At 42.7% G+C, this 57,671-nt stretch carries 38 protein-coding genes and 1 rRNA gene (1 of these 39 running past the window's edge); 7 read left to right on the plus strand and 32 right to left on the minus strand.

The window, feature by feature from the left end; all coding sequences use genetic code 11:
- Positions 1 to 118, minus strand: a 16S ribosomal RNA gene (locus tag KQI91_RS15485); the annotation flags it as partial.
- A 509-nt stretch (positions 119 to 627) separates the two neighbouring features.
- Here KQI91_RS15485 and KQI91_RS15490 point away from each other — a divergent pair.
- Entirely contained in the window at positions 628 to 2,010 is a 1,383-nt protein-coding gene (locus KQI91_RS15490) for an MATE family efflux transporter (RefSeq protein ID WP_216393641.1), read from the plus strand.
- Positions 2,011 to 2,060: 50 nt separating this feature from the next.
- On the opposite strand, the gene KQI91_RS15495 is transcribed toward KQI91_RS15490, so the two are convergent.
- The 10 genes from KQI91_RS15495 to KQI91_RS16355 form a co-directional block, all read right to left on the minus strand.
- Positions 2,061 to 3,056: a DUF3878 family protein gene (locus tag KQI91_RS15495; RefSeq protein WP_216393642.1), complete on the minus strand. Its 996-nt coding sequence runs from the start codon at positions 3,054 to 3,056 to the stop codon at positions 2,061 to 2,063.
- 69 nt (positions 3,057 to 3,125) lie between these two features.
- Positions 3,126 to 6,311: an AAA family ATPase gene (locus tag KQI91_RS15500; RefSeq protein WP_216393643.1), complete on the minus strand. Its 3,186-nt coding sequence runs from the start codon at positions 6,309 to 6,311 to the stop codon at positions 3,126 to 3,128.
- Position 6,312: 1 nt separating this feature from the next.
- Entirely contained in the window at positions 6,313 to 7,461 is a 1,149-nt protein-coding gene (locus KQI91_RS15505) for an exonuclease SbcCD subunit D (protein ID WP_216393644.1), read from the minus strand.
- A gap of 204 nt (positions 7,462 to 7,665) precedes the next feature.
- Positions 7,666 to 9,708: an alpha-L-rhamnosidase-related protein gene (locus KQI91_RS15510; RefSeq protein ID WP_216393645.1), complete on the minus strand. Its 2,043-nt coding sequence runs from the start codon at positions 9,706 to 9,708 to the stop codon at positions 7,666 to 7,668.
- Positions 9,709 to 9,711: 3 nt separating this feature from the next.
- Positions 9,712 to 10,701 carry an alpha/beta hydrolase gene (locus KQI91_RS15515; protein ID WP_216393646.1) on the minus strand — a complete coding sequence of 330 codons (990 nt, stop codon included), beginning with the start codon at positions 10,699 to 10,701 and terminating at the stop codon, positions 9,712 to 9,714.
- Positions 10,702 to 10,713: 12 nt separating this feature from the next.
- Entirely contained in the window at positions 10,714 to 11,550 is an 837-nt protein-coding gene (locus tag KQI91_RS15520; protein ID WP_216393647.1) for a carbohydrate ABC transporter permease, read from the minus strand.
- On the minus strand, positions 11,550 to 12,407 hold the full coding sequence (locus KQI91_RS15525) for a carbohydrate ABC transporter permease (RefSeq protein WP_216393648.1): 858 nt from the start codon (positions 12,405 to 12,407) through the stop codon (positions 11,550 to 11,552). The genes KQI91_RS15520 and KQI91_RS15525 overlap by 1 nt, the downstream gene beginning before the upstream one ends.
- Before the next feature lie 66 nt (positions 12,408 to 12,473).
- The gene (locus KQI91_RS15530) at positions 12,474 to 13,745 is read right to left on the minus strand and encodes an ABC transporter substrate-binding protein (protein WP_216393649.1); all 1,272 of its coding nucleotides are present in this window, start codon (positions 13,743 to 13,745) and stop codon (positions 12,474 to 12,476) included.
- 119 nt (positions 13,746 to 13,864) lie between these two features.
- Positions 13,865 to 15,331 (minus strand): response regulator transcription factor, encoded by a 1,467-nt coding sequence (locus KQI91_RS15535; protein WP_216393650.1) that lies wholly within the window; start codon positions 15,329 to 15,331, stop codon positions 13,865 to 13,867.
- Positions 15,300 to 17,114 carry a sensor histidine kinase gene (locus tag KQI91_RS16355; protein ID WP_216393651.1) on the minus strand — a complete coding sequence of 605 codons (1,815 nt, stop codon included), beginning with the start codon at positions 17,112 to 17,114 and terminating at the stop codon, positions 15,300 to 15,302. Before KQI91_RS16355 ends, KQI91_RS15535 begins: the two co-directional genes overlap by 32 nt.
- 189 nt (positions 17,115 to 17,303) lie before the next feature.
- On the opposite strand from KQI91_RS16355, the gene KQI91_RS15545 reads away from it, so the two are divergent.
- A complete protein-coding gene (locus tag KQI91_RS15545; RefSeq protein ID WP_216393652.1) occupies positions 17,304 to 19,097 on the plus strand; it encodes a sensor histidine kinase in 1,794 nt (597 codons plus the stop codon).
- Positions 19,098 to 19,099: 2 nt separating this feature from the next.
- The gene (locus KQI91_RS15550) at positions 19,100 to 20,671 is read left to right on the plus strand and encodes a response regulator (protein WP_216393653.1); all 1,572 of its coding nucleotides are present in this window, start codon (positions 19,100 to 19,102) and stop codon (positions 20,669 to 20,671) included.
- Positions 20,672 to 20,715: 44 nt separating this feature from the next.
- Here the strand turns inward: KQI91_RS15550 and KQI91_RS15555 are convergent, their stop codons facing one another.
- The 3 genes from KQI91_RS15555 to KQI91_RS15565 are packed head-to-tail and all read right to left on the minus strand — an operon-like array spanning position 20,716 to position 24,467.
- Positions 20,716 to 22,587, minus strand: a complete 1,872-nt coding sequence (locus tag KQI91_RS15555) for an extracellular solute-binding protein (protein WP_216393654.1) — start codon at positions 22,585 to 22,587, stop codon at positions 20,716 to 20,718.
- A gap of 13 nt (positions 22,588 to 22,600) precedes the next feature.
- Positions 22,601 to 23,485 (minus strand): carbohydrate ABC transporter permease, encoded by an 885-nt coding sequence (locus KQI91_RS15560; RefSeq protein WP_216393687.1) that lies wholly within the window; start codon positions 23,483 to 23,485, stop codon positions 22,601 to 22,603.
- 49 nt (positions 23,486 to 23,534) lie between these two features.
- Positions 23,535 to 24,467 (minus strand): ABC transporter permease, encoded by a 933-nt coding sequence (locus KQI91_RS15565; RefSeq protein ID WP_216393655.1) that lies wholly within the window; start codon positions 24,465 to 24,467, stop codon positions 23,535 to 23,537.
- A gap of 282 nt (positions 24,468 to 24,749) precedes the next feature.
- On the opposite strand from KQI91_RS15565, the gene KQI91_RS15570 reads away from it, so the two are divergent.
- Positions 24,750 to 25,412, plus strand: coding sequence for a YesL family protein (locus tag KQI91_RS15570; RefSeq protein WP_216393656.1), 663 nt, complete (start codon positions 24,750 to 24,752; stop codon positions 25,410 to 25,412).
- A 25-nt stretch (positions 25,413 to 25,437) separates the two neighbouring features.
- The gene (locus tag KQI91_RS15575) at positions 25,438 to 27,873 is read left to right on the plus strand and encodes a GH36-type glycosyl hydrolase domain-containing protein (RefSeq protein ID WP_216393657.1); all 2,436 of its coding nucleotides are present in this window, start codon (positions 25,438 to 25,440) and stop codon (positions 27,871 to 27,873) included.
- Positions 27,874 to 28,440: 567 nt separating this feature from the next.
- Here KQI91_RS15575 and KQI91_RS15580 read toward each other — a convergent pair.
- The gene (locus KQI91_RS15580) at positions 28,441 to 30,591 is read right to left on the minus strand and encodes a beta-glucosidase (RefSeq protein ID WP_216393658.1); all 2,151 of its coding nucleotides are present in this window, start codon (positions 30,589 to 30,591) and stop codon (positions 28,441 to 28,443) included.
- Between the two features lie 98 nt (positions 30,592 to 30,689).
- Positions 30,690 to 33,029 (minus strand): alpha-xylosidase, encoded by a 2,340-nt coding sequence (gene yicI / locus KQI91_RS15585; RefSeq protein ID WP_216393659.1) that lies wholly within the window; start codon positions 33,027 to 33,029, stop codon positions 30,690 to 30,692.
- A gap of 257 nt (positions 33,030 to 33,286) precedes the next feature.
- Here yicI and KQI91_RS15590 point away from each other — a divergent pair, with 257 nt between their 5' ends.
- Entirely contained in the window at positions 33,287 to 33,514 is a 228-nt protein-coding gene (locus KQI91_RS15590; protein WP_216393660.1) for a hypothetical protein, read from the plus strand.
- A gap of 377 nt (positions 33,515 to 33,891) precedes the next feature.
- Here KQI91_RS15590 and KQI91_RS15595 read toward each other — a convergent pair whose 3' ends face one another.
- A complete protein-coding gene (locus KQI91_RS15595; RefSeq protein WP_216393661.1) occupies positions 33,892 to 35,916 on the minus strand; it encodes a beta-galactosidase in 2,025 nt (674 codons plus the stop codon).
- A gap of 11 nt (positions 35,917 to 35,927) precedes the next feature.
- On the minus strand, positions 35,928 to 38,972 hold the full coding sequence (locus tag KQI91_RS15600; protein ID WP_216393662.1) for a glycoside hydrolase family 2 TIM barrel-domain containing protein: 3,045 nt from the start codon (positions 38,970 to 38,972) through the stop codon (positions 35,928 to 35,930).
- Between the two features lie 103 nt (positions 38,973 to 39,075).
- Between KQI91_RS15600 and KQI91_RS15605 the strand changes: the two genes are divergently transcribed.
- Positions 39,076 to 39,888: an AraC family transcriptional regulator gene (locus KQI91_RS15605; RefSeq protein ID WP_216393663.1), complete on the plus strand. Its 813-nt coding sequence runs from the start codon at positions 39,076 to 39,078 to the stop codon at positions 39,886 to 39,888.
- A 169-nt stretch (positions 39,889 to 40,057) separates the two neighbouring features.
- Here the strand turns inward: KQI91_RS15605 and KQI91_RS15610 are convergent, their stop codons facing one another.
- From KQI91_RS15610 to KQI91_RS15675, 14 genes are all read right to left on the minus strand, one after another.
- Complete coding sequence (locus tag KQI91_RS15610) at positions 40,058 to 40,885, minus strand: carbohydrate ABC transporter permease (RefSeq protein ID WP_216393664.1); 828 nt, start codon at positions 40,883 to 40,885, stop codon at positions 40,058 to 40,060.
- Entirely contained in the window at positions 40,878 to 41,777 is a 900-nt protein-coding gene (locus tag KQI91_RS15615; RefSeq protein ID WP_216393665.1) for a carbohydrate ABC transporter permease, read from the minus strand. The genes KQI91_RS15610 and KQI91_RS15615 overlap by 8 nt, the downstream gene beginning before the upstream one ends.
- A 145-nt stretch (positions 41,778 to 41,922) precedes the next feature.
- Positions 41,923 to 43,212 carry an ABC transporter substrate-binding protein gene (locus KQI91_RS15620; protein WP_216393666.1) on the minus strand — a complete coding sequence of 430 codons (1,290 nt, stop codon included), beginning with the start codon at positions 43,210 to 43,212 and terminating at the stop codon, positions 41,923 to 41,925.
- Between the two features lie 331 nt (positions 43,213 to 43,543).
- Positions 43,544 to 44,056, minus strand: coding sequence for a hypothetical protein (locus KQI91_RS15625; protein WP_216393667.1), 513 nt, complete (start codon positions 44,054 to 44,056; stop codon positions 43,544 to 43,546).
- Positions 44,057 to 44,197: 141 nt separating this feature from the next.
- On the minus strand, positions 44,198 to 45,136 hold the full coding sequence (locus KQI91_RS15630; protein ID WP_253288655.1) for an AraC family transcriptional regulator: 939 nt from the start codon (positions 45,134 to 45,136) through the stop codon (positions 44,198 to 44,200).
- 150 nt (positions 45,137 to 45,286) lie between these two features.
- Positions 45,287 to 46,552: a cytosine permease gene (gene codB / locus KQI91_RS15635; protein ID WP_216393668.1), complete on the minus strand. Its 1,266-nt coding sequence runs from the start codon at positions 46,550 to 46,552 to the stop codon at positions 45,287 to 45,289.
- Between the two features lie 23 nt (positions 46,553 to 46,575).
- A complete protein-coding gene (locus tag KQI91_RS15640) occupies positions 46,576 to 47,667 on the minus strand; it encodes a hypothetical protein (protein ID WP_216393669.1) in 1,092 nt (363 codons plus the stop codon).
- Positions 47,668 to 47,936: 269 nt separating this feature from the next.
- Entirely contained in the window at positions 47,937 to 48,674 is a 738-nt protein-coding gene (gene pflA, locus KQI91_RS15645; RefSeq protein ID WP_216393670.1) for a pyruvate formate-lyase-activating protein, read from the minus strand.
- Positions 48,675 to 48,676: 2 nt separating this feature from the next.
- Positions 48,677 to 50,932: a formate C-acetyltransferase gene (gene pflB, locus KQI91_RS15650; RefSeq protein WP_216393671.1), complete on the minus strand. Its 2,256-nt coding sequence runs from the start codon at positions 50,930 to 50,932 to the stop codon at positions 48,677 to 48,679.
- Between the two features lie 275 nt (positions 50,933 to 51,207).
- Positions 51,208 to 52,272, minus strand: a complete 1,065-nt coding sequence (locus tag KQI91_RS15655; protein WP_216393672.1) for a peptidase U32 family protein — start codon at positions 52,270 to 52,272, stop codon at positions 51,208 to 51,210.
- Positions 52,273 to 52,347: 75 nt separating this feature from the next.
- Positions 52,348 to 53,691: a hypothetical protein gene (locus KQI91_RS15660; RefSeq protein ID WP_216393673.1), complete on the minus strand. Its 1,344-nt coding sequence runs from the start codon at positions 53,689 to 53,691 to the stop codon at positions 52,348 to 52,350.
- Positions 53,692 to 53,879: 188 nt separating this feature from the next.
- The gene (locus tag KQI91_RS15665) at positions 53,880 to 55,313 is read right to left on the minus strand and encodes a glycoside hydrolase family 32 protein (RefSeq protein WP_216393674.1); all 1,434 of its coding nucleotides are present in this window, start codon (positions 55,311 to 55,313) and stop codon (positions 53,880 to 53,882) included.
- A 2-nt stretch (positions 55,314 to 55,315) separates the two neighbouring features.
- Positions 55,316 to 57,250, minus strand: a complete 1,935-nt coding sequence (locus KQI91_RS15670) for a PTS beta-glucoside transporter subunit IIBCA (protein WP_216393675.1) — start codon at positions 57,248 to 57,250, stop codon at positions 55,316 to 55,318.
- Between the two features lie 268 nt (positions 57,251 to 57,518).
- Positions 57,519 to 57,671, minus strand: partial view of a LacI family DNA-binding transcriptional regulator gene (locus KQI91_RS15675; protein WP_216393676.1) — the final stretch only. It continues 828 nt past the right edge of the window; only the last 153 of its 981 coding nucleotides appear in the window; its start codon lies off the right edge, out of view — the gene reads right to left on this strand; it ends in the stop codon at positions 57,519 to 57,521.

The following is a 57,671-nucleotide window of genomic DNA, read 5'->3' on the forward strand; positions in this document are numbered from 1 at the left end:
CCGCCACTAGAAACAAATTAAATCGACCGAAGTTTCAATAATAGGTTTCCCGTTCGACTTGCATGTGTTAAGCACGCCGCCAGCGTTCATCCTGAGCCAGGATCAAACTCTCTGATAAAGTGTTTGATTACTCAAGACAACCAACTAGCTTAGTTATCTCTCGTCATTACTGTTTATAAAAAGTTCATTCTATTGAATGATGATTCTTAAAGAATTTTCGAGAATCGTATGTGTTTCACTGTTTAGTTATCAAGGTTCTTTTGTTTTGCTCTCTTGCGACAGCTCATCTAGATTATCACATTCATCAGCGCTTGTCAAGTACTTTTTTCATTTTCTTTTCGAAGCTTTTATGATGTTTGTGCGTCGCTCTCAGGCGACTTGTCTACTCTATCACATCTTCATTTCCTTGTCAACAACTTTTTTCACATTTTTCAAAACTTTTGAAATTGTTTAAGTTGTTTGTTCAGAAGAAACAATTCTTCGTGACAGCTCAGTTAGAATACCACTATAAAACCAATCTGTCAACACCTTTTTTCACTTTTTTTCTTTTTTTGTGTTATACTTGATAGTGTCTCCCCAAAATGGGGCAAACATACCACATTACTATAGAAGAAAGAGGTTTTTATCTTGAAACAGCAATCACCCCCTTCAACATCAACCGCAGCAAATCCACTGGGTTCTGCCCCTGTTGGCAGTCTTCTTGCCAAATTTGCAGTCCCTGCCATTATCAGTATGCTGGTCAATGCTCTCTATAATATCGTAGACCAGATCTTTATCGGTCAGGGTGTCGGCATGCTTGGAAATGCCGCTACCAATATTGCATTCCCGGTTACGACGATTTCAACTGCTGCCGCTCTGCTTCTGGGAATCGGTGGTGCATCCAACTATAATCTGGAAATGGGCGCAGGTAATGAGCACAAAGCAAGCGAGATCGCCGGAAGCGCACTTTCCACATTGGTCATCACCGGAGTATCCATTGCCGCAGTCATTCTGATTTTCCTGCGGCCGCTACTTGTCTTTTTTGGTGCAACGGATACTGTCATGCCTTATGCAACAGATTATGTAAGCATTATTGCAATCGGTCTTCCATTCTTTACTCTATCTGTTGGTGGAAATCATCTGATCCGTGCCGACCGCAGCCCTACTTATTCCATGATGTGCACTCTGACCGGTGCGATCATTAATACAATCCTTGACCCGCTGTTTATTTTTGGATTCAAATGGGGCATCAAGGGTGGTGCCTGGGCAACAGTCATTGGACAAGTTGTTTCTGCACTCCTGGTTGTAATCTATTTTACAAAATTCCGTAAAATGTATCTGGATCGCAACATGATGAAACCCAAATTACATCATCTGAGCGCAATCACTTCACTCGGAATGGCTTCCTGCATCAACCAGATTGCAATTGCAGCTGTTCAGATCGTAATGAACAATATCCTTCGCTATTACGGATCAATTTCTGTTTATGGAAGTGATATCCCGATCGCATGTGTCGGAATCGTATCCAAGGTAAATATGGTCTTCCTGGCAATCTGCATCGGCATCTCTCAGGGCGCACAGCCAATCTGGGGCTTTAACTACGGTGCACAAAAATTTGACCGTGTTCGACAGACATATAAATATTCAGCCAGCGCCTGTACAATCATTGCTGTAATCTTTTTCCTGTGCTTTCAGTTTTTTCCACATCAGATCGTGGGAATGTTTGGAGAAGGAAGTGATCTGTACTTCAAGTTTGCCGAAAACTACCTGCGGATTTTTATGCTCCTGACCTTTGCCAACGGCATCCAGCCAATGTCTGCCGGATTTTTTACTTCTATAGGAAAGGCCGGACTTGGTATTATCATGTCCCTTACAAGACAGGTAATCTTCCTACTTCCACTGGTTGTGATCTTTCCGAAGTTTATGGGAATTGATGGCGTCATGTATGCAGGACCAATTGCAGACGCTGCGGCCTTTGTGCTGGCAGTTGTTTTCGCCAGAAAAGAACTTAGCAAAATGAAAACCATCTAAAACAATAGCTGTATCGTTGGTCACTCACCCTTCGATACAGCTATTGTTCTCTACAGCTCTTTACAGGCATATTCCTCTATTTCTGTTATCCTGTTGCCTTTCTTTTTCTTCCATATCATAAGATACAATTTATAATCCAGAGAATCACGCGCGATCGTAAAGGGTTCTTCCCTCAAAATATCTGCATGTATTCCCTGTTTTTCTAATTCTGTCTGACGTTCTTTTACTTTTTCCAATGTTCGTTGATACTTCCGTTCCAGATCATCTCCCCAAAAACGTTTCGAATATTCTGCCGTAGCTTCCTGTATTTTTTTCGTCAACAGATCTATGATTGCACTATGCTTTGCCTGATGTAGCATAACCGCCAGTCTCTTCGCCCAGAACTTTGCAGGATGCTTTTTATAAAATTCCAACATCTTTCCAAAAGAAACATCACCGCACTCTGCCGCCAGTTCTTTCATATACTCAATTGCTTTTTCAGACGGTATCCAGGGATTTTCTCTTGGTACTATATATTTCTCCGGAACTGCCGGATAGCAACAATAATTTAATGGCGGAAACTCCACAAGTGCTGCCAGCTTTTTTTCTCCCTCTGTGCAATATTCTTCTCCAAGATAATCATATTTATCTCTCAAAATTGCCAGTCTGTATTCCAGTTGTCGCAAATATTCATACTCCTCAACCCAAAAGTGTCCGGTATATGCATACTCATATAAGTGCACTTCCAGATCCAGCTCTTCAAAAAACAGTGTCAGAACCGTATCTCCCTGTTTTACTACAAGTACGTATTCTCCATCCTGTCTGGTCATGGATGCCTGCAGTTCTCCCTGGTAATCGCTGTGATATTCTCCCGTCATTCGTGCATTTCGAAGTACCAGAAAGCTCTCGACGGCATCATTCATCAGATACACTAATCGAGCATCCATTCCCCTCTGTTTTTCTCCGGACACTCCAATCTCATTTGCCTGCCCGTGCTCCGGAATAAGTAATTCAAACTGGTCCTGTTCCAGCAGCTGTGCCAGTTTTTCCAAAGTTTCTTCTGTCATTTTTCTCCTAACAATATTCAGCACTCATTAATTGCTTCTGTTTATGATTTCACAAAGTCACAGTATCTGTCAGCTAATCTGCCATTTTACATAACTTCCGTTTTCATCTTTATTTACAATCAGCTGATCCTCTATCTCCTGTTTCAATTCTGATACATGAGAAATAATCCCAATCAGTCTGGAGCCTTCTGCCATCTCCTTTAACACGCGAACCGCCTGATTTCTGGAATGTTCATCGAGCGAGCCAAATCCTTCATCAATAAACATCATATCGAGATTGATTGCTGCCGAACTCTGTTGAATCTGGTCTGCCATCCCCAGTGCGAGGGACAACGCCGCCATAAAAGATTCTCCTCCGGAAAGTGTACGAACCTCCCTCTCTTTTCCGGTCACAGTGGAATATACCATTAAATCAAGGCCTCTGTTTTTTCCTTCTCCGGCTTTTTCCAGATCATACATCCGCAGTTCAAACTGTCCTGCAGACATCTCCTGAAAACGCCGGTTCGCCGCATAAAGAATCCTCTCCAGATAGTATCGCTGTACATAGGTTTCCAGATCCATGCGGGAACCACTGACATTTCCGGAAGTCATACGGTACAGTGCATCAATCCGGGTATGTTCCTCCACAACTGCCTTTCTCTCTTCCAGTCTGGATGAAAGAGCCTCAAAAATTTCTCTGTCATCTTTGTCATCCATACGCAGTTGATTATAACGCTGTTCTTTCTCCATATATTCTACTTCAGCGGCTTCTTTTTCTTTCTGAATTTCTTCCAGAAGCGGTTTCTGCTCTTCTCCGATTGCGCTTCGGGCAGAATCTTGTCTTGCCTGTGCTGCAGTCTTTTTCTCATTATATGCATTGACTGTTTTCTGCAAATCCTCTGTTGATTCACGACTATACTTCTCCACAAGCTCTTTCCATTCAGATTCTGTCATCTGCTTTATTTCCATTACTTCTATATAAGAAGTTTTACGTTCATTCACACACTTCCTCTGTTCCGGAAGTTCCTGCTGATAGCGACTGATCAACGTTTCTGCCTGTTTCTGTGCATTCGCAGCATCCCTTGCTTCTGCCAGAACTTTCTGATATATTTCTTCTGCCTGTTTTTTACTGTTTTCAGCCTGAAGCCGTGCCGTCTTTGCCTCTTCTTCGGTCTTAAATTCAGCGGATCCTTTTATGTTTTCCAGTGCAGCTTCACTTCCCGCCAGTTTTTCTGCAGCTGCCTTTTCTTTCTTTGTACACTCATCATAAGTGTCCTGCAACTGTTTTTTCTGTTTCTCCATATTTTGAAGCGCTTCACGGATCTTTGCCAGAAGTTTCATACCTGCAGTCAGTTTTTCCAATTCTGTCTCTGTCTGCTGTTTCCAGCTTTCCAGAGCATTACTCATTTCCGTCACACTTGACTGTTCTGTTATAGAAGAAACACTTCTGCGTAAACGTTCCTGGAGTTTTCGTACATTGGTAATATACGTATCTTTTCGTGTATCATATTCTGATCTCGCCGCCGCCGCATCTCCTGCTGCTTTCTCCTGATTTTTACGCAGTTTATCCACATTTATCTGCATATTTTGTAATTTTTCTTCAGAGATATCCACAGATTCCACACCTTTTTTTGCAGGATGTGGATGTTCTGTAGAACCACACACCGGGCAGGGTTTCCCCGGCTCTAATTCTGCAGCCAGAAAACCAGCCTGTGCGTTCAGAAAATGTAGTCTTACTTCTTCATATTCTGTATTTACCGCATTATATTTTTCAGTTATCTTTGCATAATTTTCTCTTGTTTTAATCGCATTTTTACGGCACTGTTCCGCCTGATTTCCCAGTATCCTAACGTCTTTAATCTCCTGCGAAACAGCATCCGCTTCCTGCTTTTTATTTTCTGCGATTACGAGCTTCTTATCCACTTCAGCCAGTTCTTCACTCTGTTTTTTCCACTGTGTTTCTTTCTGTTCCAAATCTTCCTGTTGTTTTCGCACTTTCTGTGTGTTTTCTGATGCCAAAGCACAGTTTTTCCTGTTTGCTTCTGCCTGTACACGTAGACTCTTTATCTGAGAAAAAAGCGTCAGTGCCTTCTGCACTTTTTCTGCAATTTTGCTGTAATTCTGCAATTCCTGATCACGAATCAGCTTTTGCTGCTCCTCTGCTTTTTCCGCTGTTTTCCGCGTTTTTTCCAATATTGGCAATTGTTTTTCCTGAGTCTTTAATGCTTGTTCCAGTTCTGCCAGCCGTCTCTCCGCATCATTTAAGAGAACACCGGTCTCTCTGATCTCATACGCATTTCTGATACGGCTGATCAGGGCTGTTGTTTCCACTATTTTTGCTTCATCACCTGCACATTCCTGCAGTTTCTGCTCTGCATCTTCCAGCTGCACAAACCATTTCAGAAGCTCTTCCGCTCTCGTATATTCCTCTCTTTTTTCATCCCTGATTTTCCCTGATTTTCGATATTCTCTTTCAGCTTCATGGGTATGCTCTTCCAGCCAGTCACACAATGTTTCAAGCTCTTTCAGGAAGTCTGTAAGACGCGTCATTTCGCCCTCTTCCAGCTGTTTTTTCAACTGTTTCAGTGTCTCTGATTCATATGTCTCAGGTATCCGAATCCTGCTCACTTCACCCTGGCATTGTGTTTTCAGAACTGCGATTTCTTTCTCTTTTGCACGCTTTCGATTACCCAGTTCTGTCACAATATCCTGGTACATTTCCGTATTAAAAAGCTTTCTGAAAATCACCTTTTTGTCATCAGATTTTGCCCTCAGAAGATCCATAAATTCCCCCTGTGCAATCATCGCAACCTGCATAAACTGACTCTTGGTAAGTCCTACGATTTCCTGAAGTTTTCGGTCAGCTTCCTTGGATGGATACTCCATTCCATCTGGCATGATAAGGCTTACAGCCCCCGTAATTTCCCGTTGTTTTCCCTTGCCTGCACCTCTGGTGATTGTCTTGAGATGTCTTGGCACACGGCGCACTGTATAGACTTCCCGTGCCTCGCCCTGTCCTTCTGCAAAGACAAGCTCTACAAACGGTTCCTGTGCAAAATCCACATACTGACTTTGCAGAACAACGCCTTCTTTCTTATTTGCAGAAGAACTTGCTTCCCCATATAAAGCAAAGACGATCGCATCAAAAATGGTTGTTTTTCCGGCACCGGTATCCCCCGTGATAAGGAAAAGATTCTGGTTTACTCTTTCAAAATCAATCTCTGTTTCTTTTCCATAAGATCCAAATGCCTGCATTTTTAAGCGTAAAGGTTTCACGTTATTTCACCCCCTGAACGGTATGAAGTACATCCTGCAAAATGGCCTTCTCTTCTTCATCAAGATCTTTCAGAAACGAACAACACAACTCATAAGGATCCAGAAGTTCCTCGGTTTGCAGTGTTTTGCTATAATTTGCTTTTCGCTGCTTTTCTCTCCGAATTTCAAGAAGATTCGGGAATGCAAGTCGAATGCGTTCCTGCATATCGATCACATCAAGATCTGCTTTATCCGTCAGAATGACTGTCACATAATCCTGGCAGGATTCTTTCAAAACCTCCTCCAGGGTTCCCTTTACAACCTTCACCTGACGCAATGGTTCAAGCGGTAAAACTGTTGTTTTAACTTCGCCTTTTGCACCCATTTCTACCATAATAACACCTTTTTGCTGCTGCGCTTCGCTCACAGAACAAGCCAGCGGTGTTCCACAATAGCGATAAAATTCACTTCCGACTTTCATTGGTTTATGAATATGTCCCAGAGCCGCATAATCAAAATTTTCCAGGATATCAGCCGATACCTCATCGATATTTCCAACTGTACGCATTTCAGAATCCATGCGTTCTACATCTTCTGCTTTCTTACCGACCGGCAGATAAAACTGGTGACTGACCAGAACATTTCGCTCATCCGAATCAATCTTTTCACGTTCAATCAGTCTGTGCAATGTGTCGTTATAAGTAAGATTATTTCCATTCTTATCTACTCCCACAACCTGCTTTACCATAGATGGCTTCACAAATGGAAGCAGATAAAAATTCACATTTCCATATGCGTCCTGCAAGATTACTTTTTCTATATATTCTTCCTCTGTCCTTGGTGGCTGACCAACCATATATATCTTCTGTCTGGATAAAACATTTCGAAAACAGTTTACCCTCGGTGCACTGTCATGATTTCCACTGATCATCATGATCACCGCATCCGGAACAGCTTTCGTCAACTTTTCCAGAAACTGATCAAAAACTTCCACCGCCTCCGCAGATGGAACAGCTTTGTCATAAATATCTCCCGCAATTACAATCGCATCCGGCTTTTCCCCGCCCGCTGCCGCAACAATTTTTGATAAGATATATTCCTGATCTTCCCGCAGATCGCGGTTCATTAATTTCAATCCTATATGTAAGTCTGATAAATGAAAAAATTTCATAAACATGTTCCTCCATCAGCACTGTTACTGTTCTCCGTAACACGACATCTCTTCTGCATATATCATAACATCTCGACTGTCCGCCTGCACCTTTTTCTTTCGATATTTACCGACATCACTTACTCAAAGAATTGAAAGTAAAATAACACGTGCCAGTGAAAATCAAATCACTGACACGTCTTGTTTATAAACATTTGTATTCAATTACAGTACAATTTCCAATTCTAAAGTCTTTCCTGGTGTTAATACATAATTTTTACTCTTATATACTACACGTCCACCTTCTTTATCAGTCATTATACTCAGGCAGTTATTCCGCCGACTCATATGTACGCTTCCATCGCCCGCCGGCAATGTAACCTCAAAGCCCTGCAAAAGCTCTATATGTGGCTCTACCACAAATTCACCATATGCCGGCATTTCCGGATACAAACCAAAGAAATACCGGGACAGCAGGTAAATCGGACCTGCTCCCCATGCATGGCAAAGACTCTTTCCAAAACGATCCCCGTACATACTGTACTGTTCCGGAATTTCTTTTTCAGGAACGTATTCTTCCCAGAACGTAGTTGCTCCTTCTCTAAGCATTCCACCCCAGTAATTCTTCATTTGAGTAAGAACATATTCATATTCCCCAAGTTTTGCAAAGGCTTCCAGTTCCCAGAACTTGAAATATGGTGTTGTAATTGGTGTAATCTCAGGATTTTTGAGCACATTTTTAAGGATACTCGTCTTCTGTGCTTCCGAAACATAGTCAAACAGTACCGCAAAAATATTACTGTGACGGCTTACTTTTCGTTTACCCGTCGTAAAGCTGTCAATGTAAGCTCCTTTTTCCTCATCCCAGAAAAATTTTTCTACATTCTTTCTCAGACATTCAAAAAGCTGTTCATATTTCTGCGTATTTATTCCCAAAAATTTCTGTACCTGAACCATCGCCTGATAACTTCGAAGAAGCAACATCTGTTCTTCACAGATCAGTTTATCATCGCCTACATCAATATCCGACCAGTCAATAAAAATCCAGTCCTCTTTACGGCCGTAAAGAAATCCACGTTCATCCGTCTGCCGGATGCAGTATTCCATCAAAGATTCCATCTTTGGATAAATAAAGCGGATAAATTTCTCATCACCATACAATGCATGATAATCTGCGATTCCCATGATCCAGTAAAGAGAATAATCGACAATCGTATTGATATGCTGGCATACCGGATCATTCCCTCTCAATGCCAGCATGGTTCTCTTACTGATTTCACGATCTGCCAAAAGATACTGATTGATAAAATAACACTGGTATGCATCTCCGGACCAGATCCAGCGATCTCTTTTGATTCCATCGATAAAAAACGCTCCACTGGCAAGACGGAAGGTGTATTCCGCAACATTCCATATTTTTTCAAGCATCTGGTCACTACTGCCAAACGAACTTTTTTTCGGAAACTCTATGTACCGGAAATCTGCCTGTATGGAAACCTGTCCCGGCTTTTCATTCGGAATAAAAATATAACGAAAGGCTCGAATCTTTGTCCGATAGACCTGGGAAGACTCCCATTTTCCAAAATCAGAATCTTCTTCTCCCAGTACGATCTGCTGTTTCAGATAACACCATTCTGTATCCAGTGCTTCTTCACGGCTTTCTCCATAACACAGTGTCAGCGTATTCTGATTATCCCGAAATTCCACCAGTGTTTCTGCTGTCATTTCTTTTCCAAAATCAAGCAGAACACCACCGTTGACCGCTTCTTCTGCACACACCTTGATCATCTGCGATTTATATGCAATCTCCATCGGATTCTGCTCTTTTGAGGTATACCAGGTGTTCCAGCCTGCTTCCTGCGGCATATCTGCCAGATCAGAAGCCATCCATCCTTCTCCTGAAAAGATTTCTTTTCCATCTACAAAGGCACACGGAAGTCCGGATTTATTTCCCACAATAATCTCGATGCGATATTTTCCAGGTGCACAGATCACTTCTCTTCCAAACGAAAATTTTAACTCATCATGGAACGCCCCTGCTTCTTTTTCTTCCACCTCACATAATGCCACATAGCCCATTCCTCTGGCATATACAGTAAAAGTTGTTTTTTCTCTTATCTGAAATTCTCTCCAGAATTTCACCATATGTCTGCAATCATCAATTTTCCAGAATGCAGGCCAGAAAAAGCCGCGTTCTTCGCGGCTGAAATTCTGGCACATTCCGTGGTATATCTCAAAATCTCCAGGATACCACATCCAGTTTGCCATATCTTATTCCTCTTTCTGTTCTTTCCAAAACTCTACGGCTTCTTCCAGCCATCCTTCAGCTTCACTTCCGATACCCAATCCCAGCCCATGTGGTCCATGTGGCACTGTTTTCAATCGTACCGGAACTCCTTTCTCCTCCAGTTTCGCTTTCATTTTTGGTGCGTTTTCTTCATAAGGAATCAATTCATCATCTGTTGTCTGCCAGATAAACGCTGGCGGGTATGCTTCCGATACATGATGAACCGGAGAGAATTCCTGTTTCATTTCAGCATAGTATTTCGGATTCTTTCCCCGTCCGAACATTGCTCCGCAAATTTCCGTCTCATCAAGCCCTTCTTTTGCAGAAAAATTCAGAAGTGCATAACTCAGACATAATACATCCGGTTTTGGAAGACCTGCTGTCTGATATCCTCTGTTATCTGTTCCAAGTTCCGCTGTCAGATGTCCCCCTGCCGAAAAACCGATTACCATATAAGAGTCTTCAATCTGAAATTCTTTTTTATTTTCAAAAATATACTGTATCGCCCGATGAAGATCTTCCTCGCTTTTCTTCGCTGCACAGTCTGTACCAGCACGATAATCCAGAATAAACGCATGGATTCCCATCTCATTCAGTTTGCGTGCCACCGGAAATGCTTCTACGATACTGCATACTCCCATGTAGCCTCCCCCTGCGATTACAACCGCAAAGGGAGCTTTTTTATCTACCGGAAACCAGAAAATTGCTGTGTCTTCTTTTGTTTTATCTGCTTTTTGTTCTTCTTCTGTATAAAAGTGATACAGAATATTTCCTTTTGTTTTCTGATAATATGCAAGTGCATCCAGACCATAAGCCATACTGTCTGCATTCCATGCAGGAGACACATGTACACCCATCTCTGTCAGAGTTTCTTCGTCTTTCCCTTCAATGTTCATATGCTTTTTTAACAATTGAAATTCAGGATAATCTCGTATTTCACCCATAAGGGTATTTCTGTCAAAAATCTGCTCCATATTTTTATCCTCTTAACCTTTTACAGCACCTGCTGTCATACCTGCAACGATATGTTTCTGTGCAACAATAAAGAAAATTACAATCGGAATCATACTGATAACCGCTGCTGCAAACGCCATATTGTAATTAGAAGAATGTTCTCCAAAGAACACATACTGTTGAATCGGAATCGTTTTGACTGCTTTTTTCTGTAATAAAAGCAGAGAAACATTAAATTCATTCCATGTCCAGAGCGAATCCAGAACTGCAATCGTAACTGTGATCGGTTTCAGCAAAGGAAAAATAATCTTAAAGAAGATTTTTGCCTTGCTGCATCCTTCCAACATCGCAGCTTCCTCCAGTTCAATCGGAATCGTACGTACAAAACCAATAAACAGCATGACCGCAAACGGCATATTGCAGGCACCGATCATGATGATTGCACCCGGTATAGAGTTCAGAAGATTCATGCTCTTATACATTTTGTAGATTGGAATCATCAGTGTCTGGAATGGAATCATCATTGCTGCCATAAGCAGTGTTTCATAAAGTCGAAACGTTTTTTTATGGTACTGTCTTCCAATCGCATAGCCCGCCATAGAAGCAACGATCAGTGTCAGCACAACCGCTCCAACAGTCAGAATAATACTGTTTTTCATAGATTCCAGAATATTTGCTTTTTTCATTGCATCTGCAAAGTTTTCCCAGTGAATGGAGGTTGGAAATGCAAGAAGATCCTTCGCAGTTTCTTTCTTTGACTTCACCGCCATCAGAATACTGATGTAGAACGGGAACAAAAAGAGGATTGTTGTCGCCCAGATAATGATTCTCTGTATCCAAACTACCTTTTTATTCGTTTTCATGTTCATTACATTTCCACCTCCTTACTTCTGAAGAATCTCTGTAAAGAAATTCCAATAACCATCAGGAGCACCATGAAGATAATCGCTACTGCCTGACCATATCCTGCTTTGTAATACTGAAACAGATTTTTATAAATAAAGATAGCTACTGTTTCAGATGAATTTGCCGGACCACCGCCAGTCGCCGCCATAACTGTGGCAAATTCGCGCAGAGAAGAAGTCAGCGTCAGGGTAATACACATAGTAAAAGAAGGTCCCAAAAGCGGAAGTATAATATAACGGAAGCGTTTCCATCCGCTTGCACCGTCAATCGCCGCTGCTTCATAATAGTCTGCAGGAATATTTGTGAGTCCCGCAATATAAATCATGATATTGGAACCAATCGCATTCCAAAGTCCGATAATAATGATTCCCAGCAGAACAGTAGAAGGATTACCGAGAATAGAACGTCCGGACGGTGAAAGAAATGTCGCATAGATTTTGCTGTCAATAAAAGTCCACAGAAATGAAGCCAGGACAGCACTTAATGCCATTGGAATAAAGAAAACTGTCTTGCAGAAATTCTGTCCTTTAAATTTTTGATTCAGAAGCACAGCAAGCCCCAGAGCAAGAACATTGTTGATTGCTGTATATCCTATGGCAAAGATCAATGTATTTGCGATTGCTTTTCTGATCGTTGTATCTTTAAAAATATCAAAAAAGTTTTTGAGCCCTATGTAGTTATATTCTGCTGAAATGCCATCCCAGTCTGTAAAAGCAATGTTGACACCTGTTACAAACGGATACAGAAAAGCAAACACAAACAGAATTACAGATGGTATAAGGAATGCATAATAGATTCCATCTTTTTTTAATGTTTTCATATAATCTCCCGTAACTTTATTGCGGGGGTATCGTCTTTGATACCCCCGCATAAATAAGAACTATTTTTATTTACCTGCAATGCGATCGAATTCTGTGTCAAGTGCTTTTAATGCGGTATCTGCATCACTGTCACTTAACAGATAATCAGACAGGCAGTCAAGTACTGCATCACTGAATTCATTGTCAAAGTTTACAACACCTGTATATACAACAGAATTGTTTTCTCTGAGATCCATTACATCTGCAAGGGAACCTGTTGCATTCTCTGCACTTGCACCATCTACCAGGCACACTTCATTGCAGTTTTCAATATAATTTTCCACACATCCATCGGATGTCATATAGTTCAGGAATTCCTTCGCCATATCCAGATTCTCACTGTTTGCGTTCAGGCAGTATCCCTGTCCGCCTGCCAGTTTTGCAATCTTGGCATCATCTGCGTTATCTGTTACAGGCAGTGCGAAAGCACCGAAATCACTTACATCTCCATATGCAGCCGCATTATTGGAAGTCCAGTCACCATTAAGGATCATACCGCATTCTCCGGTAGCCAGCGCTGTGCATGCAGATGCCCAGTCTGTTCCAAACGGATCTGCATTTGCATTTGAATAACGTTCTTTTAATCTTTCAACAACAGCTTTCCATTCTTCGCTGTCAGCCCATTTCTCGCTTCTGTCCTGAAGTTTTGTAACTGCTTCCGGATCTTTTGTAAGCACATTATTGATATAATCGGTCTGGAAATCTCCCATCAGTACCCAGGTATCTTTATATCCGAGTTCGATTGGAGTGTATCCTGCTTCTTTGAGCTTGTCACAGTCTGCATAAAATTCTTCTGCTGTTTTTGGAACCTCAGTGATTCCTGCATCTTCAAAAACCGTTTTGTTATAGGTAACTACATAAGAGTTGGAGCTTACCGGAAGTGCATATACTTTTCCGTCCTGAGAAAGTGCTTCGCAGGCACCTTCTGTCATTCTTCCTACTGCATCCGTATCTGTAATATCTGCCACATATCCGTTCTTAATATAGATTGGTAAGGTAGAAGAATCTTCAACAAAAATATCCGGAGCATCATCACTGGCAAATTTTGTCGCGATCGTCTGTGTATAATCATCCATGCTCATTCTCTGCACTTCAATGGTTACGTTTGGATGCTCTTCCATAAAGCCTTCTACTACAGAATCTTCCCATTCGATCTTGATATCCTCAGAAGTATGATCGATCATTGTCAGGGTAATCTCTTCATCTTCTGATTTTGCAGCCTGCACCGGCATGCTTCCCATCATCGTTCCCAGTACTGTCGCAACTGTAAGAATTACTGCTACATTCTTTCTCTTCATTTTCAATTTCCTCCTGCTTTTATTCTGACCGGTCGTAATCCAGAACTTTTATCGATGATGTAATTATAGGCTTTCTGTTTTTAATTCTCCATTAAGTATTTATCGAAAAATTTCACTATTTACAGATGTTTATTTTTATATGTACTGATGGGACTTCCTGTAATCTTACGAAAGATCGTACTGAAATAAGAAGCACTGTGATATCCCACTGCCTCTGCAATCTCATAAGTTTTCATAGAAGTAGTGGCAATCAGTTTTTTTGCCTGCTCGATTCTGAGCTGATTCACATAATTGGTCAGGTTATCTCCCACCTCATTCTTAAACAGATTTGAAAGATAATTCTCACTGAGTCCCACATGATCTGCCACTGTTTTTAGCGAAATATCTTCCGTGTAATGTTTACGTATATATTCCATTGTACGGCGAATCTCAAGATTTTCGCCCTGATAGTCTTTGTTTCCACGGCTCTGATTTGCTTCTTTTAGTTTCTGAAACAGATATTTTATCTTATCATCCATCCATGGAATTCTTTGAAATTCCTCATATACAGAAAGTGTATTTCTTTCCTGAAAAGAAATCTTCATCTGTACTGCATAGGTCTGATACAAAGCTGTCAGATTCTCATTTACAAAATGTTCCTCCGGCATTTTTTCTCGAAAAAGCTTTTTTAATCTCTCACAGATTTCTTCAATCTCCTCCGGCTTTCCCGAAAACTGTATCTTTTCGAATGAACAACGTAGTTCTTTCTCACGGCTTTCCAGCTTTTCGCGGCATTCTTCATAAAAAGCAATCTGCTTTTCCGGATGGAATGTAAGATACAGCAATGCCCCCTGTGCCTGTTTCATGAGGATTGGAAGTACCCTGATACCAGTTCCCGATGCACTCACACCTGTCATACAGTTTTTCAGTTCTTCTCTGCTTTTCTTTACGGTCTCTCTTATTTTTTCACTGATTTTCTGACTGCTCCGCAGGTCTCCTACATCGCCTATTGCAACTACTTTTCCATCCCACGGAAGCCGGTAAATATAACCCGCTGAATGCAATTTCTCATAAAGATCTGCCAACTCACCTTCCTGATACAGGGCAATATAGAGCTGTTTCTTTTCAAACAAAGTCTCAAAATATTCTGCGCTGGCCTCTAATTCCGCTTTTGACCCTGATAAAAACTGACGAAGTTCTTTCTGATACTGTTCCTTTTTTTGTTCCGGTCGCTGTTTTCCGCAAATCTCACGAAGCGTTCCAAGAATCGCATCCCCATCCATATCCTGCTTCAGGATATAATCTTCTGCTCCAAGTTTCATAGATTCTTTGACAAATCCAAAGTCATCATAAGCACTCAGTGCCAGTATCCGCACAGCCGGATAAAGTTTTTTTACCTCCCTTATCAATTCGACCCCATTCATGACCGGCATGTCCATATCTGTCAGTAAAATATCGACAGAATTTTTCTTCATGAATTCCAGTGCCTGTTTTCCATGAATCGCCTCTCCGATAATTTCAAATTCTGATGTTTCCCACGGAACCAGTTCCTTTATCGCATAGCGGAAATTCTGATCATCCTCTGCCAGTAGAATCTTCCACTTCATTTTCTTTCCCTCCTGTTACCGGTAATCTCAGTGTTATTCTGGTGCCTTTACCAATTTCACTGTCCATTACAATCTGGTACTTTTCCCCATAAATATTTCGCAACCTCTGATCAACGATTCGAATTCCGATACTGTTCAGTCCTCTTTTTTTCTTCTCTGGCTCGCCCATCAGAAGTTCCTGCTTCTTTTCCTCTGTCATTCCACAGCCATTATCAGATATGGACAATTCCAGAATATTTCGTTTCTTCTTTGCGCAAATACAGATCTCACCACCCTGCTCTGCCATATCCATACCATGAAGAATACTGTTTTCCACAAATGGCTGAAGAACAAATCCTGGTAATAGCAGCTCTTCTGTTTCCGGCTCAAGTTGATAGTTAACAGCAAACATATCACCATACTTCATTTTTTCAATAGCCACATAATTCTCAATATAATGGATTTCTTCTGATAACGTGATCATTGCTCCTGCATTCTTAATCGTAAATCTCAACAGTTGGATAAGAGAGTCAATCGAAGCTGCAAGGTCTTTATTTCCCTGACGATATGCAACCCACTTCAGTGAGCCAAGCGTATTATATAAAAAATGTGGATTGATCTGAGCCTGCAGAACCTGAAATTCTGTTTCCATTTTCTGCCGTTCTTTTTGCTCTAGCAATCCCATCAGTCCCTGTATCTTCAGCCCCATAAAATTCATCTGCAAAGCAAGCAGACCTATTTCATCATAATTCACAGGCTTCAGTTTTCTTTCAAAATGGCCCTCTTCAAAGTTTTTCATCCCCTGTACGATCACATCGGCATTTCGGGTAATCGTTCTGGAAAATATATAAGAAATCATGCCAGACAACAACAGAAACGCAATCATCACCTTTATTATTGCTCCATAAATTGGTGTAACCCCCTGCAAAAGTCTTGAAAACGGCATGAAACAGGCAAGTCTCCAACTGTTATCCTGTGTCTTCAGTGCAATCGTCAGATAGGAATCATCCTCTTTTTCTTCATAATCTGTATAAACATAAAAAGAGCCATTGTTATAATCAAGGATCTGCTCCAGTTCTTTTATACCAAACATCTGCTGTGCATTTTTGAGGAACTCACCCTGTGCATTTGCAACGACTACTTCTTCGTTTTTCAGATAATCTGATGTCGTTCCTATAAACTGAAAAAAATCATCCGTCAGAGCTATACACAAAGTGCCACGATCCTGATAATCAATCACGATTTTTCGTGCAAAATACGCCTGTCCGTCATACACCATCCAGGTTGTCGGAGAAGCAGTCGTCAGTTTTTGTGACAGGAAATTCAGGATCTTTTCTTCTTCCAGTGCCTTCTTTTTCTTCATTCCAGTTTTATAATACTCATATATGATTCCACTTTCAGGACGCAAAAGTGCATATTTTGTGTAATCATACAACGCATTTCTCTGCAAGACGGCAGTTGAAAGACTGTCCTTATATTTTGACATCCCACTTTTTGCTTCTGCAACATTCATATTCAGAATTTTGTTGATCTTACCAGTTTCGCACATCTGATAAGAAACATCCCTGACTGCCTCTATTCTCTCATCCAGATTCAATCCCATCTGTTTTACCAGATTTGTCACAGTGACTTCTGCATTTTCTATAACTGCATTTTTAGCTATCCGATAGCTGTACAACCCGATTCCGAAACAACAGAGAACAACGATCACAAGTAATGACAGCCCCATTTTGGTCCGTATCTTCATATCGCATATTTTCTTTCGGATAAGTTTGAGCATAAGCCCCACATCTATTTGTCCCACAGTCTCACTTCCCACTTTTTTTCTATCGTATCATATATTTTTACAAAAGGAAAAGTTAAAAATGCAAACCCTATTAATTTGCTTCTATCTTTTTCTTTCGATATTTACTGACTTTAAACTTTTCTTTCTCCAGCCAAGATTATATAATAGAAGCAAATATTGATGAACTTATTTCAGGCGGTTTTATTTATGGAACATAAAAAATCTTCCGGCATTTTCAGCCGGATCAAAGTACAGCATCAGCTTCATATTATATTTTTCCTTGCAATCTTTATTCCGGTCCTGCTGCTGGGAAATTATCTTCTGTATAACTCAAGGACGCTCCTTGCAGACCACTACAGAGAGCAATCCCACTCTGATAATCTTCGTGTCAAGTCGTTGCTTCTGGATCTGACTTCGAACGTTTATAATAAATCCCGACAGCTTGCCGATGACAAGGAACTGATCAGTCTTCTCAGCACAGATTTCAAGGACAGTCGTGATGGACAGCTTGCCGCGGAATCTTACAGCGATTTCCGCTATACCTTATCTGAGGATGCTTCTCTTCAGGGAATTTCAGTATACACCTACAATGCTTCCATCCCTGACACAGAATACATTCACCCTGTTACAAGCGCAGTCCGTCAGGAATCCTGGTACCGTCAGGCCGCAGAGAGCGCTACCCCTTTCTGGACAGTAGAGTCGCAGACTGACCGTTTCAACAGAACTACTCCGCTCCTGACACTTCACTGTCGAATTTTTCTTCCGCAAAAAAGCAGCTTTGCCATCCTGAATGTTTCTGTCAGCAACAATCACATCAAAAACCGTATTGAAAACAGTTCTCTCAAAACTGTGGTATGGCTGAACGAAAATTCACAGTTTTACCAGAGTGGTTCCCGTACGATCACAACATTGCCCGAAACATATGAACCGGGACCTTCCGGATATTATCTTGGAACTCTGAAGCTTAAAGACAAGACAGTAATTGGCTGTATTTCCGCCCTGTCTACCAGCTACTCAGAAGATATTTTTTACATTGCTTCACTAGATTACAATGCCTATCCATATATGAACCGGATTAGTCTGATCCATATTGCACTGATCCTGCTGATTTTGATTCCGACCAGTGCTTTCGTTCTGATTTATTCCAGGTATTTCAGTCGTCGTGTTGTCACGCTTCGTGAAACCATGCACGATGTCAGTATGGGGAATTATGAGATTGCTGATACCTTTTCCGGGACAGACGAAATCTCTGAAGCTTTTAAAGACCTCAATGTCATGGTCCAGGATATCCGTAATATGGAAGCCTCCGCATACCAGGCAGAAATCCGCACACAGGAACTTGCCAACCAGCAGCAACAGATGGAATTCAAGATGCTTTCCAGCCAGATCAACCCGCATTTTCTGTACAATACACTGGAAACAATCCGTATGCGTGCGCTCAAAGCAGGGAACCGCGAAGTCGCAAACGCTGTCAAACTGCTCGGCAAATCCATGCGCTATGTCCTAAGTAATACAACCACTTCCTTTACCACACTTGAAAAGGAACTCGACTATATCAGTACCTATCTTGCGATCCAGAAGCTACGTTTCCATGACCGTGTAAATTATACTCTGAAAACAGCTCCTGATCTGGATCTTTCACAGCTTCAGATCATGCCTCTGCTGCTTCAGCCAATCGTAGAAAACGCCGTTCTTCATGGTCTGGAAGAAGTCGAAGAAAACGGAAAGATCATTATCCATATTTTTGCACAACAGGAAACATTACATATTGAAGTTTTTGATAACGGCTGTGGTATGACACTGGAAGAAATAGAACATATGAAACAGAATATTTATCACCACCCAAAAGAATCATCCAAGAGCATCGGCTTATACAATATCAACCAGCGTATACAGCTGTGCTATGGCTCTGATTATGGGCTTACTATCAAAAGCAAAAAGAACTGCGGAACACTTATTATTATGGTAATTCCCGCTCAGAAATACAGAAAGGAGTCCTGAAAATGAAGTTATTTATAGCAGATGATGAAATAGATGTACGCGAGGGACTGCGTTATATTCTGGACTGGTCTGAGCTTGGATTTTATATCTGCGGAGAAGGTAAAAATGGCGCCGATACGCTGGCACAGATTCTGATTTCCAGTCCGGATATCGTTCTTATGGATATTCGCATGCCAAAACTTTCCGGACTGGAAGTCATTAAACAGGCAAAAGAACAGGGATTTCAGGGAAAGTTTATCATCCTCAGCGGCTACTCTGATTTCTCCTATGCGCAGGAAGCAATCAAATACGGTGTTACCTGTTATCTTACAAAACCAATCGACGAAGACGAACTCGAAAAAGCTGTCCTGGAAGCAAAAAAAGCTCTCACGGAAGAACAAAGTGCGCAGAAAAAACTGGTCGAATATCGTTCCAAAGCCAGAGATTCCATTCTGCAGGATATCCTTCTGAACAAGGCTGATTATGCGTATCTTGACTATCATGATATGGCTCTGGAGGCTTCCATTTATCAGGTTGTAATCTACACAAATTACAATCAGGAATCTTTCCAGACTACCTGGAATTTTGCTGATATCCTGCGTCTTGCCAACAAAAATCACAACTCTCTGGACTATATCCGTCTGGAAAATATGAATGTTATTTTGTTAAAAGGCAACTTCGCCCTGAACCGTTTTCAGGAGCTTCTGAACCGTTATATCAGCCAGCCACAGAAAGGTTCTCCACTGGATTCTCTGTTTCTTACATACGGACATCCAGTATACACAGTTGAACAGATCCATGCCTCTTTCCACGATGCTTCTGAACTGATGAAACGAAGATTTTTCTGCAGTCCAAACCAGCATGTTCTTGGATTTCCCGAACTTCCCGAGAACAGCGAAACCGGTACACAGACACCGACATTACGCGATATATATTCCGAACGAATTGCCAATTACATTCAGTCCGGCAATCTTCACATGCTGATGGAAGTTCTGGATGAGCTGAAAAACGACCTTTATTTTACGGATGTGGAAGTACCTGTCCTGAAACATTATCTTGCAGATATCATGATTCAGGTCAAATCCATCATTACTCATACTTATGGCATTGCAGACCTTCCAATCCCAAATAACGCCGCCATCATCAGTACGATCGAAGAGCAGTATTATCTGTATGAAATTTTACAGTTTTTTACCGTACAGTTTGAAATGTACATGAATGCGATCGACTCTCCAAGCCGCGAAAGTGTCATGGATGGAATTTTGAATTATATCCATCACAACTACCAAGAAAACCTGAAGCTTGGCTCCATTGCAGAGCTCTTCGGATACAACAGTTCCTATCTTGGAAAGGTCTTCAGCAAAACGACCGGCAAAAATTTTAATTCCTATGTAGATGAAGTCCGGATTGAAAACTCCAAGAAATTACTTGAAGAACATGACTACAAAGTGTACGAGATCGCACAGAGAGTCGGTTACACAAACGTTGATTATTTCCACAAAAAATTCAAGAAATATACCGGCATGAGTCCTGCAGAGTATCGAAAAGAACAGGCAGGCACACACAAAGAACAAAGCATATTAAAAAATGACTGAGGATTTATTCCCCAGTCATTTTCTATATGATCCACGATCCAGATTTATGCTGCCTCGTCTGCTTCCGGTGTCTCTGTTGCGGCCTCTGTCGCTTCCGGAGTTTCTGTTGTCTCTTCATCTGTCGTTGTATCATCGGAGTTTGAATTGTTATAGTCTTCTACAGTCTGCTCTCTTGCTGCTGCCTGATCTTTCGCATTCTGCATATCAACTTTCAGAACATCTTCGTATCCAAGTCCTTTGACAGTATCCTGCATGTTTTTGAGGATCGCATTGAATTCATCCTCATCTGATGCAAATACCATCTGCCAGGAGCTGTCAACGATTGTTGTCTTACACTGGTTTCTCAGTGTTGTAATGTCAGAAGATTCCTCCGGCTGTGTATAAGAAGTACCGGCTGCTACAGAAAGCGCATTTTTGTTTTCCAGATATTCAATCGTTGTCTGTGCTCCGTCTGCCCATTCTTTCCAGCTTGTATCCAGTGCTGTGTTATTCTTTTCAAGAACAGAGGACCACATGGTTTCCATGTATGGTTCGTTGGTATTCGGGTCTGTATCAACAAGTGCCACGGTCTTGAAGTTCAGTGCAGATACACCATCTTTCCAGGAGCCGCCGCCCCATTCATCCGGTACAGTTACATCATTACTTGGAAGTGCTTTTTCACCGAATTCTGTGAGCACCGGTTTGTCACCGTCCATTTCCCAGGTAAGACCTTCCGGGCCTGCTGCACCGTTGGCCTGTCCTGCACATTCCACACCTTCCGGAGAGTACAGCCAGTCAATAAACTCTGCAATTCTCTCAGGCTCTTTTGCCTGGCTTCCGATGCTGATAACAACTTTTGCGTTACCTTCGGAGTAACATCCTGCGGTATATGGTGCAGAATCTTCGATGAATGCCGGCATGAAACCTGTACCAGCTTCTTTGTGCTCGGTTGTATTATAGTAAGACGGTCCCTGGTAAGACCAGAGCGAAGTAAGGATCTGTCCGTCACGGTATTTATCAGAAAGGATATCATAATTCTGAGTTGTTGATTCCGGATCGATCAGTCCCTCCTGATTTGCTTCGAAGAGGAATTTCAGTGCTCTTACATAAATTCCATCACTGTCTGTGATATCCTGGAAATCACTTCCGTCTGCTTTTGCAAGAACAAAACCTGTGCCGGTGTCATTATATCCATAGAGAGAGCAGAAATTCTTTGCTGCCACCATGGAGCTTCCATCCCAGTCTTTGAAGAGAGACAGCGCATAAGTCTTTTTGCCGGAATCACTTTCCGGAATCTGCTCCTGGAGCTGCTTCATGATTGGAAGCCAGTCTTCAAGTGTCTTGATCTCCGGGCATCCAATTGCTTCATATGCATCCCATCTCATATAAGCGGCAACCATCGGCTCGATACCATCTGCAGAAACTTCCGGTGACTGACTGGAAATCTCACTTGGAATTCCCCATACTCCGTCCTGTCCGGCATTTTCATTTGCTTTTGTGATTGCATCACTATAGTTTTTCATGACATCTTTGTCTTTGAGAAGATCTGTCATGTCCATCAGAAGTCCGGCTTTTACCATATCTTTGAAACGTCCGTTTTCTGTACTGGAAATGATGATATCTCCGAGGTTTCCTGCTGCGGATCTTGTCTGGAACAGGGTGTCTCCGCCGCCGGCTACATTCGGTGCAATGATGTTCAGTTCAATGTTGAATTTATCTTTAACGATCTTACCGAACCATCCGGACTGGATTCCCTGATAGTTTGCCTGGTCATCATATACATCTACGGTCAGAAGCTCATCAGAACTTCCGGAATCACTGCTGTCAGATGCACTTGCGGTGTCTTTGGAACTGCTGTCGCTTCCACCACATCCGGTCAGCACGGTTGTCGCTGCCAACGCAGCACAGAGCAAAATGCCTACTACTTTTTTCTTCATCAAAATATCCTCCTTAACCTTTTACAGAACCGATCATGATGCCAGATACAAAGAATCTCTGGAAAATCGGATATACAAACAAAATCGGTAATACAACAATGACTGATACAGTCATTCGAATAGAAGTCGGTGTCTGCTGTGATGCAAGCATGGCTGCAGAAACAGTTCCCGTATTACGGACCATAGCTGCCAGTGAGCTTGCCTGGTTGATATAAGTGTACAACAGATACTGCAAAGAATAAAGCTTCTGATCTGTAATATAGATCAACGTATCCTGGAAGGAGTTCCACTGTGCAACAGCTGCCCAGATTGCTACAGTAGCAAGGATCGGTTTTGCTGTCGGAAGGATGATCTTCCAGAAGATCGTCAGGATTCCGGCCCCGTCGATCTCAGCCGCTTCCTGAAGTGATTTTGGCATGGACTCTACGTAAGTCTTAACCATGATGATGCTGAATGGCTGTACGATCGCAGGTAAGATATATACCCAGAAAGTATTGGTAAGATGCAGGGTTCGCATGGTGATAAACATTGGGATGATACCTGCATTAAAGTACATGGTGATCACGAAAAAACGATACCAGAATTTTCTGTGCCACAGTTCCTCCTGCGTAAAAAGGAATCCCAGAAAGGCTGATGCCAGTACTGCACAGACAGTACCGATCACAGTTCTGGCGACAGAAATCAATGCTGCCATCGGCAGTCCATTCAAAGATAATACCTGGATATAATTTCCAAGATGAATTCCTTTCGGAAGGAAATTGATGACTCCGTTTGCACTTAATTCGTTGTTACTGATGGTGTTGATGATCATATAATAAAACGGATAAACACAGATCAGTGTAATAATGATAAACACCAGATAGTTGATAATACTGAATGCCACGTCTCCGCTTTTCATTTTTTTATGATGCTTTTTTACTACGGCTTCCACTTCTTTTCCTCCCTCCTTAAATGATGGACGCTCCACGCGTCTTCTTTGATACAAAGTTTACGATTGCAAGCAATGTAACACTGACGATACTCTTCAACATACTGATCGCAGTTGCAAGTGACAGGCTGCTTCCCGTCATACCAATGTTATAAACATACAGGTCAAGTACCTGGATATGTTCTTTATTAAATGCGTTCTGGAATACATAGTACTGATCCATACCGTTATTCAGGAAGTTTGCTACAGACATCATCAGAAGTACGAAGAATGTCGGTGCAAGTGCCGGTACTGTGATATTTTTGATCAGCTGAAAACGATTTGCACCGTCTACTTTTGCTGCCTCATAAAGTTCCTGATCGATTCCGGCGATTGCTGCCAGATACATGATTGCGCCCCATCCAAGGCCTTTCCACATGCTCCATAATGTCATCCACAGATATGTATGTGCATCGCTGTCCAGAAATTTGATCGGTGTTGTGATGATTCCCATATTCTGCAGAACAGTATTTACCATACCACTGTCTGTAAATAAACTGAATGCTACGGAATAAACAAGAACCCAGCTGATGAAGTTTGGCAAAGTTGTCAGAGTCTGTACCAGATTCTTGAACCATTTACATTTGATCTCATTCAAAAAAATAGCAAATGCCGCCGGCAGGATTGATGTCGCGATGCCAAGTAAACTCATGGCAAATGTATTTTTCATTACCTGAATCATCTGTGCGACCTGTGTCTTATTTGCAAATAATGTCTTAAACCATTTCAGGCCTACAAAATCACACTGTGACAGGCTGAGTGGTGGTTTGTAATCATAGAAGGAATAAATCCATCCATGAAGTGGGAAATAAGAAAACAGGAAACACAAAATGATAAACGGTATCAGGCAATAGAACAACCTGCGGCTCTGGGCTGCATTTCGTTTTGTTTTGCTTACCGCTTGTTTTTTCATTTTACTCTCTCCTTCTTTTTTAATTGTGCTGCAGCTTCTCTTTAAGTCGCACTCATTGTAGCATTCTCTCTATATAAGAAGATACCGACCAAATCAGAGGGTAAATATAGGAAAAATCCTGTCTTTTTCAGATACAGGTTGAAGAAATCTATTTTTGAACGTATTTTACCTCTATTTTTGTCCGTAGTTTTTTGTCTGATTCCCCCATAAGATAAGCATGAGTTAAGAAAAACTGTTCTTATTTTAAAAGTTTTTATTTTACTTTATGGAAGGAGAAATGTTATGAAATTCAACACCGAAAGCCCTGTCTTTCAGTTTCTTGAAACTCTTTTTGATTTTGTGATCCTGAATGTTCTTTTTCTGATCACGTGTATTCCTGTTGTGACGATCGGGCCAGCCATCAGTGCCCTGTATACTGTTACACTTCGTGAGGTAAGAAATGAACAGGGATATATCATTCGTTCTTATTTCGCTGCTTTTAAAGAAAATTTCAAACATTCTTTTTTACTGTCCGTTTTATATACCATTGTCGGAGCAATACTTCTCTACAATCTGGCGTTCTGGGCTCAGATGAAAACGGCTGTCGGCAGTGCATTTCTGATCATAATCGCAGCCTGTACACTGCTTTATGTTATTTCACTCTTATATGTATTTGCTCTGAGTGCAAGATTTGAAAACACCATAAAACGAACCGTAAAAAATTCTCTGCTGATCGCACTGGCAAGTCCTGTACAGACACTTATGATCTTGCTGATCGCTGTAATCGGCTTTGCTCTGACCAGTGTAAGCCCGCTGTTCCGTGTTTTTCTGGTTATTTTCGGATTTGCTTTTCTGGCCTACTGTGCTTCTTTTCCACTGACCAAAGTATTCAGCAAATACGAAAATGATTTACCTGGTAAAACATCTGATTTTGAATGTTTGAAGGATTGTGGAAACAATCCGTAACTAATATATAAGGAGATTTTTCACTATGAAATATGGATTTTTTGACGACGAAAACAAAGAATATGTAATCACAGATCCGCGCACTCCAAATCCGTGGATCAATTATCTTGGAAATGAAGACTTCTTTTCTCTGATTTCCAATACTGCCGGTGGATACAGTTTTTATAAGGATGCAAAACTGCTCCGTATCACCCGTTACCGTTACAATAATGTGCCGGCGGATACAAACGGACGCTATTATTTCATCAATGACGAAGGAACGATCTGGAACCCGGGATGGCAGCCATCCCAGACATCTCTGGACAGCTATGAATGCCATCACGGACTGGGATATTCCCGATTTCATTCTTCCAAAAATGGACTCGCAGCTGACCTGACTGCCTTCGTACCTCTTCATGAGACATGCGAAGTCAACTATCTGAAGCTCAAAAACACAGATTCCAAAGTACATAAACTGACACTGACTTCCTATGTGGAATTCTGTTTCTGGAATGCAGTGGATGATTCTACAAACTTCCAGAGAAACTTAAGTCTTGGTGAAGTCGAGGTCATTGGATCTGAGATCTACCATAAAACAGAATACAGAGAACGTCGTAATCATTACGCATTTTACAGCGTGAATCAGCCTGTCGATGGATTTGATACAAGCCGCGATGATTTTCTCGGAGCCTATGGTTCTATTCAGAAACCAAAAGCGGTTGCTGAGCGCACTTCTTATCAGACAATGGCGAGTGGCGGTGCTGTGATCGGTTCTCACAGAATTGAAGTTGAGCTTCATCCAGGCGAAGAAAAAACTTTTATCTTCCTGCTTGGCTATGCCGAAAATCCGGATGACCAGAAATGGGAAGCTCCGAATGTGATCAATAAAACGCCAGCCCACAAAATCATCTCCCGTTATCAGACCAGCGCACAGGTGGAAGAAGCACTTTCCAGACTTGCTTCCTACTGGGACAGCCTTCTGTCCAGATATGCACTTTCCTGTGCGGACGAAAAGCTTTCCAGAATGGTAAATATCTGGAACCAGTATCAGTGTATGGTTACGTTTAATATATCCCGTTCCGCATCTTATTTTGAATCCGGAACAGGCCGTGGCATGGGATTCCGTGATTCCTGCCAGGATCTTCTTGGCTTCGTGCATCTGATCCCGGAACGTGCCCGTGCGCGAATTCTTGATATTGCCGCTACCCAGATGGAAGACGGAAGTGCCTACCATCAGTATCAGCCGCTGACCAAGCGCGGTAATCTGGATATCGGAAGCGGTTTTAATGACGATCCTCTGTGGCTCATTGCTGCAGTCAGTGCATACATAAAAGAAACCGGTGATTACACCATCCTTCATGAATCCGTTGATTTTGACAACGATTCTTCCAAAGCAGCCCCTCTCCTGGAGCATTTGAAGCGTTCATTTGAATTTACACTGACGCATCTTGGACCACATGATCTGCCCCTTATCGGGCGGGCCGACTGGAACGACTGCCTGAATCTCAACTGTTTCTCCCGAGAACCAGGCGAGCCGTTCCAGACTACAGGTCCATCTGAGGGACCTGTTGCAGAGTCTGTATTTATTGCAGGTATGTTTGTAAAATACGCAAAAGAATATGGTCGAATCAATCAGATCATTGGAAATAAGAAAGAAGCTGACAGAGCCTTCTCTGCTGCTGACAATATGTATCAGGCAATACTGAAGGATGGATGGGATGGTGAATGGTTCCTTCGTGCATATGACGCAGCCGGTGAAAAAGTTGGCTCACACGAGAATGAAGAGGGCAAAATTTTCATTGAACCGCAGGGATTCTGTGTACTTGCCGGAGTCGGTGTGAAAGAAGGAAAAGCCAGAGAAGCTCTGGATTCTGTTAAGAAACATCTCGATACCAAATACGGAATCATGCTCCAGCAGCCGGCTTATCAGACCTATCATCTGAATCTTGGTGAGATTTCTTCCTACCCGCCGGGATACAAAGAAAATGCAGGTATTTTCTGCCACAATAATCCGTGGGTATCTATTGCAGAAACAGTGATTGGACGCGGAAACAGAGCGTTTGAAATTTATAAGAAAACGTGTCCTGCATATATTGAAGACATCAGTGAAATCCATCGTACAGAACCTTATGTATATTCTCAGATGATTGCAGGTGCGGACGCTCCAAAACACGGAGAAGCTAAAAACAGCTGGCTGACCGGTACTGCCGCATGGACCTTTGTAAATGTTTCTCAATATCTGCTCGGCATTCAGCCAGATTACGACGGACTTCGTATTGACCCGTGTCTGCCGGATGAACTGAAGGAAATCACTCTTGAGAGAACTTATCGTGGTGCACAGTATCATGTGCATGTTGTGAAACCGGATGGGGTTGAAAAGGGTGTCAACAAAATGCTTGTAAACGGTACCGAAGTTGACGGAAATCTGGTACGACCGGTTGATGGATGCAAAGAATATACTGTTGAAATTGTGATGGGATAAAGAAAAATATTTTGAGAAATTAAGTTACCGCTGAGATATTATATATAGAAGTGTGAACAGCTTCATCGCTGGGAATTACTAAGCCAGAGAATAACTGCTAAAATCATTCAGAAAAACCGCAAACTCGCATAAATGCTCAAACAGTGCGGTTTTGTCTGAATAACGCAGTTAATGCTCTGTCTAAGAAATTCCACAGCTCTTCCAGAGGTTCACTATTCTATATATAATACTCAGCGTTTTTTAATTTACTCAAAGGGCAAGACAAGAACAAAGCGGACATATTCCAAATGTATCTAGTCACATTCTCGCAGAGTATTTTTACATAATTAGAACAACGTAAAAAACACCGAATATTATATCTGAATCGTAAACATTTGCAGGAATCATAGAATCTCTTAGATAATTCAAGACTGTGTTATACACGAAAATCGTGCTGTCTGAGCGAAGCGAGTTCACGATTTTCATGTATGTTTTTAACAGTCGCAGAATTAACTTTAGAGATTCATGATTTCGAAGCCGTTTACGAGGCAATTATAATATCTCGGTGTTGACTTAATTTCTTATAGTTTATAACTCACATGATGTAACCTGGCAGATGTCTGCAACAGATTTACCTGCGTAGATCTGATAGATACCTGGTTCTACTTTAAACATATGTGTTTCTTCGTCAAAGTATGTGAATGCATCTGGATCGAGATCGAGTTCGATGCGTCTGGATTCGCCTGCCGGAAGTTCAAGCTTGTCGAATGCCGCCAGCACTTTCTTTGGACGTTTAATGTCGGATTCTGGTTTGCCGACATAGATCTGAACGACTTCTTTTCCGTCCATTTTACCTGTATTGGATACTTTCAGACTGACTCTTACCTGCGGTTTTTCTCCCGGCATTTTGAGGACTACTGCAAGTTCTGAAAGATCAAATTCTGTATAGGAAAGTCCATGTCCAAACGGGAAAAGCACCTCAATATCACTGGTATCATAATGACGGTATCCCACAAAAATATCTTCTGTGTACTCTACAGTTTTGCCTCCCGGGAACTCTCCAACGCTGTGTGCAGAGCAGTCGAGATGGGTTTTCGGAAAAGTCTCCGGAAGTCGTCCGGACGGATTTGCTTTGCCAAAAAGGACCTCTGCAAGTGCGGTTCCACCCTCCATTCCGGCGTACCACTGCCATACAAGAGTCTTTGCATTATCTATCCACGGCATCTCCACTGGTGAACCGGAAACCATGATCACGACAGTATCTGGATTGACATCCAGGACCTCCTCAATCAGCTTATCCTGCTCATATGGAAGTTTCATATCCGGTCTGTCATGTCCTTCCAGATCCTGCAGATGATTCTGCCCACCGATCAGGATAACTGTCTCATACTGTCCTGCTTTTTCTACTGCTTCTGCTCTTAAGGCGCGGCGTTTTTCTTCCAGTTCCTGGCTTGCTTTTCTGGCTTCACCGGTGGAACCACCACCGTTTTCCAGGCTGTCTGCCTGCCAGTTGACATCACTGTTCTGCGCTTCCATATCGTCTGCAAAATATCCCTGAACAAAGTCAATCTGAGTATTTCCACCGAGTAGTTTCTTGATTCCGAGAAGCGGGGAAATTTCGTAAAGTGCCTTGATTTCTGCACTTCCACCACCATTGGAGTGAATACGGTTTGCATTATCTCCAATGACCAGAATACGGTTTGTTTTCTGTGAGAGAGGAAGTTTTTTATCCTCATTTTTCAGGAGTACTACGGATTCTCTGGCGGTTTCCAGAACGCTCTGACGATGCTCCGAAATGTTGTAGCAGCCTGCTTTTCGCTGGTCTTTTTCTTCCCCGATCATGTGCAGACGGAACATCATTCGGAGGATGTTTCGAACCTTTTCATCGAGCAGTTCCTCCGCAACTTCACCTTTTTCTACTGCTTCTTTCAACGGCTGTGCCATGCAGTATTCATCGAAATTATAGGTGACAGACATCTCAATATCAAGGCCGCTTTCCGCTGCTTCTTTTGTCTTGTGAACAGCTCCCCAGTCGGATACGACCATGCCGTCATATCCCCATTCTTTACGAAGGATTTCATTCAGAAGCTCTTTGTTTTCACAGCAGTGTTTTCCTTTGTAAAGATTATAGGCTCCCATTATGGAATAGGACTTCTGTGCAGCTTTTTTGAATGCCGGGAAATAGATTTCTCTTGCTGCACGATCACTGACTTTGACATCTACCCAGAGACGTTCTGTCTCCTGGTTATTGATCGCAAAATGCTTCACACAGGCCGCCACATCTGCGGTCTGGACACCCTCAATCACCGGCACTGCCATCTCGCCGCTCAGGTACGGATCTTCACTCATATATTCGAAATTTCGTCCACAGAGAGGACTTCTTTTGATGTTGATCCCCGGTGCGAGAATGACATCTTTTCCACGTCCTCTTGCCTCTTCTCCGAGGACTTTTCCTGTCTCATAGGCAAGCTTTCTGTTCCATGTGGATGCCAGTGCACTGTTGCTTGGGAGGTAGGTCACATAGTCGTCGCTGTTCCCCACCGGAACCCAGGAATCGTCAGGAAATTCATTGCGGACTCCCATCGGACCGTCAGACATCTTGACTGGCGGAATCCCCAGGCGCTCAACTCCTTCTGTGCGAAAAAGCCCTGCACCGTGGATCATTCCGATCTTTTCATCGAGAGTCAGTTCTTTTATCAGATCTTCGATCTGCTTTTCGATCTTTTCATTTTTCTGCATTTTTTAACTCCTCATTTACAAAACAAACCGGCTATCGAATATATATCTGTCAATTGATAACCGGTTTGCAGCTTTTATAGTTTCTCTTTATTTATACATTACAGAGTTACTGTGATCTGTGCGTTTCCTGCACATTTGATCACTGTATCATTGTCCTTTATCTGGTACTCTGCGCCCTGTACATCTTTCGCGATCTCATTTACAAGAACGATGCTGCAAGGTTTCTTTGCCTGTACCTGGATCTCAACTTTGCCACCATTTCTTTCAGCAAATACAGTTGCCTCTACCTGTCTGTCCATTCCGCAGACAAATGTAGAAGCTTTTCCACCGTCTGTAAGAGAATATGCTCTGATCTCCACATTTTCCGCATAATCATAGTCCGGTTTCATCTTTTCCTGTCCGACTGCGATCAGACTGTTTTCTCTTGCAAATACAGGAATGCTGAGGTATCCGCAGTGCTCCTCATACCATTTGCCGCCTTCTTTGACTTCACCTGTCAGATAGTGTGTCCAGGTTCCCTCCGGCAGATAATAGATGGCTTTGCTTTCATCGTTAAAGATCGGTGCTACAAGGAGAGAATCACCAAGCATGTACTGTTTGTCCAGGTATGAGCAGTTACGGTCCTGTGTAAATTCCATGACCATGCTTCGCATCATAGGAACGCCTGTGGCAGCAGTTTCGATAGAATTTCTGTACAGGTACGGCATGAGCTGTGCTTTTACCTCTGTGAAATAACGCACAACATCTACTGCTTCTTCATCGTAAGCCCACGGTACACGGTAGGAAGTGCTTCCGTGCAGTCTGGAATGAGAAGACATCAGACCGAATGCAGCCCAGCGTTTGTAAACATCCGGTGTGGAAGTGCTTTCAAAACCGCCGATATCATGGCTCCAGTAACCAAATCCGGACATGGTAAGGGAGAGTCCTCCACGAAGACTTTCTTCCATGGATACATAGTCAGACCAGCAGTCACCGCCCCAGTGTACCGGGAATTTCTGTCCGCCGACAGTTGCGGAACGGGCGAACAGAACAGCCTCACCTTTGCCTCTCTTGCGCTCCAGAAGTTCAAATACTGTTTTGTTGTAAAGATAGGTATAATAGTTGTGCATTTTTTCCGGAGCAGATCCGTCTGCATAGACACAGTTGACCGGGATCCTCTCGCCAAAATCTGTCTTAAAGCAGTCAACGCCCATGTCGAGAAGGACTTCCAGTTTGTCCTGGAACCACTTGCATGCTTCCGGATTTGTGAAGTCAACAAGTGCCATTCCCGGCTGCCACATATCCCACTGCCATACATCACCGTTCGGTCGTTTGATAAAGTATCCGTGCTCTTTTCCCTCTGCAAAAAGTACAGATTCCTGTGCAATATATGGATTGATCCATACGCAGATGTTGAGTCCTTTTGCCTTGATCCTGCTGAGCATTCCTTCCGGGTCCGGGAATACACGGGTATCCCACAGAAAATCTGACCAGTGGAAATCTTTCATCCAGAAACAGTCAAAATGGAACACACGAAGTCCGATTCCACGGTCCAGCATGCCATCTACAAAGCTCATAACTGTCTCTTCATCATAGTTTGTTGTGAAGGATGTGGAAAGCCAGAGACCATAGGTCCACGGTGCCGGAAGGGACGGTTTTCCTGTGAGATCTGTGTAGCGTTTCAGGACATCTTTCATGGTCGGTCCGTTGATCACGAAGTAATCCAGGCTCTCTCCTTTTACGGAAAATTCTACCTTTGTCACCTGCTCGGTTCCTACTTCAAAGGAAACTTTATCAGAGCTGTTTACGAATACACCGTAACCTTTATCTGTCAGATAAAATGGAATATTTTTGTAGGACTGGTCAGTGCTTGTACCGCCGTCTTCATTCCAGATATCAACAGACTGTCCGTTTCTTACCAGTGCTCCGAAACGTTCGCCAAGTCCGTAGACATGCTCATTTACATCAATGCCAAGCTGCTGCCGCATGTAAGCTTTGCCTTCCGGGTCCATATCATAGGCAAAACCGGTCCACTGGGTACGCATGTAGGCAAGGTCTCTTCCGCTGCTTGCAGTCAGAATTTTGTCGTCTCTTTCATAAGACATGCTCCAGTTTTTCTTGTTGATGCGAAGGGAAAGATTTCCTGCTCTTACAAGGATCTCATCTTCTGTTTCTTCTACATCCATCGCACGGTTTTCGTCCAGATTCAGGTCAAATTTCGGGCTGTGATCTTCCACTCCCAGATAATGACTTGTCTGTACACGGATCACGTCCTCCGCCGGTGCTGTGATCCTGATCGTAAGGTTGATTCCACCAAGAGTATCGCCTCTGTGCGCAATATGATGTGTCGGTGCACAGATCACAACTTCATGGTCATTCCTGTTTACAAAATAAGCTTCCTGTGGCGCAAAGCATTCAATTCCTTCCTTCTGCAGCCAGCATCCATTTCCGAATTTCATATATCCATACTCCTTTATATATCATTCTTTTTCTCCATTATACAAAGCAGTGACAAATAAAAATACTGGCAGAATTCATTGAAAAATACGCTACTTTTTAGACATCAGGTGATGCCGCCGACATAAGAAAGTTCTCGACCAAATATTACTCAAATTAAATTTCATGCATATTGACGTATTCCCATGTTTTTATGGTATCATAATAGATATTATCCATATTGGAAACCGTGGTCATATTTTAAAGGAGTGTGATAATTATGTCCAGTATAAAAGAACGAATTTTCGGAGCTGTTACCGTCATGAGCGAAGAGGATGCGCAAAAAGTCTGGGATCTGATTCTCTCCACTTTTGCTCTTGATAATATCGAACAGGTTGTGCCTGACCCTGACGAACAGGCAATTATGAACGCCTATAAAAATGGCGATCCTGATTATCAGCCATCTGTTTCTCAGGAAGATTTGCTTAAAGAATTGAATTTAGAATAGCTTCTGCATCGGCAAACGTGCTCATTCTCCCAATCGATGCCAATAAACCACTATAACAAATCTGGCAAGCATCGAAAAATATCCAACCATTCTCTCCGATGCTGACAACTTGATAAAACCAGCATATTGAGCATCGAGAATTACGCTATCTTTCAATCCGATGCCTGTTAATCAATATAACGGCTCTATTAGACATCGAGAAACACACACACCCGCCAAATCCGATGCAAACAGCTTATCAAAGTAGATTTGTCAGTATTTTGGGGGATACTTCCCCATTAATATCTGCATAAAAAAAGTTCCTGGCAAAATGCCTAATGTCATTTAGATAAAGATGACATTGGCAAAATGCCGGGAACTTTTTTCTATTTTATTCTTTATTTTCTTTTCTTCAGAATCCTTGTCTGCAGTGGAGCCATGACTTCGCTTTCGGTTCCGTAGAGCAGTTCATACTCTGCCGGGACAGCGACGGTCTGTGGTTTACGTGCGTAGTTCTGGATGAAGAGGTATTCGGTGTCTTCGCTTTCTCTCACGGTTACGGCAACACCTTCCGGAATGAATTCGATCGGGGATTTCAGTCCTGCTTCTGCAGCTACTCTGCCGTAGAAGTCCTGATAGAATCCAAGTTCCATATCCGCGCATACATAGTATACATGACCTTTGCCGAATGCTTTGTGTGTCAGTACCGGGTAGCCCTGATAGAAGTCCTCGCCGTAGCGCATCAGCACTTCTGCGTCAGAAACTTCAACCAGTTCGCAGAGGTTTTTGCAGGAATATACATTGCTGATTCCAAGGTAGCTTCCTGCCTGTGGAATCGCATGGTTTTCTTCCCAGTCATAGAGAGCGTCGATCTCTGCACTGCGGATTCCTGTTACATCCATCAGACCATACGGAGTTCCGTCAAGGAAACATTTGTCTGTACCGTCTACCAGTCCGGACCAGTAGGAAAGCACCAGAGTTCCACCGTTTTCCACGTAAGTACGGAGTTTTTCTTCGTATCCGTCTTTGAACATATATGCCATCGGAGCTGCCAGAACTTTGTAGTCTGCAAGGTCATGTTCCATTGCAATAATGTCAACATTCAGTCCCTGTTCTCTCAGTGCACGGTAGTTCTTCTGCACATTTTCACGATAATGCATGTCTTCATTTCTCGGTCCCTGTACATCAGCGATCGCCCAGTCATTTTCACGGTCATAGAGAACAGCTGCCTGGGATTTCATGTTAGTTCCAACAGTCTCCTGGATCTGTTCCAGAACCTCTCCAACCTCTGTTACTTCACGGAAAACACGGGTATCTTCTTTACCGTAATGATCGATCACAGCACCGTGGAATTTCTCGGAAGCCCCCTGACTCTGACGGAGCTGGAAGTACAGGACACTGTCAGAACCATGAGCAACTGCCTGGAGAGAACCTGCCAGAAGCATTCCCGGTTTCTTAAGTTTGTTGATCGGTTTCCAGTTGGTTGCAGACGGGCAGGATTCCATGAGAAGGAACGGTGCTTTCTTGATGCTTCGCATCAGGTCGTGCTGCATTGCCGCATCAACAGCTGTGATATATTCCTCTTTTTTGTGCCATCCCGGATAGTTATCCCAGGATACAATATCGAGAACATCTTTGAATTTCTTGTAATCCAGACCGTCAAAATCATACATCAGATTGGCGGTTACAGGCAGTTCAGAACCGCCTTCACGGATCGCATCAACCTCATTTTTGATAAAGTCGATCGTCTGATCTGTGACAAAACGTTTCCAGTCAAGTTTCAGTGCATGAAGTTCATTTTCACCCTTTGTGGACGGACTTTCGATCTGATCAAAACTGTTGTAAATATGGCTCCAGAATGTGGTACACCAGCTCTTGTTGAGATTTTCGATCGTGCCATATTTCTCTTTCAGCCATTCTCTGAACTTCGCCTGACACAGCGGGCAGTGGCATTCTCCGCTGAACTCATTGGAAATGTGCCACAGCATAACTGCCGGATGTTTGCCGAATCTTTCGGCTAATTTCTTATCGATCGCATGGACTTTTTCTCTGTATACCGGAGAGGTAAAGCAGTGATTGTGCCTGCCGCCGAAGAATCTTCTTGTTCTGTCCGGGTCCATACGAAGAACTTCTTCGTATTTGTCTGCCATCCATTTTGGTCTTGCTCCTGACGGAGTTGCAAGGATCGTATAGATGCCTTCTTTGTAAAGATTATTGATGATCTCTTCCAGCCAGTCGAAGTTATATTTTCCTTCTTCCGGTTCCAGAACAGCCCAGGAAAAAATTCCTACAGATACTGTATTGATGTGTGCTTTTTTGAAATATTCGATGTCTTTCTGAAGAATATCCGGGCGGTCAAGCCACTGCTCCGGGTTATAATCTCCACCGTGAAGGTAACGTCCGTATTTAATCTGTTTAGCCATTTTGTCTCCTCTTAAAGTCCCTTAAATACAAAGGAAAATTCCATCTTTTTGTCAGTTTTGAGTAAGTATTCTTCGTGTGTGCGTGCGCCCCAGCTGTCGTCACCGCCGATTCCCATCTGTTCTTTTGCGACACGTACAACCGTGTAATGAACTTCCGGAAGTTCGTATGGATGCATTGCATTTTCCATTTCATGTGGGGTGTATGGAAGTGCTGAGAACATCATCGGACCATTATTTTCATCCATCTCAAAGAGCATTCCTCTGCCCTTGCGGTCGGTTACTTTTGCCCAGCGTACTTCTTCTTTTGCTCCACATTCCTGTGGAACCATATATCTTGCCATGTTGTCTGCAACTTTGTTTGCATAGATGCCGAGTTTTGCACCTTTCTTACGATCAGAATAGGTCTCTGCCTCGCCAAGTCCGTACCATTCTACACGGTCATAGTCTGCATTGAATTTGAAGATCACACCAAATTCCGGCATATCGCCAAGCTCTTTGACCGGGTCATAACTGAGAGTTGTTTTTACTCTTCCATCACCGGATACTTCGTAGGAAAGTCTGCATTCGCTGAGCGGTGTGGTCGGCATGAGATAAGTATAAGTTACTTTTACAGTCTTCTCATTCACTTCTACTTCCGGTGTATTTCCCGGGCCGTATGGTCCCTGGCGGAAGTCTTTGTGATTCAGATACATGCTGGCGATCTTCCACTGTCCGTAGCGCATTCCCATGAGATTTCCACAGTCATTGTCGGTTGGTGCACGCCAGAAATTCGGCTTCGGAATTGCCTCGATCATCTCTTTTCCGGCATATTTATAAGATACCAGCCCGCCGTTTAATACGGAGAAAAGCACTTCAAAGTGTGCACCTCTGACACCGATATTGTGTGTGCTGCGGATCACTTCTACGCCTTCCGGGCAAGCCTTTTTCGGCTCTTCAACCTGGTATACATACTGTCCAAAAGCCACCTCATGTCCTACTTCTGCCCATGCTTTATCCTCTTTCAAGTGGAAAGAAACCGTCACTGCATACTCGCCTGGTTTCTCTTCTTTCGCAAGCGGAAGTGCATAAGTTTCTTCACTTAACGGAGCAACTGCTGTTGCAAGGGAAGCCTTGCGGATCACTTTGCCATTCTTTGCAACGGTTACTTTACAGTCAAAAATATCTGTGTTTACAAACAGGTTTTTGTTGATGACTTTTACGCTGTCTGCACTGACTTCTGCTGTGATGTTCTGGTAGTTGAATTTGACTTCCTGCATCTTCGGAGAAGCATCTCTGTTTCCACCATATGCGATACCATTTCCACTGAAGTTGTAGTCTGTCGGACGTTCTCCGAAGTCACCGCCATATGCCTGGAATTCTTTGCCGTAGCGGTCTTTTTTGTAGATAGACTGGTCAATGTAATCCCAGATAAATCCGCCCTGATACTTCGGTTCTGTGTCTGTCAGATCTGTATATTTGTGCATTGCACCGCAGGAATTTCCCATTGCGTGGGTATATTCACAGCAGATAAATGGCTTGGAACTGTCTTTTGCAAGGAACTCCTTGATCGCTTCTACAGACGGATACATCTGGCTTTCCATGTCGCTGGTATCGTTGTATCTGCGGTCGTGGCAAAGACCTTCATAGTGAACCAGACGAGTCGGATCTTCTTTATGGAAGAACTGTGACATTTCAAAAATATCCTTGCCTCCGAAGGACTCATTTCCGCAGGACCAGATCAGGATCGCAGCGTGGTTTTTGTCTCTCTGGTACATGGAATTTGCACGGTCAAGCATCATATCCAGCCATTCCGGTTTGTCATGCGGCACAACATAAGTGTAATCCTTTGTAAATTCAGCAACATCCCAGGAGCCGTGAGATTCCAGGTTTGTCTCATCGATCATATAGATTCCATATTCATCGCAGAGCTGATAGATCAGGGATGCATCCGGATAATGGCAGGTACGGATCGCATTGATGTTGTTCTGCTTCATGGTCTTTAAGTCTTTGCGAAGTTCTTCTTCGGATACGTGCCTTCCGCTCACAGAACTGAATTCATGACGGTTCACACCCTTGAATACAATACGTTTTCCATTCAGTGTCATGATGCCGTCTTTCATCTCGAAACGGCGGAATCCAACCTTCTGTGGAATCACTTCCTGAAGCTCTCCTGCCTCATTGTAAACATCCAGAGTCAGGTCATAAAGCTGCGGATCTTCTGCGCTCCAGAGTACCGGATCTTCTACTTTCCAGGAATAAATTTCTTCTCCGTCGAGTGCTTTTTTGTCCTCGATCACGGTCTCTCCGTCTTTGGAAAGAGTGATCTTAACTGTGCCTTTGCCCCAGGTATTTGTTCTGATCTCAAGTGCTGCTGCACTTAATGTTTCATCCGGGATCGCACGGATCTGAAGATCATAAACATGAACTTCCGGTACAGTATAAAGGTAAACATCTCTGTAAATTCCGGAGAAACGGAAGAAGTCCTGGTCCTCGCACCAGCTGCTTGCTGTCCATTTGAATACCTGTGCTGCGAGCTTGTTTTCACCTTCTTTTACATACTCGGTCAGCTCAAATTCTGACGGTGTAAAAGAGTCTTCACTGTATCCGACAAAGTGTCCGTTGAGCCATAATGCAATGCCACTCTCTGCTCCCTGGAAGGAGATAAAGAGACGTTTTCCCTGCATTTCTTCCGGCACTTCAAAGTATTTCACATAGCTTGCAACCGGATTGAAATGCTCTGGAATCTCGCCCGGATGAATGTCCTCGTGACCTTCCCACGGATACTGTACGTTGGCATACTGCGGTGCATCATATCCTTCCATCTGGATATGTGCCGGTACACGGATATCGTCCCAGTCTCTGCAGCAATATTCTTCTTTTTCGAATCCCGGAATCACACTTTCATAGTTGCGTGCATAGTGGAATTTCCAGATTCCGTTGAGGTCATAACGGAAAGAAGTTTCTTTTTCCTGCGCTTCCTCTCCATCTCTGTAATATGTATGGTCAGAATGTGCATCCATTCTTCCGTCTTTGAAATACTGTGGATCTTTTACTAAAGAATAATCAAAAGTTTTCATCATTATCCTCCTGCGTTTTATGGATTCATTATAGTATGTATTTTTCTCATGTGGTATAATAAGTCATTCCAAAAAATATAACATTTCGAAACAAGGTGAGCTTATGCCAATTTACTTCCGAAACACTCCTGTAACCATGCCATTCATGTTTGATACCGTTGGAAACCACTGGTATCAGGAGAGTATGCAGCGTCCGAACGGACATCCACATTATCATTATCTCCAGACAGAAACGGGGCGTGGACAAATTGAAATCCGGGGAAAACATTATATTCTGGAGGAACAGGAGGGAATCCTGATCGCACCGTCTGTCCCGCATTCTTATACGAAAGAATCCGAGGAATGGGATACTGTTTTTGCCACATTTACCGGCACACTCTCTTCCGGGATCTCTTCAATCCTTCAGAATCAGTCGGTCGTTTTTGTCAGTAAGGAGCAGGGCCGTCTGATCGAGTGCATCATTTCAGATGCCGTTTCTGAATTCCAGAAATCCATTCCTGATATGAAAGTTCTCTCTGCGCTCTGCTATGACCTGCTGCTTGCTTTTACCCCGGACACTTCTTCCGGAAATCTGACCACCGATCCGTTGTATCAGCGATATGTCGCCCCTACTGTGCAGGAAATCGAAATCCGGTATGCCGAGGAACTGACCGTTCAAGAATTAAGCAGCCGGGTGTTTGTCACTCCTCAGTATCTCTCCCGGCTGTTCCGCAAATTCCTGGGTGTTTCAGTCTATGAATATCTGACCGGATACCGGATCAACAAGGCCAAAGAACTGTTGCTGACCCACACGCACATGAAGATCCAGGAGATTTCCCTCGCGTCCGGTTTCACAGACACCAGTCATTTTATTTCGATCTTTCGGAAATACACGGGAACCACTCCGCTTGATTTCCGTAAGATTTACCACATGTAGATCTTTATAAAAACTACAAAGTTACAAAAAAGGATGCCGCATAATCTGTCTGGGACATATTACGCAATATACCCACAGGACCAAGCAGCATCCTTTTATTTAGTTCATTAATGTTATTGTAACATCCTCCGAATTACTCCATTGCTTCGCAATTTCCGTAATTCTGCAGTTATTTAACCGCTCCGGTAATACCTTCTGCGAACTGTTTCTGCAGTACGAAGAATACGACCATTGTCGGAATAGAACAGAATAATACGCCGCACATCAGCATACCATAGTCTGTTACATAACCTGTGATCAGGTTTGCGATCAACATTGGCATTGTCATTGCTTTGTTATCTGTCATGATTACCTTCGGCCACAGGTAAGAGTTCCATGCGTTCATGAAGGTAATAACCGCTGCAGCCGCGTATGTTGATTTCATAGTCGGGATGAACATCTGGAAGAAGATTCTTACTTCGCTCAGTCCATCGATACGTGCTGCCTCGATGATATCTACCGGGAATGATCTTGCGTTCTGACGGAACATCATGATCATAAACGGAGTAGAAATGATCGGAAGGATAAAACCAACTGCTGTATTCAGAAGTCCTGCTTTAGAGAACATCTTGAATAACGGAACCATAGTTGCAACCTGCGGAACCATCATTGCAAGAAGCAGAATAGAGAACAGTCTGTCTTTTCCTTTGTCATGATAAACTTCAAATCCATATCCTGCGATAGAGCAGATCAGCAGACAGATGACTGTTGTAAGGATTGCATAGAAGAAAGAGTTTCCAAGTGCTCTCCACAGTGGCTGCTGTGCTGTCAGGTTACGGAAGTTTTCCATAAAATGACTTCCTGGGATAATTCGTCCACGGGATACTTCTGTTGATGTATTCGTTGCGGCTGAGATCATCCAGTATAACGGGAATACCGAAATAAATGACACGATGATCAGAAAAATGTATGTAGGAATCAATCTTCTCTGAATGGCTGATTTGTTTTTCTTAGTCACGTGTATCACCTACTTTCAAGTTGATAAATGCAAGTACAGCTACCATAATGAAAATGATAAATGACATTGCTGATGCATATCCAAAGTTCGGTACGTTAATGAAGCATGTGTTGTAAATATAGTGGGACATTGTGATCGTTGTATTTGCCGGTCCACCTTTTGTCAGGTTGACGGACTCATCGAACAACTGCAGTGTACCATTGATTGACATGATGAATGTCATGATAATTGTCGGTTTCAGAAGTGGAACGGTAATCTTCCAGAATGTCTTCCATCCGTTCGCACCATCAATCTTAGCTGCCTCATATACGGAATATTCAATATTCTGAAGGCCTGCCAGATAGAATACCATGTTATATCCTGTCCATCTCCAGATCAGTGCGATGATGATTACGATCTTGGCACTGGTAGAGTTACCCAGGAAGTTATAACCGGTCGATAAGATTCCAAGTTTGATCAGGATACTGTTGATCAGACCATCTGTAGCAAACATGGAACGGAAGATCAGTGAGTAGGAAACCAGAGATGTTGCACATGGAAGGAATACACATGTACGGAAAAATCCTCTGAATTTCAGATCTTTGTTGTTCAGGAGCTGTGCCAGAAGGATTGCCAGCACGAGCATGATCGGCACCTGAATGATCAGGTAAAGGAAAGTATTGGCAATGGACTGCTGGAATACTTTGTCTGCCATAATACGTTTGTAGTTACTGAAAATTGGTTCTGCAAATCTCATATTTGCGCCGGCGCCTGTCTGTAAAGAAATGATAAACGCACGAATCATCGGATAAAAGCTCATGACTGCGATCATGATAGATGCAGGTGCAAGAAAAAGCCAACCTGCAGCTCTCTGTTTCGCAACCAGAGACATGCCTTTTTTCTTGGAATTCACAGGAACTCCCCCTTTCAAAACCTAGTTGTTACTGTTCACTTCGTTCACAGTAACTACGACTCTTCAACGTAAGACAGGGGACTGCAAGCAGTCCCCCGCGCTCACTTACTTATTTCTTCGATTCACTTAAGGATTCAGAATCAGATTACTCTGTCATCTTGAATGCAAGTGTATCCTGTGCTTCCTGAAGAGCGTCTTCTACAGCTGTTCCGTTAACGATGTTAACAACTGCTGTGTTGACACATTCTCTTGCTTCATAGTGATACGGTGTTTTTGTGAACTCCGGAATATGAGAAGAGTATTCTACGATTGTTGAGAAGATTGCCTGGTTGTTGAAGAATTCGTTTGGCTCATTGTAAACTTCAGATTCACCAGCTGGCAGGTAGCAGGAGATTGCACCTGTTTCCGGAAGAATTGCATCATAGAAGTCTGTGCTGGAACCAAATGTGCTTGCAAGGAAGTCTTCTGCAAGTTCTACATTTTTGCAGTTGGATGTAATATACCAGGAAGATCCACCGTTGTTAGCATAGTTTGTAGCTGTATCAACGTCATCAACTTTCGGCATTGTTGTGATTTCCCAGAGACCTTTCTGATCTTCTGTTGTCATCAGAGTAGCTGTGATCCAGTTACCATTTACGATACCAGCAGCTTCGCCGCTTGTGATTGTTGAAATGTATTCATCCCAGTTGTTTACAAGTTTAACAACATCGTTCTTAACAAGATCTACATAAAGGTTGATGCATTTTTCTGCTGTGTCGTTTCCAACGATGAAAGCATTTCCGTCGTCGTCTACGAAGTTAGCTCCACAGGACTGGATCATCATCATCAGAGTATCTCCGCCTGTAGCTTCGCTTGTAAGGAGGTACTTGCCTGTCTTTTCATGAACGTCTTTACCGATTTCCATGAATTTGGTCCAGGTAATATCTGTCAGATCATCAACTGTGTATCCAGCTTCGTCAAGGATATCTGTACGATAAGCTGCAATAACAGCACCGTTATCAAACGGAACACCATAATGTGTGTCATCTACCATAGAATAGGACTGTTTCAGTTTTCCGAAATCATCCCAGTTGATGTCCATATCTTTAAGATCTGTGAAAGCGTCCGGATAGCTCTTCAGATATTTCTGATAGCTGTTGTCCTGCATCAGAACGATGTCCGGAAGTGTGCTGTAGTCACCAGCGTTAGCTGCTGTTGTCAGCTTAGTCTGGCAGTCATCAGAAGAAGTCTCGATAACGTCTACTGAAAAGCCTTCATGGTCTTTTGCGTACTGTTCGCCAGCGATCTGCATGGATTTGATGTTGAAGTTCTGGTCCCATGCCCATACAGTTAATGTATTGTCATCTCCGGAATCAGCGGAAACAACTGTAGCGGTTCCTGCGAAAGACGCTGCCATAACGCCTGTCAGTAATACTGCAAGTAATTTTTTCTTCATGAATGTGTCCTCCTTTTATTAAGCGTATTCTCTTTGTCCGAATTGCTTATGAACCAATTATAGCATCTGGTTTTCTGTGATAGTTTGCATAACCATACATATAATGTGCAATTTCAATCATTTTATCTATTTTGCACTATTCCAAGTACATAAAATTGTATTTTTTGTTCGTTTTTCGCATTCTCACGATTTTTGTCGTATCATTTTGATGAAAAAAATCCTCTCTTTTCGACAGAATGTATAAGTTCTTTGTCTGTAAGAGAGGTTTTTGTTCTTATTTCATAAATTTTATATTCATTTTTTGTACATATTTCACAGATTTTTTCAGAAATTATGCAAAATAGACTTTTTGCGGATGCTGTGTTTTCATCGTATGAAGCATCTCTTCTGTAAGATCCAGAAGAAGTTTTATCTTACGTCCATCCTCTGTTATGATCATCGTATAATACGGAATGTTATCATCATAAGAAGTATAGTCGTACTTTTTCAGGCTCTCCGTACCACCATTTTTCTTGTATTTTGCTACTGATTCATGCCAGTGCGGAGCAGTCACCTCCATATTTTTGAGATCCAGCACATGTGCTGTTTTGCGATATTTCTTTCCAAGAATCACATCAATGCTGAGCTGATCATTCTCCAGCGTATACTCATAATCTTTCTGACTGAAAATGTCATAGACAAAGTAAAGTGCTGCCAGCATAAATCCTGCCAGCATAAAAGACTGTGAGATCGTGATTCCAAGTATTACAAAAAACACAGCAAAGATGACCATAACCTTGCGCAGTACCCCGGACATGCTCTTTTTCTTTCTTGATACCTGCTCTACTATCTTATAATCGTACATAAATAACTTCCCTTCTATTATTTTATATCGTACCTGTTCAGTACCCTTGCGGAATACTACCTACTGAATAGTTATTTTATATCTAAATACCGGGCCCCTTCCATCAATACTTTCCATGGACAGCTTCGCCCTGCCCTCTCCTTACCATCCTTCTTCGGAATGAATATCAAAATTCAGAAGCTGCTGTTCGTAATTTTCCGGACGTTTCCGCCATTCTACCGGCGTAACTCCCATCAATTGTTTGAAGTTACGGTTAAATGTCGAATTTGTCGTAAATCCACACTTATGCGCAATATCTGCGACCGGATCATCTGTTTTCTGCAGAAATTCACATGCTGTGTGAATACGTACGGTATTGATATATTCCAGCGGGCTGACTTTCATATAGGAAGTAAATACCCTTCGAAAATGTGTCTCACTGATATGGCAGCTTTTTGCCAGATCTTCCACCCGGATATCTTCCATATAATGATACGAAACAAAATCCAGCACACGTGTAATCATATTGGTAAGCTTGCCTTTTTCTTCCCCAACTCGCTCTTCCTCTGAATTTCTATTCAGTCTGGCAATTTCTACAAGGAGCGATGCAAGTATCCCTTTCGCTTCTTCCAGATAAAATTCTTCTCCCTCTCGCATGATATTCATGATCTTGAGAATCTTCGCTGCCACCGATGAGGCCTCACTTTCCTTAAGAAATAATGCCTTCGAATAAATTCTCTGAATCATTTTTTCTGCCTTTACCGGATTATCTATGAATTTTCTCATGAATCCTTCTACATCGATAAACAAATATTCCCATCTGCTTATCGTCCCCAGATCGCTGGTCGTTGTATGTGGATAATTAGGAGGAATTACTGTAAATTCTCTTCCGCCGAATCTCACTTCCTCTTCCCCAAGCACCAGTGAACCATCACCTTCATAACAGAATCCTATCTCAAGGTAATTGTGAAAATGAAGGTAATCTACATCATTACCATAATTCTGAACCCACTTTTGTCCAAGAAGTGCCAGGATCGGGCTTCCGGCCGACATCTGGTAATAGCGGAACTCCATCTTTGGTTTTTTTCTCTTTTTTGCCATGCACTCACTCCATTTCGGCAATACTACTGAATAGTTATTCTATTGTACTATATATTCCCCAACAAAAAAAGATTACCTTGCAGAATCAGGTAATCTTTTTTATCGAGTCATTATTGTCCTTGTCGAAACACCTCGAATTATGACACACTGTTATTTATTTTTATTAACCATCTCGCCGATCACATAGCACACAGCTGCAACCGCCATACCATTGATGGAAGCAATTCCCCATGTCACTACATTTGCCACAATCGCACCAAGAATCACGCCGGCAACCGCAAACCAGTTAACGGTCACAATCTTAACGGTATCTGTATCGTAAGCCTTTTTATTCATGAAATAAGAAAGGACCAGAATGATACCAACCGGTGGCAGCGTACAGTTCAGGATGTTCAACCAGTCACAGAAGTTATAATACAGCCATACAGAAAGCAGGGTTCCGATGATACCGGAAATCAGAACCATCGGTTTCTTTCTCTTATTAAAGATATTTGCAAGTCCAAGTCCTGCAGAATACAGGGCATTGTCATTGGTTGTCCAGATATTCAGTCCCAGTACCAGGATTGCCAGGTAAAACAGTCCCAGTCGAACCATAACTTCAAAAATATCATTTCCACCGACAAAAATGTAAGCAATCGCACCAAAGAAGAACATCAGCGAGTTACCGATAAAGAAAGCAACAACAGTTGCGATTGTTCCCTGTTTACCGTTCTTTGCAAATCGTGTAAAGTTCGGCGTCGCAGTTCCTCCTGATACGAAAGAACCGATTGCAAGTCCGGCACCGCCAACAACTGTCAGAGAACCGCTGGATACTGCAAACTGGTCAATGATCGTTCCATCTCCCTGTTTTACAGCCATGATCATGGCTACTGTTCCAAGGATTGCTACAAGCGGTACGGCAATATAACTGATCACGGTCAGAGATTTGATTCCAAAATATGCAGAAGCGGTCATACACGCACCGGCAATCAGAATCAGCGCCCACTCAACAGCTGTACTTCCGCCAAACAATTCACGCGCAACCGGGATTGCAAACATTGCAACGCCTACGCCGAACCACCCGATCTGTGTGAAACTGATCATTGCAGAAGAAAGGTAGGAACCTTTTTCTCCAAATGCTCTCTTGGAAAGCAGATCAAGGCTGAGTCCCGTTTCTGCTCCAACATAACCAAGAAGTCCGGTGTATACGCCAAGGATCGCACCACCCAGAAGAAGTGCCTTAATAAATCCCCAGAAATCAAGTCCGGCTGCCATCTCCTGACCAACCCACATGCTCGCTGAGAAAAACGTAAATCCAAGCATGATCATAAACATTGTTACAAAACCACGTCTGCTCCACTTCGGAACCGCGCACGCTGCATAGTCGATATCCACTTTCTGCTGTGTGTCGTTTCCTGTTGTCATTTTTTCACTCATCTTTTCTCCCCGTTCTCTTTCCATCAATCCAGAATGTATTTACGCAGTGCACTGGTAAATTCGCCGATTCTCTGTTCTGCAAGCTCCTTCAGTGTGATGCCCTTCATGCTCTCAATGTATCCCAGTTCCTGACGATACAGCCATTTCGCATCTGCCGGACGGATCTTCTGATAATGGTTGGCTTTAACCCAGTCTTCATAACTGATTGGAGTCGGATATCCAAGTTTTTCATCGAGAAGTTCTTTGAAATCAATCTTGTCAGCTCTCTCTTTGATTCTTTCCCAGAATTCCAGAACTTCTTCTACATGCTCATGGATCTCATAGCGTCTTGCACCACCATCATAGATGATGCATTTTTCAAAAAGAGGACTGCACATGGAAAGTGTCTCTCTTCTGAATTCCGGAGCAACGATGCCGCCTTTCCAGTAAAAGTCCACATCCGGAAGATTGATTCCGGAAACACCCTTATCCTGATAGGTGCTGAAGATTCCTTCATAATAAACAGTAATAAATCCTTCGAATTCCGGCCAGAACTCACGAATTTCCTCTGTAAGTTTCTCAAGAATATCGATACCCTTTGTTCCACCGATCGTAAAGACGATGATATTGCGAAGTTTTGCTCCATGATTTCTGTAGAAATCTGTCACATAACGCAGACAGTGGATCAGTGTCTCACCACTTGCAATGATATCTCCGATCATCAGTGTGCTATCCGGAACCATTGTCAGCTTACTGTACTTGATCTCCAGTCCTGCGATCTCATCCTGCTCAAAAACACGCTCACTGGAAAGGAAGCTGATATCATGAACACGGATATGCTCTCTGTAGCAGGCTTCTTCCAGAGGATAGTTCAAAGCTCCTCTTAATATAGAAAGAATATTCGCAGTTGTAACCTTTTTCTGTTCTTTCAGATAATAAAGCATCTGAGAAGTCGAAGAAACCAGACAGTTATACACCTCATAACCTACGATCTCCGGTGTATTCAGAAGCTTTCTGGATTCTGCCTCAGAAATAACATAATATTCATTTTCATAATCCCCGCCTTCAAGACGATAGCATGCAACACCCTGCTCATCGAATTCCGGCACCAAAACAACATTGTCCCAGTTTTTCATCTGTACCTTTTCCCTTCCTGTGTTTTCCCTTGACTTTTGTGACTTATAAATTTACATAACAAAACATCTTACAAAAGAGTATGATGAACTGCATGGATTGTCAAGTAGAAAAAGCAATTTCTCCACATTACAACTTTTAACTTTTGTGGCCGACATTAATGTCGGTTGCAAATGCATAAAGAAAAGTCCACAGCATTTGCCATGGACTTTTTCTACAGTCTGAAATCTTTCTACCATAACCAATATAGAAATCTTTTCCTCTGACCGGTTTATATCGCTCCCAGAATTTCTCTGGCGTTGTTAATCCGTTCCTCTGATGGTGGTCTGACACCTTCCAGCGGATAAGGGATTCCGAGCTGTTCCCATTTAAAGATACCAAGGGTGTGGTACGGAAGCACTTCGACTCTCTCCACTGTTTTCAAAGTATGGATAAAATCTGCAAGCCTGTGGAGATACTCATCTTTATCGCTGCCTCCGGGAACAAGTACATGGCGGATCCACATTGGTTTTCCCATATCTGACAATTTCCGTGCCATTGCCAGGATATTCTTATTGGACTGTCCTGTAAGCTTGATGTGTTCTTCTTCGTCGATCTGTTTGATGTCAAGAAGGACAAGATCAGTATACTTCATAAGCTCCAGCCATTTGGAATAAAAAGGTTCTTTTTCTGTGTAAGGATTTGCACTGGTATCAAGAGTTGTGTGAACTCCTGCTGCCTTTGCCTGACGGAAAAGCTCTGTCAGGAAATCGATCTGAAGAAGCGGTTCTCCTCCGCTCACAGTGATTCCACCTTTGTTACCCCAGTAATTCTTATAGCGAAGAGCCTGTTTCAGAAGCTGAGACGGGGTGTACTGCTGCCCCTCTCCCATTTTCCAGGTATCCGGATTATGGCAGAACTGGCAGCGCATTGCACATCCACTCAGGAATATCACATATCTGACGCCCGGTCCGTCTACTGATCCGAAGCTTTCCAGAGAATGGACATATCCTTTGATTTCTTCACTCATTATTACATTCTGTCGTGGCAGGTTCTGGCGATAACATCCAGCTGCTGCTCTCTTGTAAGGTCGATGAATTTAACTGCGTATCCGGATACACGGATTGTGAAGTTTGCGTACTCTTCTTTTTCCGGATGTTCCATTGCATCGATCAGTTTTTCTTTACCAAATACGTTAACGTTGAGGTGATGAGCACCCTGGTCAAAGTATCCGTCAAGTACATGAACAAGGTTCTCTGTACGTTCTTCTTCTGTATGTCCCAGAGCATCCGGGTTGATGGTCTGAGTATTGGAGATTCCGTCAAGGGCATCTTCATAGTCCAGTTTTGCAACAGAGTTAAGAGAAGCAAGAAGTCCGTTCTGCTCTGCGCCGTAGGACGGGTTGGCACCAGGTGCCAGCGGCTCGCCTGCTTTTCTTCCATCCGGAAGGGATCCTGTAGCTTTACCATAAACAACGTTGGATGTGATGGTAAGGATAGAAGTAGTAGGTTTGGAATCACGATAGGTATGGATGTGTTTCAGTTTCTCAAGGAATGTGGAAAGCAGTGTTGTTGCGATCTCATCTGCTCTGTCATCATCGTTACCATAGCGTGGGAAGTCACCCTCTACCTGGAAGTCTGTTGTAATTCCGTCTTCATCACGGATAGCTTTAACTTTTGCATATTTGATAGCGGACAGGGAGTCTACTACGTGAGAGAATCCTGCGATACCAGTTGCAAAAGAACGGTCAACCTTTGTATCGATCAGAGCCATCTCTGCTGCTTCATAGTAGTATTTGTCATGCATGTAGTGGATCATGTTCAGTGTTCCAACATACAGATGAGCCAGCCAGTCCATCATCTTGTCATATTTTGCGATTACTTCGTCATAGTCAAGGTATTCAGAAGTAATTGGCTGATACTGAGGTCCTACCTGCTGTTTTGTCTTCTCATCAACACCACCGTTGATCGCGTACAGAAGGCATTTTGCAAGGTTTGCACGGGCTCCGAAGAACTGCATTTCTTTACCTGTCTCAGTAGCAGATACACAGCAGCAGATGCTGTAATCATCGCCCCATACCGGACGCATAACATCATCGTTCTCATACTGGATAGAGCTTGTCAGTACGGAAATGTCAGCTGCATATTTCTTGAAGTTTTCCGGCAGTCTTGAGGAATACAGAACAGTAAGGTTCGGTTCCGGAGCCGGTCCCATATCTTCCAGTGTGTGGAGGAAACGGAAGTCGTTCTTTGTTACCATTGTACGTCCATCCTGTCCCATACCTGCAACTTCCAGAGTAGCCCATACCGGGTCACCGGAGAACAGCTGGTTATAAGAAGGAATACGTGCAAATTTAACCATACGGAATTTCATTACCATGTGGTCAACGAGCTCCTGAGCTTCTTTCTCTGTAAGAGTTCCGTTCTCAAGATCTCTTTCAATATAGATATCAAGGAATGTGGAGATACGTCCAACACTCATTGCAGCACCGTTCTGAGTCTTGATTGCTGCAAGATATCCGAAGTACAGCCACTGGAATGCTTCTCTTGCATCTTTAGCCGGCTGAGAAATATCATATCCGTAAGCTTCAGCCATAACTTTCATGCCTTTGAGTGCGCGGATCTGGTCTGCGATCTCCTCACGAAGCTGGAAATCATAACGTCTCATACCCTGACGGTCGCATGCTGCGAAGTCTTTCTGTTTTCCTTCGATCAGAGCGTCGATACCGTACAGTGCTACTCGTCTGTAGTCACCAACGATACGTCCACGTCCGTAAGTATCCGGAAGACCTGTCAGGATCTTGTTGTGACGGGCTGCTTTCATTTCTGGTGTGTAGATATCAAATACACCCTGGTTGTGTGTTTTGAATTCATAGTTGTGGAAAACATCTTTGATCTTGTCGCTTACTTTGTATCCGTAAGTTTCGCAGGCCTGCTCTGCCATTTTGATACCACCGTATGGCATGAATGCACGTTTCAGTGGTTTGTCTGTCTGCAGACCAACTACTTTTTCAAGATCTTTGAGGTCTTCATCGATATATCCCGGACCATATGCTGTCAGAGATGTAACAACCTCTGTCTCCATATCCAGAACGCCGCCTTTTGCACGCTCTTCTTTCTGGAGTTCCTGAAGTTTGCCCCACAGTTTTTCTGTTGCTTCTGTAGGTGTTTCCAGGAAGGATGCATCTCCTTCATATGGTGTGTAGTTCATTGAAATAAAGTTACGAACGTCAATTTTTTCTTTCCAACGGTTTCCTTTGAAACCTTCCCACTGTGAAAAGTTTTTCATGTTTTGCACCTCTCTACATATGATTTATTCCGCGTATGTCCCGTCTAACTTTTCTTGCAAAAGAAAAATAAGACCGGAATCTTATTAGTTTCAAGTGAACACTCCCTTGTTCACGCCGCTAGTGTACACTATGAAAGATGCCGTTGTCAATTCTTTGACGCATGCTTTTAATTTTGTACAATTTGTAGTTGTCTCTTGAAAGTTTTTATCAATATATTGTATTTTTGCAAGTGCAATGTCAATTTTACCGTCTTTTTAAACTGCTCTGTTCTTACCTATTTATAATAGCAGTTTTCACTGCATTCATATGGAAAAAGCTCTCTTTTCAGATTCTGCCGAAACATTTTCTCAGAAGTGGAATGTTCCAGAATATCCAGTGCCTTACGAAGATTTCGGATATCTTTCTCCATAAAATCGGTGTAGTTTCCTCTGCCAACCAGTTTCAGATGTGTGATGCCGGATTCCTTAAGCTGATACAACGCACACAGTCCACACCCCGTCTTGCCACAAAAGTACCCGTCGATGTCCTGGCTATTTTCTGGCAGTGTTGTTTTATTTTGAATATTTTTCTCCAAATCTGCTTCTGTCAGTCCAGTCTCTGTCGGAATCTCTCTATCGAACTTTGTCGATTCCTGTACTTTTCCCTCATGCACAGCTCTCAGGTGATACGGCACACGGCACAGATATCCCATCTCATCACAGTGCAGGGAATTACAAAACGCACCGGTGAACTGGCAGAGTTCATTTAATACAAATGCCTCAAATTCCATTTTATCTTGTTCCGGCATCACATCCTGTACAAGCTTCGACCGTTCCTTTTCTGCAGCTCTTTGATGTGCAATGACACTTCGCATATCTTCTATTGTATTCTTTCTGTGAAAGATTACTCTCTTCAATCGCATCTTCTGAAAGAAATCCACCATGCCATGATTCACTTCTGCAGTTTCTCCACTGAGATGAATTTCGCAGTCGATTTTTTGCTCTCTCAGATACAGCATCAGCGCCGGATCCGCAATAATATAACTGCAAAAGCCAATATCCATACATTTCCGGATAATCTCTGCAATCTCCAGATATTGTTGCGGGATATAATGCAGTGAATTAAAAGTCAGATGCACTGGTTTTCCATACTCACTGACCATCGCCGCCAGAATCTCCAACTCACTGAAGGCACCGATCTGCACATTGTATGAAAGCACTTCCCTTCTGTTAAGGGGCATAACTGTCCCATACTTCTCTGACCATCCATAAGGTACATATCCACAGAAAAACTCATCCGCGCCTGCCTGCACAAAACGTTCATATTCCTCCGTAGAACCCAGCCCAGCTGTAATCTTCATTCGTATTTTCCTCATCTTCATATTTTCCTGTCCCGTTCCCTTTATTCAGGACACTGTACTTTAACGCTTTGTCACTTACGACAGTCCCAACACCAGCCGGTCGATTCCTGCTTCCACATATGCTCTCAGTTTTTCCGGGCTGCCCAAAACCTCTGTATCCACTCCAAACAGAGAATTATACCTGCCCGCCATATGCAGATGCTTTGGATATAACAGTGCATTCTGCTCACAGAAATGAGGGCACATCCTGATCAGCTCCTGTTTCCCTCTTTTTCCTTCCGTGCACATTGCATAAAGCGGACAATACTGAGATGTATTTGTCTGATAAAAAGGAAAATGCAGACTGTTTCTTCCTTTCAGAACATTGGGAAATTTTTGTGCATATCCACAGGATTCCCATTCATAACGCCAAATATTACATTCTTCTCTAAGAAATTTATTGTAAAATTCCGCGTTCAGACTGTTTTCTTCATACAAACTTCTGTCACCTTTTTTATACTTCATACGCGGATCCTTTTTTCTCTTGTTAAGAAGCGTTCCCATCACAGGAACCAGCCTCTCCTGATAGTTTTTCAGCATTTCCACCATCGCCCAGTCATTGGCAACAACTTCTATGGAAATCTGCCGTTCTTTACACCACTTATCCACCTTCTCCAGTAAATCTTCCGTCGTTTTCAACATATCCTCACGGATATATGTGTATACAAGAGTGATCCTACATTTTTCTCGGTATGTTTTTTCCATCAGCCGAAACAACTTCTTTTCTTCAGGAAGCAGCAGATGACAAAACTGATTTCCTATATACAGCCGGTCTGGAGCAACCTCCGAAAGTACTTCCGGGAACCCATTTCGAACCCAATAATCTTTCAGGAATACAAACAGATCCTCTTTCAGATACTTCTCATACAATGCCGGATGATCCAGTTCCAGTGCAAATTCGGGTGCCTCTTTCAAGGCTCCTGCCAACTTTTCTACCGGCACATCCTGAAACCATTCTTTCTTCTGCTGTTCCAGGTTATCTGCAAAAATCTCATCTTCTTCTGCCGGATAACCGGTCAGTTTCTCTGCAAGCAAACTGTCATCCTCTTCCATTTTGAGAAGGATATACTGGCTGTAGCGAAATGCAAGTCCCTGGGATTCTTTCTTAAAGTCCTCCTGCTTCGTAAACACAGAATACACTGTGTAAAATTTTTCTTTTTGTTCTTTCTGTAAAATAAAATCCGTTATAAAAATCTCTCGATATGCCGCTTTTCTGTCATCATAAAAACAGAGCCGAAAACTCCCGACATCTGTCATATCCTGCACTGTGCGAAACTGAAATCCATTTCGTGCCAGCTCTGTGATGCGGATTTCTTTATCATCTGCAAATCCCGCCAGAAGGCCAAATGGAATCATGTGTATTCCGTTTATTATTTTCATTTTCTTTGTTTTCCTCCTGAACATCTGCCAGCTGAATACTCGCTTATTTACAGGCAAAGCAAAAAAATTTCTTTATTCTTCATTATAACAAAAACAGGCAGGAACTGTCACAAAGACTTTTCCTGCCTGTCGTAAAAGGAGGGGGTAAACGAATTTTTTCGTAAAATGGTTATTAGCTGTTGTTTATTTTAATTTTCTGTATAGGTCATAGAATTCAGTCTGTAGATTTTTCCATGAACGTTGTCCGCATCAATCTTTACATTCTGTTTCAGGTTTTCCGGATAATATCTTGTGGAAAACACCACTTCTCCGCCATTCAGATAAATTTCAGCAGCTGATGTATCCACAAGAATACGGATACCTGTAAGCTTTCCGGACGGAATCTGTGCATTTCTTATTTTACGTCCGGCTCCGGCGGCTTCAGAAAGATGCAGCGACGCTTTTCCATCCGCATATTCCAGCCAGAGGTTTTCTCCCAGATGCAATGCGATTCTTTCTCCCTGCACCTGCACTTCCAGATCAAACGGTCCTTCTGCTTCAATCTCTGTATTTTCTGCTGTCAGTTCTGTAGCTTCTCCTCGGAGAGTATTAATCTCTTCCACCGGCCACTGATAAAGCATATCACTTTTTAAGGTCACTTCACGCGGAACCGTCAGGCAATGCTGCCAGTTTTCCTGCTCCGCTGTCGGATTGGTATACTCCTCATCTGCATCCGGCATACCCATCCATCCAATCAGGATCCGTCTGCCTTTCGCGTCCTCAAAAGTCTGCGGCGCATAAAAATCAAATCCCATGTCCCATTCCCGGAAATTTTCTTCCTGTACATTTCCATCCTGCCGGATAAAATATCCGGACTGGTAAATATTCTGGAAACGTTCTTCTTCTCTTGTCAGGCCCTGCGGAGATACGGAAAGGACTTTTGCTCCTGATAATTCAAAGCAGTCCGGGCACTCCCACATATATCCAAAGGTATTTTCTGTTGTCAGTTCTCTGTCATATTCCCAGTTTTTCAGATCCTGTGACCTGTAAAAAAGCACTGTCCCATGATCGCCTTTCTTTCTCCCGCCAAGTACCATATGATATCCCTGGTCATCTTTCCAGACTTTTGGATCTCGGATGTGGCAGGTATAAGAATCCGGGTATTCTGTATAATGTATCGCTACTTCTTTGTTTCCGAAATGTATGCCATCTGTACTTTCTACATGGATCGTACTGTCCTGTCTTCCATTATTGATGTAATCAAAATCTCCATCCATCTTTACATTTCCTGTAAAAAAGAGATGCATTTTGTCTCCATCCACCAACGCAGAGCCGGAATAAACTCCATGGCAGTCATGAATGCTGTCCGGAAAGAGCGGAACACCCTCATATCTCCAGTTAACCATATCTTCGCTGGAATAATGGCCCCAGAATTTGAGTCCACCATTGGCTTCAAATGGTGCATACTGAAAAAACACATGATACCTTCCCTTGAAATAGCATAAGCCATTTGGATCATTCAGCCACCCTGTCGGCGGCATCAGATGATGCGTCAGTCTGTTTTTCTGTAATGCGCGTTCCATCGCAGCCGTTTCTTCTGTTTTTCTTATTTCTCTGGAGAGTACAGTTGTCAGTACACTCATTGTTATTTTACCTCCAAAACCTCAGCCTGATTATCTACGTTACCTTCTTTAAGCTGTGTCACTTCGCTGAAATCATCAGAATTTGTTACGATCATCGGTGTCGTTACATCATATCCGGCAGCTTTGATCTGTTCAAGTTCAAACGTAATCAGAGTCTGTCCTTTTTTCACTTCATCGCCATCATTTACATGTACGGTATAATACTTGCCTTCCAGTTCAACCGTATTCAGTCCAATATGGATCAGGAGTTCCAGTCCGTCATCTGTTGCAAGTCCGATTGCATGTTTTGTGTCAAATACCATGGATACAGTTGCATCACACGGAGCTTTTACCTCGCCTTTGACAGGAACAACTGCCATACCTTTGCCCAGTACCTCTGATGCAAAAGTATCATCTTTTACCTGAGAAAGCGGAATTGCAGTTCCTTCCAGCGGGCTGTAAAGAATCTGTGCTTTTGTTTCTTTCTGTTCTGCTGTTAGCTGTGTTTCTGCCTCTTTTGTTTCAACAGCTTCTGCTGTTTTTTCTGCCGGTACTTCTGCTTTGGCAGTTTCCTGTACTTCATCTTTGTAGCCAAACATCCATGTCAGGATAAATGCAACACCAAATGCGATTGCAAACATCAGGATATAGGATACCGGATTGTTCAGGCAAAGCAGGATACCAAAGATACCCGTTACACCAGTTCCTGTTGCGCCAAGACTTGTAATAGATGCAAACAGTGCTCCGCAGGCACCACCCAGACAACCCATGATAAATGGTTTTCCGAAACGAAGGTTTACACCAAAGATTGCCGGTTCTGTGATTCCCATGCATGCACTCAAAGCAGATGGAACTGCCATGGATTTTGTTTTCTGATTCTTAGTCTTAAGTCCGACTGCGAGGGCCGCACCACCCTGTGCAACGTTCGCTGCAGATGCAAGCGGCAGCCAGTAAGTTACACCGAATTTTGCGATCTGTCCCAGGTCAATGATGGTATACATATGATGAACACCTGCGACAACGGTCGGTGCATAAAAAGCACCCATGATAAAGCTTCCGATTCCGAATGGCAGTGCGATCAGCCACTGGATTCCGTCCAGAAGTCCGTTTTCTACTGTTACAAAAATAGGTCCGATAATAGAGAGGGTAAGGTATCCGGTAACAAATACACTTACCAGTGGTGTTACAAAAAGATCAAACATGGCCGGCACGATCTTGTGAAGTTTCTTTTCAATCTGTGCCATTACCCATACAGCAATGATAACCGGGATTACATGTCCCTGATAACCAACCATGTCAATGGAGTACAGTCCAAACCATACTTTCTGAGTTGCCTGTACACCTTCTGTTGCAACCGTCCATGCGTTCTGCAGATTCGGATGGATCATGATCATACCGATAACTGCACCGAGATACGGATTGGCACCAAATACTTTTGCTGCACTGTATGCGATCAGGATTGGCAGGAATGTATATGCAGTGTTACTGAACAGCTGGGCAAATACATAAATGGAACCGCTGGTGTTAATATTGATGAAGTTGTTGTTGACCATAAAGTTCAGGGCTTCCATGATTCCCATCAGGAAACCGCTGGCAACGATTGCCGGGATAATCGGTACAAAGATATCTCCCAGTGTCTTGATCAGTCTCTGAAACGGATTTGCCTTGGAAGCTGCTACTTTCTTCAGCTCATCTTTGCTTGTTTCGGAAACACCTGCGATCTGAATGAACTCATCGTAAACTTTGTTTACAACACCTGTTCCCAGAATGATCTGCATCTGTCCCTGTGCAAAGAAGACACCCTTTACACCGTCGATGTTTTCTACATAATCTTTGTCTGCTTTGTCATTGTCTGCAATGACCAGTCGCAGTCGTGTTGCACAGTGTGCCGCGGAAATAATATTTTCTTTTTTTCCGATATGGTCGTAGATTTCCTGTGCCGTTTTTCTGTAATCCATGTTTCTCCTCCTTCTTAATACTCTTTTCTTTCCTTTTTACTGTCTTTCTTTTTTATGCACATTACGATTCACCTAAACGCAATCCAATATATGTTATCGGTCTCATTACTATTTTGTTGTTATATATTGTATTTTGTTTTATTATTATGTTTATTTTGTGGAATCGTTCTCACATCTTGGTTACATTATAATACCTGTATTCTTTCTTTGTAAAGACGCAAGATGTAACAAATATCTTATGTTGATTTTGTATAATTTACACGAAAAACTAGCGATTTGACTCTCTTTCGACCAGTTCGCAGCTCATTTTGACTTCTTTGCAGACTCCTTTGTCCTGTTCAAGCAGATCCACGAGCATCGCCGCAGCTTCTCTTCCACTGGTCTTGTAATAAAAATGAACAGTTGTAAGTTTTGGCTCCAC

This window comes from Blautia sp. MSJ-19 (genome assembly GCF_018918125.1).
Classification (GTDB): Bacteria; Bacillota; Clostridia; order Lachnospirales; family Lachnospiraceae; genus Blautia_A.

Bases quoted from the DNA above. Each gene is read 5' to 3' on its own strand.
- KQI91_RS15525 (WP_216393648.1), bottom strand. From the start codon at position 12,407: ATGAAAACATTAAAAAAAGATGGAATCTATTATGCATTCCTTATACCA.
- KQI91_RS15565 (WP_216393655.1), bottom strand. From the start codon at position 24,467: ATGAAAAAACAAGCGGTAAGCAAAACAAAACGAAATGCAGCCCAGAGC.
- KQI91_RS15560 (WP_216393687.1), bottom strand. From the start codon at position 23,485: ATGAAAAGCGGAGACGTGGCATTCAGTATTATCAACTATCTGGTGTTT.
- KQI91_RS15660 (WP_216393673.1), bottom strand. From the start codon at position 53,691: ATGAAAATAATAAACGGAATACACATGATTCCATTTGGCCTTCTGGCG.
- KQI91_RS15665 (WP_216393674.1), bottom strand. From the start codon at position 55,313: ATGAGTGTACTGACAACTGTACTCTCCAGAGAAATAAGAAAAACAGAA.
- yicI (WP_216393659.1), bottom strand. From the start codon at position 33,029: ATGAAATTCGGAAATGGATGCTGGCTGCAGAAGGAAGGAATTGAATGC.
- KQI91_RS15590 (WP_216393660.1), top strand. From the start codon at position 33,287: ATGTCCAGTATAAAAGAACGAATTTTCGGAGCTGTTACCGTCATGAGC.
- KQI91_RS15655 (WP_216393672.1), bottom strand. From the start codon at position 52,272: ATGAAGATTACAGCTGGGCTGGGTTCTACGGAGGAATATGAACGTTTT.
- KQI91_RS15670 (WP_216393675.1), bottom strand. From the start codon at position 57,250: ATGGATTACAGAAAAACGGCACAGGAAATCTACGACCATATCGGAAAA.
- KQI91_RS15580 (WP_216393658.1), bottom strand. From the start codon at position 30,591: ATGCAGAAAAATGAAAAGATCGAAAAGCAGATCGAAGATCTGATAAAA.
- KQI91_RS15535 (WP_216393650.1), bottom strand. From the start codon at position 15,331: ATGAAGTGGAAGATTCTACTGGCAGAGGATGATCAGAATTTCCGCTAT.
- KQI91_RS15570 (WP_216393656.1), top strand. From the start codon at position 24,750: ATGAAATTCAACACCGAAAGCCCTGTCTTTCAGTTTCTTGAAACTCTT.
- KQI91_RS15555 (WP_216393654.1), bottom strand. From the start codon at position 22,587: ATGAAGAAAAAAGTAGTAGGCATTTTGCTCTGTGCTGCGTTGGCAGCG.
- codB (WP_216393668.1), bottom strand. From the start codon at position 46,552: ATGAGTGAAAAAATGACAACAGGAAACGACACACAGCAGAAAGTGGAT.
- KQI91_RS15605 (WP_216393663.1), top strand. From the start codon at position 39,076: ATGCCAATTTACTTCCGAAACACTCCTGTAACCATGCCATTCATGTTT.
- KQI91_RS15515 (WP_216393646.1), bottom strand. From the start codon at position 10,701: ATGGAGCAGATTTTTGACAGAAATACCCTTATGGGTGAAATACGAGAT.
- pflB (WP_216393671.1), bottom strand. From the start codon at position 50,932: ATGAAAAACTTTTCACAGTGGGAAGGTTTCAAAGGAAACCGTTGGAAA.
- KQI91_RS15530 (WP_216393649.1), bottom strand. From the start codon at position 13,745: ATGAAGAGAAAGAATGTAGCAGTAATTCTTACAGTTGCGACAGTACTG.
- KQI91_RS15575 (WP_216393657.1), top strand. From the start codon at position 25,438: ATGAAATATGGATTTTTTGACGACGAAAACAAAGAATATGTAATCACA.
- KQI91_RS15545 (WP_216393652.1), top strand. From the start codon at position 17,304: ATGGAACATAAAAAATCTTCCGGCATTTTCAGCCGGATCAAAGTACAG.
- KQI91_RS15600 (WP_216393662.1), bottom strand. From the start codon at position 38,972: ATGAAAACTTTTGATTATTCTTTAGTAAAAGATCCACAGTATTTCAAA.
- KQI91_RS15630 (WP_253288655.1), bottom strand. From the start codon at position 45,136: ATGGCAAAAAAGAGAAAAAAACCAAAGATGGAGTTCCGCTATTACCAG.
- KQI91_RS15595 (WP_216393661.1), bottom strand. From the start codon at position 35,916: ATGGCTAAACAGATTAAATACGGACGTTACCTTCACGGTGGAGATTAT.
- KQI91_RS15510 (WP_216393645.1), bottom strand. From the start codon at position 9,708: ATGGCAAACTGGATGTGGTATCCTGGAGATTTTGAGATATACCACGGA.
- KQI91_RS15505 (WP_216393644.1), bottom strand. From the start codon at position 7,461: ATGAAATTTTTTCATTTATCAGACTTACATATAGGATTGAAATTAATG.
- pflA (WP_216393670.1), bottom strand. From the start codon at position 48,674: ATGAGTGAAGAAATCAAAGGATATGTCCATTCTCTGGAAAGCTTCGGA.
- KQI91_RS15625 (WP_216393667.1), bottom strand. From the start codon at position 44,056: ATGTACGATTATAAGATAGTAGAGCAGGTATCAAGAAAGAAAAAGAGC.
- KQI91_RS15640 (WP_216393669.1), bottom strand. From the start codon at position 47,667: ATGAAAAACTGGGACAATGTTGTTTTGGTGCCGGAATTCGATGAGCAG.
- KQI91_RS15495 (WP_216393642.1), bottom strand. From the start codon at position 3,056: ATGACAGAAGAAACTTTGGAAAAACTGGCACAGCTGCTGGAACAGGAC.
- KQI91_RS15520 (WP_216393647.1), bottom strand. From the start codon at position 11,550: ATGAACATGAAAACGAATAAAAAGGTAGTTTGGATACAGAGAATCATT.
- KQI91_RS15550 (WP_216393653.1), top strand. From the start codon at position 19,100: ATGAAGTTATTTATAGCAGATGATGAAATAGATGTACGCGAGGGACTG.
- KQI91_RS15620 (WP_216393666.1), bottom strand. From the start codon at position 43,212: ATGAAGAAAAAATTACTTGCAGTATTACTGACAGGCGTTATGGCAGCG.